58 protein-coding genes, 2 tRNA genes and 4 pseudogenes (1 of these 64 only partly in view) are annotated in these 57,168 nt (G+C 38.0%); 35 read left to right on the top strand and 29 right to left on the bottom strand.

From position 1 onward, the window contains the following. The 6 genes and pseudogenes from J576_RS14030 to benA form a co-directional block, all read right to left on the bottom strand. A partial coding sequence (locus J576_RS14030) for a transposase (RefSeq protein WP_033855643.1) occupies nt 1-207 on the bottom strand: 207 nt, incomplete at its 3' end. A gap of 569 nt (nt 208-776) precedes the next feature. Beyond that, nucleotides 777-1,970, bottom strand: a complete 1,194-nt coding sequence (gene benE, locus J576_RS14035; protein WP_002048748.1) for a benzoate/H(+) symporter BenE — start codon at nt 1,968-1,970, stop codon at nt 777-779. A 57-nt stretch (nt 1,971-2,027) separates the two neighbouring features. Further along, nucleotides 2,028-2,813 (bottom strand): 1,6-dihydroxycyclohexa-2,4-diene-1-carboxylate dehydrogenase, encoded by a 786-nt coding sequence (locus tag J576_RS14040; protein ID WP_002048749.1) that lies wholly within the window; start codon nt 2,811-2,813, stop codon nt 2,028-2,030. Between the two features lie 21 nt (nt 2,814-2,834). Beyond that, a complete protein-coding gene (gene benC, locus J576_RS14045; RefSeq protein ID WP_002048784.1) occupies nt 2,835-3,851 on the bottom strand; it encodes a benzoate 1,2-dioxygenase electron transfer component BenC in 1,017 nt (338 codons plus the stop codon). A 52-nt stretch (nt 3,852-3,903) separates the two neighbouring features. Continuing rightward, nucleotides 3,904-4,423 (bottom strand): annotated as a pseudogene (benB, locus tag J576_RS14050) (benzoate 1,2-dioxygenase small subunit). After that, on the bottom strand, nt 4,420-5,802 hold the full coding sequence (gene benA, locus J576_RS14055; protein ID WP_002048751.1) for a benzoate 1,2-dioxygenase large subunit: 1,383 nt from the start codon (nt 5,800-5,802) through the stop codon (nt 4,420-4,422). The pseudogene benB and the gene benA overlap by 4 nt, the downstream one beginning before the upstream one ends. Before the next feature lie 283 nt (nt 5,803-6,085). Here benA and J576_RS14060 point away from each other — a divergent pair, with 283 nt between their 5' ends. Next, complete coding sequence (locus J576_RS14060) at nt 6,086-7,045, top strand: LysR family transcriptional regulator (protein ID WP_000423280.1); 960 nt, start codon at nt 6,086-6,088, stop codon at nt 7,043-7,045. Nucleotides 7,046-7,094: 49 nt separating this feature from the next. On the opposite strand, the gene J576_RS14065 is transcribed toward J576_RS14060, so the two are convergent. The 7 genes from J576_RS14065 to J576_RS14095 form a co-directional block, all read right to left on the bottom strand. Next, the gene (locus J576_RS14065; RefSeq protein ID WP_002048774.1) at nt 7,095-7,976 is read right to left on the bottom strand and encodes a SphA family protein; all 882 of its coding nucleotides are present in this window, start codon (nt 7,974-7,976) and stop codon (nt 7,095-7,097) included. Between the two features lie 185 nt (nt 7,977-8,161). Further along, nucleotides 8,162-9,223: an NADH:ubiquinone reductase (Na(+)-transporting) subunit F gene (locus J576_RS14070; protein ID WP_002048750.1), complete on the bottom strand. Its 1,062-nt coding sequence runs from the start codon at nt 9,221-9,223 to the stop codon at nt 8,162-8,164. Nucleotides 9,224-9,237: 14 nt separating this feature from the next. Continuing rightward, entirely contained in the window at nt 9,238-9,600 is a 363-nt protein-coding gene (locus tag J576_RS14075) for a phenol hydroxylase subunit P4 (protein WP_002048754.1), read from the bottom strand. 59 nt (nt 9,601-9,659) lie between these two features. Next, the gene (locus tag J576_RS14080) at nt 9,660-11,186 is read right to left on the bottom strand and encodes an aromatic/alkene/methane monooxygenase hydroxylase/oxygenase subunit alpha (protein ID WP_002048770.1); all 1,527 of its coding nucleotides are present in this window, start codon (nt 11,184-11,186) and stop codon (nt 9,660-9,662) included. A gap of 45 nt (nt 11,187-11,231) precedes the next feature. Next, entirely contained in the window at nt 11,232-11,498 is a 267-nt protein-coding gene (locus J576_RS14085; RefSeq protein WP_000049450.1) for an MmoB/DmpM family protein, read from the bottom strand. Nucleotides 11,499-11,509: 11 nt separating this feature from the next. After that, nucleotides 11,510-12,508, bottom strand: coding sequence for an aromatic/alkene monooxygenase hydroxylase subunit beta (locus J576_RS14090; RefSeq protein WP_002048769.1), 999 nt, complete (start codon nt 12,506-12,508; stop codon nt 11,510-11,512). 21 nt (nt 12,509-12,529) lie between these two features. Beyond that, nucleotides 12,530-12,817 carry a phenol hydroxylase subunit gene (locus J576_RS14095; RefSeq protein ID WP_000193471.1) on the bottom strand — a complete coding sequence of 96 codons (288 nt, stop codon included), beginning with the start codon at nt 12,815-12,817 and terminating at the stop codon, nt 12,530-12,532. 368 nt (nt 12,818-13,185) lie between these two features. On the opposite strand from J576_RS14095, the gene mobR reads away from it, so the two are divergent. Further along, on the top strand, nt 13,186-14,856 hold the full coding sequence (gene mobR / locus J576_RS14100; protein ID WP_002048777.1) for a phenol degradation transcriptional regulator MobR: 1,671 nt from the start codon (nt 13,186-13,188) through the stop codon (nt 14,854-14,856). Between the two features lie 57 nt (nt 14,857-14,913). On the opposite strand, the gene J576_RS14105 is transcribed toward mobR, so the two are convergent. Beyond that, nucleotides 14,914-15,114: a heavy-metal-associated domain-containing protein gene (locus J576_RS14105; RefSeq protein WP_081400887.1), complete on the bottom strand. Its 201-nt coding sequence runs from the start codon at nt 15,112-15,114 to the stop codon at nt 14,914-14,916. Nucleotides 15,115-15,280: 166 nt separating this feature from the next. Here J576_RS14105 and J576_RS14110 point away from each other — a divergent pair, with 166 nt between their 5' ends. From J576_RS14110 to J576_RS14120, 3 genes are all read left to right on the top strand, one after another. Next, entirely contained in the window at nt 15,281-17,752 is a 2,472-nt protein-coding gene (locus J576_RS14110; protein ID WP_002048758.1) for a heavy metal translocating P-type ATPase, read from the top strand. A gap of 75 nt (nt 17,753-17,827) precedes the next feature. Continuing rightward, nucleotides 17,828-18,229, top strand: a complete 402-nt coding sequence (gene cueR, locus J576_RS14115; protein ID WP_001020650.1) for a Cu(I)-responsive transcriptional regulator — start codon at nt 17,828-17,830, stop codon at nt 18,227-18,229. A gap of 28 nt (nt 18,230-18,257) precedes the next feature. Continuing rightward, on the top strand, nt 18,258-18,665 hold the full coding sequence (locus J576_RS14120) for a GFA family protein (protein ID WP_002048789.1): 408 nt from the start codon (nt 18,258-18,260) through the stop codon (nt 18,663-18,665). A 605-nt stretch (nt 18,666-19,270) separates the two neighbouring features. Here the strand turns inward: J576_RS14120 and J576_RS14125 are convergent. Continuing rightward, complete coding sequence (locus tag J576_RS14125) at nt 19,271-19,627, bottom strand: four-helix bundle copper-binding protein (RefSeq protein ID WP_002048782.1); 357 nt, start codon at nt 19,625-19,627, stop codon at nt 19,271-19,273. Between the two features lie 471 nt (nt 19,628-20,098). After that, nucleotides 20,099-20,428 carry a hypothetical protein gene (locus J576_RS14130; RefSeq protein ID WP_031951064.1) on the bottom strand — a complete coding sequence of 110 codons (330 nt, stop codon included), beginning with the start codon at nt 20,426-20,428 and terminating at the stop codon, nt 20,099-20,101. A gap of 453 nt (nt 20,429-20,881) precedes the next feature. On the opposite strand from J576_RS14130, the gene J576_RS14135 reads away from it, so the two are divergent. Together J576_RS14135 and J576_RS14140 are read left to right on the top strand one after the other, a co-directional pair. After that, nucleotides 20,882-21,475, top strand: coding sequence for a LysE family translocator (locus tag J576_RS14135; protein WP_002048762.1), 594 nt, complete (start codon nt 20,882-20,884; stop codon nt 21,473-21,475). Nucleotides 21,476-21,522: 47 nt separating this feature from the next. Beyond that, a complete protein-coding gene (locus tag J576_RS14140) occupies nt 21,523-21,741 on the top strand; it encodes a hypothetical protein (protein ID WP_002048786.1) in 219 nt (72 codons plus the stop codon). Between the two features lie 243 nt (nt 21,742-21,984). Here J576_RS14140 and xseB read toward each other — a convergent pair whose 3' ends face one another. Continuing rightward, nucleotides 21,985-22,179: an exodeoxyribonuclease VII small subunit gene (gene xseB, locus J576_RS14145; RefSeq protein ID WP_002048745.1), complete on the bottom strand. Its 195-nt coding sequence runs from the start codon at nt 22,177-22,179 to the stop codon at nt 21,985-21,987. Beyond that, nucleotides 22,169-23,434 carry an exodeoxyribonuclease VII large subunit gene (gene xseA, locus J576_RS14150; protein WP_002048756.1) on the bottom strand — a complete coding sequence of 422 codons (1,266 nt, stop codon included), beginning with the start codon at nt 23,432-23,434 and terminating at the stop codon, nt 22,169-22,171. Before xseA ends, xseB begins: the two co-directional genes overlap by 11 nt. Before the next feature lie 256 nt (nt 23,435-23,690). On the opposite strand from xseA, the gene J576_RS14155 reads away from it, so the two are divergent. Continuing rightward, nucleotides 23,691-23,767 (top strand) — tRNA-Met (locus tag J576_RS14155). Between the two features lie 180 nt (nt 23,768-23,947). Beyond that, complete coding sequence (locus tag J576_RS14160; protein WP_025467704.1) at nt 23,948-24,178, top strand: hypothetical protein; 231 nt, start codon at nt 23,948-23,950, stop codon at nt 24,176-24,178. 151 nt (nt 24,179-24,329) lie between these two features. Here the strand turns inward: J576_RS14160 and J576_RS14165 are convergent, their stop codons facing one another. Beyond that, complete coding sequence (locus J576_RS14165) at nt 24,330-25,001, bottom strand: XRE family transcriptional regulator (protein WP_002048763.1); 672 nt, start codon at nt 24,999-25,001, stop codon at nt 24,330-24,332. Between the two features lie 627 nt (nt 25,002-25,628). On the opposite strand from J576_RS14165, the gene J576_RS14170 reads away from it, so the two are divergent. Both J576_RS14170 and J576_RS14175 read left to right on the top strand, forming a co-directional pair. Next, nucleotides 25,629-25,958: a hypothetical protein gene (locus tag J576_RS14170; RefSeq protein ID WP_272480772.1), complete on the top strand. Its 330-nt coding sequence runs from the start codon at nt 25,629-25,631 to the stop codon at nt 25,956-25,958. A gap of 36 nt (nt 25,959-25,994) precedes the next feature. Continuing rightward, complete coding sequence (locus J576_RS14175) at nt 25,995-26,540, top strand: glycoside hydrolase family 108 protein (RefSeq protein ID WP_002048767.1); 546 nt, start codon at nt 25,995-25,997, stop codon at nt 26,538-26,540. Nucleotides 26,541-26,610: 70 nt separating this feature from the next. On the opposite strand, the gene J576_RS14180 is transcribed toward J576_RS14175, so the two are convergent. Next, a complete protein-coding gene (locus J576_RS14180) occupies nt 26,611-27,207 on the bottom strand; it encodes a LysE family translocator (protein WP_031951067.1) in 597 nt (198 codons plus the stop codon). A gap of 535 nt (nt 27,208-27,742) precedes the next feature. Here J576_RS14180 and J576_RS14185 point away from each other — a divergent pair. The 3 genes from J576_RS14185 to J576_RS14195 all read left to right on the top strand — a co-directional run bounded on the left by J576_RS14185 (nt 27,743) and on the right by J576_RS14195 (nt 29,491). Next, the gene (locus tag J576_RS14185; protein ID WP_002048761.1) at nt 27,743-27,958 is read left to right on the top strand and encodes a cold-shock protein; all 216 of its coding nucleotides are present in this window, start codon (nt 27,743-27,745) and stop codon (nt 27,956-27,958) included. Between the two features lie 203 nt (nt 27,959-28,161). Beyond that, the gene (locus J576_RS14190) at nt 28,162-28,395 is read left to right on the top strand and encodes a hypothetical protein (protein ID WP_002048783.1); all 234 of its coding nucleotides are present in this window, start codon (nt 28,162-28,164) and stop codon (nt 28,393-28,395) included. Between the two features lie 271 nt (nt 28,396-28,666). Continuing rightward, on the top strand, nt 28,667-29,491 hold the full coding sequence (locus tag J576_RS14195; protein ID WP_002048776.1) for a pyrroline-5-carboxylate reductase family protein: 825 nt from the start codon (nt 28,667-28,669) through the stop codon (nt 29,489-29,491). Between the two features lie 65 nt (nt 29,492-29,556). Here the strand turns inward: J576_RS14195 and J576_RS19845 are convergent, their stop codons facing one another. Beyond that, nucleotides 29,557-29,676 carry a hypothetical protein gene (locus tag J576_RS19845; protein WP_002048755.1) on the bottom strand — a complete coding sequence of 40 codons (120 nt, stop codon included), beginning with the start codon at nt 29,674-29,676 and terminating at the stop codon, nt 29,557-29,559. A 487-nt stretch (nt 29,677-30,163) separates the two neighbouring features. Between J576_RS19845 and J576_RS14200 the strand changes: the two genes are divergently transcribed. From J576_RS14200 to J576_RS14230, 8 genes and pseudogenes are all read left to right on the top strand, one after another. Beyond that, nucleotides 30,164-30,622 (top strand): hypothetical protein, encoded by a 459-nt coding sequence (locus J576_RS14200; protein WP_002048744.1) that lies wholly within the window; start codon nt 30,164-30,166, stop codon nt 30,620-30,622. Between the two features lie 291 nt (nt 30,623-30,913). Then, nucleotides 30,914-31,258: a hypothetical protein gene (locus J576_RS14205; protein WP_002048765.1), complete on the top strand. Its 345-nt coding sequence runs from the start codon at nt 30,914-30,916 to the stop codon at nt 31,256-31,258. An 85-nt stretch (nt 31,259-31,343) separates the two neighbouring features. Further along, nucleotides 31,344-32,450, top strand: coding sequence for a minor capsid protein (locus J576_RS14210; RefSeq protein ID WP_002048747.1), 1,107 nt, complete (start codon nt 31,344-31,346; stop codon nt 32,448-32,450). 48 nt (nt 32,451-32,498) lie between these two features. Then, nucleotides 32,499-32,822: a hypothetical protein gene (locus tag J576_RS14215; protein ID WP_002048787.1), complete on the top strand. Its 324-nt coding sequence runs from the start codon at nt 32,499-32,501 to the stop codon at nt 32,820-32,822. A 347-nt stretch (nt 32,823-33,169) separates the two neighbouring features. Next, complete coding sequence (locus J576_RS14220) at nt 33,170-33,931, top strand: COG4705 family protein (protein WP_033846173.1); 762 nt, start codon at nt 33,170-33,172, stop codon at nt 33,929-33,931. A gap of 348 nt (nt 33,932-34,279) precedes the next feature. Beyond that, a pseudogene (locus J576_RS19850) lies at nt 34,280-34,429 on the top strand (putative peptidoglycan-binding domain-containing protein); the annotation flags it as partial. A 560-nt stretch (nt 34,430-34,989) separates the two neighbouring features. Further along, nucleotides 34,990-35,583 (top strand): DUF4142 domain-containing protein, encoded by a 594-nt coding sequence (locus tag J576_RS14225; RefSeq protein ID WP_002051046.1) that lies wholly within the window; start codon nt 34,990-34,992, stop codon nt 35,581-35,583. Nucleotides 35,584-35,966: 383 nt separating this feature from the next. Further along, the gene (locus tag J576_RS14230; protein ID WP_002051022.1) at nt 35,967-36,596 is read left to right on the top strand and encodes a hypothetical protein; all 630 of its coding nucleotides are present in this window, start codon (nt 35,967-35,969) and stop codon (nt 36,594-36,596) included. A gap of 141 nt (nt 36,597-36,737) precedes the next feature. Here the strand turns inward: J576_RS14230 and J576_RS19855 are convergent. From J576_RS19855 to cysS, 3 genes and pseudogenes are all read right to left on the bottom strand, one after another. Further along, nucleotides 36,738-37,003: pseudogene (locus J576_RS19855) on the bottom strand (tyrosine-type recombinase/integrase); the annotation flags it as partial. A 143-nt stretch (nt 37,004-37,146) separates the two neighbouring features. Continuing rightward, nucleotides 37,147-37,222, bottom strand: a tRNA-Gly gene (locus J576_RS14240). A 63-nt stretch (nt 37,223-37,285) separates the two neighbouring features. Continuing rightward, nucleotides 37,286-38,707, bottom strand: a complete 1,422-nt coding sequence (cysS, locus tag J576_RS14245; protein ID WP_002051061.1) for a cysteine--tRNA ligase — start codon at nt 38,705-38,707, stop codon at nt 37,286-37,288. 213 nt (nt 38,708-38,920) lie between these two features. Here cysS and J576_RS14250 point away from each other — a divergent pair, with 213 nt between their 5' ends. The 11 genes and pseudogenes from J576_RS14250 to J576_RS14300 all read left to right on the top strand — a co-directional run bounded on the left by J576_RS14250 (nt 38,921) and on the right by J576_RS14300 (nt 49,665). Continuing rightward, nucleotides 38,921-39,898: a KpsF/GutQ family sugar-phosphate isomerase gene (locus tag J576_RS14250; protein ID WP_002051059.1), complete on the top strand. Its 978-nt coding sequence runs from the start codon at nt 38,921-38,923 to the stop codon at nt 39,896-39,898. 3 nt (nt 39,899-39,901) lie between these two features. After that, the gene (locus J576_RS14255) at nt 39,902-40,441 is read left to right on the top strand and encodes a KdsC family phosphatase (RefSeq protein WP_002051072.1); all 540 of its coding nucleotides are present in this window, start codon (nt 39,902-39,904) and stop codon (nt 40,439-40,441) included. Nucleotides 40,442-40,478: 37 nt separating this feature from the next. Further along, nucleotides 40,479-41,027, top strand: a complete 549-nt coding sequence (gene lptC, locus J576_RS14260; protein ID WP_002051045.1) for an LPS export ABC transporter periplasmic protein LptC — start codon at nt 40,479-40,481, stop codon at nt 41,025-41,027. Then, nucleotides 41,011-41,559 (top strand): lipopolysaccharide transport periplasmic protein LptA, encoded by a 549-nt coding sequence (gene lptA / locus J576_RS14265; protein WP_002051027.1) that lies wholly within the window; start codon nt 41,011-41,013, stop codon nt 41,557-41,559. The genes lptC and lptA overlap by 17 nt, the downstream gene beginning before the upstream one ends. Next, nucleotides 41,559-42,305 (top strand): LPS export ABC transporter ATP-binding protein, encoded by a 747-nt coding sequence (gene lptB, locus J576_RS14270; protein ID WP_002051056.1) that lies wholly within the window; start codon nt 41,559-41,561, stop codon nt 42,303-42,305. Before lptA ends, lptB begins: the two co-directional genes overlap by 1 nt. Before the next feature lie 207 nt (nt 42,306-42,512). Further along, entirely contained in the window at nt 42,513-44,045 is a 1,533-nt protein-coding gene (locus J576_RS14275) for a TolC family protein (protein ID WP_002051065.1), read from the top strand. Then, a pseudogene (locus J576_RS14280) lies at nt 44,042-46,176 on the top strand (type I secretion system permease/ATPase). The gene J576_RS14275 and the pseudogene J576_RS14280 overlap by 4 nt, the downstream one beginning before the upstream one ends. A gap of 3 nt (nt 46,177-46,179) precedes the next feature. Next, nucleotides 46,180-47,370 carry an HlyD family type I secretion periplasmic adaptor subunit gene (locus J576_RS14285; protein WP_002051055.1) on the top strand — a complete coding sequence of 397 codons (1,191 nt, stop codon included), beginning with the start codon at nt 46,180-46,182 and terminating at the stop codon, nt 47,368-47,370. 93 nt (nt 47,371-47,463) lie between these two features. Beyond that, entirely contained in the window at nt 47,464-48,063 is a 600-nt protein-coding gene (locus J576_RS14290) for an IMPACT family protein (RefSeq protein ID WP_002051029.1), read from the top strand. Beyond that, entirely contained in the window at nt 48,056-48,667 is a 612-nt protein-coding gene (locus J576_RS14295) for a chloramphenicol acetyltransferase CAT (protein WP_002051025.1), read from the top strand. The genes J576_RS14290 and J576_RS14295 overlap by 8 nt, the downstream gene beginning before the upstream one ends. Nucleotides 48,668-48,822: 155 nt before the next feature. Next, the gene (locus J576_RS14300; protein WP_033855645.1) at nt 48,823-49,665 is read left to right on the top strand and encodes a universal stress protein; all 843 of its coding nucleotides are present in this window, start codon (nt 48,823-48,825) and stop codon (nt 49,663-49,665) included. Between the two features lie 116 nt (nt 49,666-49,781). Here the strand turns inward: J576_RS14300 and J576_RS14305 are convergent, their stop codons facing one another. From J576_RS14305 to mutS, 5 genes are all read right to left on the bottom strand, one after another. After that, nucleotides 49,782-50,450 (bottom strand): O-methyltransferase, encoded by a 669-nt coding sequence (locus J576_RS14305; RefSeq protein ID WP_002051063.1) that lies wholly within the window; start codon nt 50,448-50,450, stop codon nt 49,782-49,784. 198 nt (nt 50,451-50,648) lie between these two features. Beyond that, nucleotides 50,649-51,371, bottom strand: coding sequence for a D-Ala-D-Ala carboxypeptidase family metallohydrolase (locus tag J576_RS14310; RefSeq protein ID WP_174876286.1), 723 nt, complete (start codon nt 51,369-51,371; stop codon nt 50,649-50,651). Nucleotides 51,372-51,503: 132 nt separating this feature from the next. After that, a complete protein-coding gene (gene fdxA / locus J576_RS14315) occupies nt 51,504-51,827 on the bottom strand; it encodes a ferredoxin FdxA (protein ID WP_002051033.1) in 324 nt (107 codons plus the stop codon). Between the two features lie 345 nt (nt 51,828-52,172). Next, nucleotides 52,173-52,703: a GNAT family N-acetyltransferase gene (locus J576_RS14320; protein ID WP_080961412.1), complete on the bottom strand. Its 531-nt coding sequence runs from the start codon at nt 52,701-52,703 to the stop codon at nt 52,173-52,175. Nucleotides 52,704-52,767: 64 nt separating this feature from the next. After that, on the bottom strand, nt 52,768-55,413 hold the full coding sequence (mutS, locus tag J576_RS14325) for a DNA mismatch repair protein MutS (protein ID WP_002051043.1): 2,646 nt from the start codon (nt 55,411-55,413) through the stop codon (nt 52,768-52,770). Between the two features lie 502 nt (nt 55,414-55,915). Between mutS and J576_RS14330 the strand changes: the two genes are divergently transcribed. Together J576_RS14330 and J576_RS14335 are read left to right on the top strand one after the other, a co-directional pair. Then, the gene (locus J576_RS14330; RefSeq protein WP_002051051.1) at nt 55,916-56,680 is read left to right on the top strand and encodes an SDR family oxidoreductase; all 765 of its coding nucleotides are present in this window, start codon (nt 55,916-55,918) and stop codon (nt 56,678-56,680) included. A gap of 12 nt (nt 56,681-56,692) precedes the next feature. Next, nucleotides 56,693-57,168, top strand: the 5' portion of a protein-coding gene (locus J576_RS14335) for an SDR family NAD(P)-dependent oxidoreductase (protein ID WP_002051054.1). The gene runs 280 nt beyond the window's last position; the window shows 476 of its 756 coding nt (coding positions 1-476); the start codon lies at nt 56,693-56,695; its stop codon lies off the right edge, out of view.

The raw sequence follows: 57,168 nt of genomic DNA on the forward strand, positions 1-57,168 counted from the left end.
AGAGAGTCTGAATAAAGATTTGATCATTAAACAGCATTGAATAGCGGTGTCAGAGTAAGTTTGATTTCGACCATGCTTGCCTTGTGATTGTGCATACCACTGGGTCTTTGGATCGAACCAAATGGCAATATTCCCACGATTAATGAGAGCTCGGTTATATGCGGGCCAATTGGTTGTGCGGTAGATTTTTTGTGTAGGCTTCTTCATTTGAAAATTATATTGCTGAAGAAGCCCTTAAGAACAGCTTTGTGCAACAAAGCCCAATTAACTCATTAATATTAACCTTGCTCATATCCATTTTCTTCACCTCCAATTTGTGAAGCATCGCGTTATTTTTTAATAAACTATTTTGTTATTGGATTAGAGTCAAAAACCTAATTGATATATCTTTATGTCTTTAAGGTATTGTGCTTTTATTGGTTTAATTATTTGAAAAATATGTATTTATTTTTATTGTTTTAGCTGACTTTGTTGTGTCTTTAAAAGGGGGTTAAATATTGTATGATGAGAATTTTAAGGATTTTATAGATGTTTTTTTATAGATTTTATTGATGATAATCACTCTTAAAAATATCGTTAAATTTATATTATGAATTGAAGTGAAAATATAAAAACAAAATACTAAAGTCTATTATTTAATTATTTTAGAGATTCATCTTAAAAATGAAGTTTAATTTATATTTAATAAAAATCGCCAAATCAGAATTAGCAAATTATTTGCATCCTGATTTAGCGATTGAGGCTTTATTTTGGTGCTGGGCGTTTAGATAAAAAACTTAATTTGTGGTTGGCGTTGAGCGTGGTGTGAGAATGAAATGGGCGATTACACCAATACAAATACCCCAAAAGACTGAGCTTAATCCAAGGAAATGCATGCCTGATGCGGTAGCTAAAAAGGTAATAAGTGCAGCATCACGTTGATTGTCATTTTTCATGGCAACAGAAATATTGGTGGCAATTGCTCCAAGCAGGGCTAAACCTGCCAGTGCTGCCACAAGCTCTTTAGGAAGTAAGCTAAATAGCATGACAATACTGCCAGCAAATAAGCCTCCTAAAACATAAAAAATCCCATTGGCGATTCCTGCGATATAGCGTTTTTCTTTCAGTTCATGAGCATCTTTACCCATACATAAAGCAGCGGTAATTGAGGCAAGCACAATGGTAATACCACCGACACAGGCAACGGCTAACGAGGCAATACTGGTAGCTGTAATAATGGGTTTGGCTGGCGTGTCGTAACCGCTGAGTTTCATAATCGCCATACCCGGTAAAAATTGGCCGGTTAGGCTGACTAAAATGAGAGGAACAGCGAGGTTGAGTGTTGAATTCCACGTCCATTCTGGGCTAATCCACTGCGGAATAGCTAAACTAAAACTCACATCAACCGGATTCATTTTGCCTAAAGTGAGGCTTAATAAAACTCCGGCAGCTAACACCCAAATCATGGTGTAGCGCGGCATTAAACGTTTGGCAATTAAAAAGACAATGAGCATGCTAAATACAATAAAAGGCATGCTATCAGATGCAGTAAATAGACTAATACCAAATTGAAAAAGAATACCTGCCATCATGCCCGCAGCAACGTCTTGCGGAATCCACTTCAGTAATTTGTCGAAGTAACCTGTAATACCAATTAAAAAAATAACGATAGCGGAAGTAATATAGGCGGCTACTGCTTCATTCAAGGAGATATTGGGAAATAGGGTAACTAACAGGGCAGTGCCCGGTGCAGACCACGCGGTGATGACAGGAGTTTTATGCTTAATTGAAAGATAAATACCTGAAACGGCGGCACCAATTGAGATTCCCCAAATCCATGACACCATTATATCGGTGGACACATGGGCACGCTGAGCAGCTTGGAAAAAAATAATCAGTGGGCCTGAGTAAGAAATTAAAACTGCAAGAAAGCCAGCAACTGTTGCTGATATGGACCAGTCATTTTTTAATGTCTTGAACAGGGTTGCCATGTGAGATTGCCTCCATGCAAATCATATTATTTATCCAAACATATAAAAAGATCAGGGTTAACCCTGATCCCCACCTCCGACCGGAATGACCGATCCCGTCATATACGATGCGTCGTCTGATGCAAGAAATAAAATTGCATTGACTTGTTCTTGAATTGTGCCATACCGGCCCATAAATGTTCGATCTATTGTTTGATCAATCACTTGCTGCATCCAGTCTTTTTCATTTTGACTTAACGGGTTGACGTTACGTGGTACTTTGCGAGGCGGTGCTTCGGTTCCACCAGTCGCAACGGCATTGACTCGAATTCCGTCTTTGGCATGTTCAAAAGCCAGCGATGCGGTTAGCGCATTTACCCCGCCTTTAGATGCCGAGTAGGGAATACGGTTAATACCACGGGTTGCAATGGAAGATACATTTACAATAACACCCGATTGTTGCTTAATCATGGCCGGTAACACAGCGCGGCAGCACCATAAAGTTGGAAACAATGAGCGATTTACTTCCTTAATGATTTCTTCTTCGGAAAACTCTTCAAAAGGTTTCATCCAGATCGCGCCCCCTACATTATTGATCAAGACATCGACCCGACCATAATGCTCGATGGCTTTTGCAACAACCGCTTGTGCACCTGCATAGGTTTCAAGGTCAGCATTAATCGTGACAGCATCACCACCTGCACGCTGAATTTCTTTGAGAACGTCTTCAACATATTCAGAGCGGTCCGCCATGACGACTTGTCCGCCTTCAGCTGCAACTTGCAGTGCCACGCCACGACCAATTCCTTGGGCACTACCCGTAACAATCACGACTTTATCAGTAAATCTTTGACGGTTTGACATAGATAACTTCTCCACCTTGAATTAGTTTGCAGAGAATTTTTCAAACAAGAAATTAGTAGGTTTGATATTTTCAGTTTCTAACCAGCCACGTACCGCTTCTACCATTGGCACTGGGCCACATAGGTAAACATCGACGTCGCCACCGTTTAACCATTCACTTTCAATATGACCAGTCACATAGCCTTTGCGTTCATGGTTACTCTCAGGGCTTGCGACCACAGTTCGATATTCAAACCATGGGAATTTCGCCTGCAACTCGTTGAGCTTTTCTAAAGCAACCAAATCAAAGTCATTGGTGACACCAAAAACCAAGCGAACAGGTTGTTCTGAACCTTTCTCTTCGAGTACTTGTAGCATTGACATAAATGGGGCAATGCCAGTACCGCCTGCCAGCATAAGCACTGGACGCACTACATTACGCAAATAGAAGCTACCGAATGGTCCGGTAAAAGTCATTTTGTCGCCAGCTTTGGCATTCTTACTTAAGAATTCGCTCATTTTGCCATTCGGTACATTACGTACCACAAAGCCCGTTAAGCGATTGCCCGGTTTTGAGCTAAATGAATATGAACGGGTTTCGCCAGTTTCTGGAATGGCAACATTCACATACTGACCTGCAAGAAAATGAATATCCGGTTGGCCTTCATCAAGTTGAATATCAAAAGTGATGGTTGAGTCTGATAAATTTTCAACCCGGGCTAAGGTACCTTGAAAGCTATGAATTTCTGTTTTGCAGACATCTGATGAGGCTTGAATCTGAAATACGGCATCTGAAGTTGGGCGACATTGGCAAGCAAGAATATAGCCTTGTTCAGCTTCTTCCGGGGTTAATGCATCTTCAATATAGCTTTCTTCTGGCATGTCATAATTACCGGACTCGCAAAATGCGCGGCAAGTTCCACATGCACCATCACGGCAATCCAAAGGAATATTGATTTTTTGGCGATAAGCTGCGTCAGATAGGGTTTCGCCTTGAGCTACGTTAATAAAACGTGTAACACCATCTTCAAATTGAAGTGCAACATTGTGGTTTGACATGGCATGTATCCTACAAAATATTTGAAACTTTTACCCTCAGCCAACAGTCCGGTTAACTGAGGGGGTATGTCTTAAAGGTGGTAGATATCAATGACTTGATTGATGTAGTCATTTTTCAAAACGACATATTTGCTCAAGATTTTTGGTTGATCACCTGAAAAATCGATCACATAACGTGACATACCGAAATAGCTGTAATTTGTCTTGTAACGGAAACTCAAGGTATTCCAGTTAAAGCGAACAGTAACTTTATCTCCATCGCGATCGAGAACTTCAACGTTGGCAATATTGTGGCTTGTACGTGTGTCCGGCATGGTTGCAGATGAGCGCTCGGTTTTAATACGGAACACTCGATCTTCTAAACCTTGACGGTCTGGATAATAAATAAGTGAAATTTCAGATTGCGGATCTTCAGTTAATCTATCGTCGTCGTCCCAAGCTGGCATCCAGAAAGAAGCTTCCGGCGCATAGCATTCAAGCCAGTCATCCCATTGTTCATCATCTAAAAAGCGCGCTTCACGATAGAGAAACTGAGCAATATTTTCTAAAGTTGCTTTGTCTTGAGCACTCATGCTGTTTCTCCTTGATCAGCAATTTCTTTCTCTGATGCAATCGCATATTTCATGGTTTTTAACCAATATTGATGCTGGGCCAGATACAGGCCTTCATCTTCAGTTTTAATCCCACTTAACATGGGTTTTAAACCAATTTCATTTGCTGCATCGTCTGGTCCATAAATCCAGTGTTTTGAACCGCGGCACATGTCATTCCATTCAAGTGCAATACCGGCGTAGCCTGCCTGACAAGCACGGAACTCTTCTAAATCGTCTGGAGTTGCCATGCCTGAAGCATTAAAGAAATCTTCATACTGACGGATACGACGTGCGCGAGCTTCGGGTGCTTCACCTTTAGGTGCGATACAGTAAATAGTGACTTCAGTTCGATTAACCGAAAGTGGGCGAAGTACACGAATTTGCGAACCGAATTGATCCATCAAATAAACATTTGGATACAGACAAAGATTACGTGAACGCTCAATCATCCATTTCGACATCGCTTCACCGTATTTTTCGGTGTACTCGTCGGCTTTCGGGAAGTTAGGGCGGTCTTCTGGGTTTGCCCATTGTGTCCAAAGCAACATGTGGCCATTTTCAAAGCCATACGAGCCACCACCTTGTTTTCCCCAAGAACCCGCACTCATCGCACGGATGTTATCGGCAGCTTGAGTTTCTTTACGGTGTTGAGTCGTTGCTGCGTAGTTCCAGTGCACAGCAGAAACGTGGTAACCATCGGCACCATTTTCAGCAGTGAGTTTCCAGTTGCCTTCGTAGGTATAGGTAGATGAACCACGCAAAACTTCCAGACCATGTTCAGACTGATCAACAATCATGTCGATGATTTTGGTGGTTTCACCCAAGAATTCTTCAAGTGAAGGAACATCGGGATTTAAGCTACCAAATAAGAAACCTTTGTAGCTCTCAAAACGAGCTACTTTTTTAAGGTCGTGTGAGCCGTCTTGGTTAAAGCAGTCAGAATAGCCTGCTTCACTTGGATCTTTAACCTTAAGCAATTTACCTGAGTTATTAAAAGTCCAGCCGTGGAAAGGGCAAGTATACGTTGCTTTGTTACCACGCTTGTAACGGCAAAGTTGTGCTCCGCGGTGTGAACACGCATTGATCATGGCATTAAGTTCGCCGTTACGGTTACGGGCAATGATAATCGGCTGACGACCAATATAAGTAGTATAGTAGTCATTATTATTTGGAATTTGGCTCTCGTGTGCCAAGTAAACCCAGTTACCTTCGAAGATGTATTTCATTTCGAGGTCAAATAAGGCTTCATCAGTAAAAACTGAGCGGTGAAGTTTAAATTCACCTGTATCGATATTGTCTACAAGTAATTCATCAATACGGTCAAGATGGCTGGTATTGATTACAGGAATACGTGGCATGTCCGTTCTCCGACTTTCCAAAGGGTGGAAGTCATCAAGACCTTCGCTACGATTTAAAAGGTCTTGATATCCTAATATGTCAATGAAGCGTATAAACGCGTCGGGTGTTTAACCGCGAATGGATAAAGATAGATCGAATGTTGGCCAGTATCATTTCAATCGGTGCTATACAAGTGATCTATAACTTCATCGGGTTATTGCTTGTATATACCTTAAAAGAATGGTTAAACTGTGTCTAAGACTGAATTTGCATTTTAATATATCTTAAAGGTATGGAAACCTGATGGAACTAAGACATTTACGGTATTTTGTAGCTGTTGTAGAAGAACAGAGCTTCACCAAGGCAGCCGAAAAACTATTTATTGCTCAACCGCCTTTGAGTCGGCAAATCCAAAATTTAGAAAGTGAGCTTGGCATTCAACTGTTTGAACGAGGAAGCCGCCCTTTACAAACCACACCAGCAGGGCATTTCTTTTACCAGCATGCTGTTAAACTTTTGTCGAATGCTGAAGAAATAAAAAGTATGACCAAGCGTATTGGTCTCATCGAAAGAAGTATGACCATTGGTTTTGTCGGGTCTTTACTCTATGGTTTGCTGCCTCGAATCATTTATTTATTTCGTCAGCAGCAACCCCATCTGAATATTCAGCTCATGGAATTAAGTACAACCGAACAGTTACAGGCATTAAAAGAAGGTCGTATTGATGTCGGTTTTGGGCGTTTAAGAATTAGTGATCCCGCCGTGAGGCGAATTCTTTTACGTAAAGAGCGTTTGGTTGTTGCCGCGCATACCAGTCATCCAATTGCACAACGTACGGAAGGGGTATATCTAGCCGATTTGATTGATGAAAAGATGTTTATGTATCCCACCTCGCCGAAACCGAACTTCTCAACCCAGCTTTTGAATATTTTTGCCGAGCATAGTTTGGTTCCAAAAAATATGCATGAGATACGAGAAATTCAATTGGCTTTGGGCTTAGTCGCAGCGGGAGAAGGGATCTGTATTATTCCAGCAAGTGCCGATACCATTCGATTTCCACACTTAAACTATATTCCGATTTTAGATAACGGCGCGGTCAGTCCAATTTTTATTACTGCAAGGGCAATGGACCGAAGTGAAGATTTACAGTCATTGTTCGATTGTATTTATCAGGTTTATGACTTAGAAGGGATACCTTATCAACGGACTGTTTTTACACTCGATCAGAACCCGATAGATGATTCAAACGGTATCGATTTTTAAATAAAGAGAATGCATAGCTTCAAAGGTTGAAGCTATGCATTAAATGGTTCTAGAAAGCCCAAATCAGTTTTAGCCAGCTGGTATGGCCTTCGGGACGATATTCGACTTCGGTTTCTTTTAAAAATTTGGCTTCGATAGACCAGTTCTTATCGGCATATTGAATGCCTGGCCCAATTGCAAAAGCCTGTCCTTTAAACCCAATGTCACTTCCGTTTACTTTGTCATCTGTAGTTTGTTTAAAAGCATAGCCTTCAACTGCAACTTTGAGTTTGGCATTAATGCGGTAACCTAAGCTATAGTCACCCGCAATGTATTGGCCAGACTGGTAGTCGGTCGCGTCGTTACGTGTATTCCAGCTATAAGACAATTTAGTTGAAAGATCTAAACCTGCCGCGTTGGCATAACTATAGGCAAGTATAGGTCGAATGGTGTGATAGTTTTTCCCGAGATTGGCTTGAACTGGATGTGTCTCACTTGGAGTGTCATATTCACCTGTCCACAGTACGGTTTCTAAAGCTGCAATCCAGTGATGATTTCCTTGATGCCAGCCGAGCATACCACCCAAAATCAAGTCTCCGAGTCCTTGGTTTGAGTCAGCCATTCCATTTACTTTGAGTCTTAGATCCACCAATGGCTGGGCTGCATAAAACCCGAGTTGTCCATCCATAATTTTTTGATCGGTCATCCAGACCAACCGCGGAACCACGGCGTTGACATCAACATGGAACTGATCGGGACCATTTTGAAACTCTGATGCGTGGTAATTTTGATAATAACTGAGTAGATAGACCCCGGCAGGTGGTAGGGCACCGGCCATCATACCTTCGGCACCTAAAGCAAAAGAGTCTGAGCCATTTTCTATCGCAAATGCAGAAGGAAGGTAAAGGGTGCTGATAACACCACATATGATTGCAGCAATTTTGTTATTCATAGAATGTCCTATTCTGTGTTGTTTGGCTTGTCACTAAAAAAACGTTATTCCTTAACGGTCTTTAAAAATTTGAGTCTGTTTAAACTGTAAATTTTGAATGCAGAACTCTTGTGAGCTTTGTATTGGCTTTCTAAATTGCAAATACAAAGCTCATTTGAAAAAGTGGAGTGCTTAAAGGTTTATCTTTAAATATGTTTGAATAAAGCCGAACGTGACTGTCCAGCAGCACCATCGGCTGCACTTAAGAAACGTTCAGTGTGAATGTCCCGTTCGAATAAGCGACTTTGCATGAGTGTTGAAATTGCAGAGTCGATCATGATTGGTGGGCCACACAAATAGGCTTTGTGTCCACCACATCGATTTTCAAAGTAATCTGCAACAGCCTCGTGCACGAATCCGGTAAATCCAGTCCATTGGTCTTCTGCTTTTGGGGCATTAAGAGCAGGGATATAACGGAAGTTTGGATAGTCTTTCATGAGCTGTTCAAACAATTCTCGGTTGTATAACTCCGCCAAGTCTCGTGCGCCTTGGAAGAGGTAAATCGTGCGACTATCTCCAGACTCAAGTAAATCTAAAATCATCGATTGTGGACTTGAAAGACCTGAACCACCTGCAATGAAAATGGCATTTTGATCATCTGACTTGCGTACAAAAAATTGACCATAAGGACCTGAAATATCAAGTTGATCACCTGTAGCCAGTTGCTCATGTACATAAGTTGTCGCTGCACCGCCTTCGACTTTACGAATATGGAGCTCAACAATGCCCACTTCACTTGGCGCATTGGCAATTGAAAAAGCACGTGTTCCTTCAATGTTTGGAAATTGGACATTAATATATTGGCCAGCTTGGAACTCGATTGGGCGATCTAGTTGTAGTCGGATTCCTTTAATGGTTGGCGATAGGTCTTTTATATCAATGACGGTCGCTTGATAGTCTTGAACCAGATGGCCTAAGAAATCTGGGTCTTCATCAACATCGGCTTCAATGACCATATCGGATTGTGGTTTGCAGCAGCAGGCAAGCACCTTATTTTCATCACGTTCAATATCCATGAGTGCAAATGGAGAGGCTTCACCAACATCGTAAAAACCGTCGCTGACTTGAACCTTACATGTCCCGCAAGTGCCATGACCACAGGCAAAGGGTAACCAAACGCCATGACGTAAAGCGGCATCTAAAATGGTTTGGTCCTCTTCTACTTCAATCGTTGTTCCGATCGGCTCAATGGTGACTTGATAACTCATGACACACCTCCGAATTAAACGTAGCTGTCGTTATAGCCATTTAATTCTGGCGTAACGAAACGAAGTAATGACTTATGACCAAAACCAAGCTCTGCCAAGCTTCGCGTGCTCTCTGGATTGATTGTTTGACCATCTAAGGTGTATTGCACTTTTGACCAATCAATTTTGGCAAAATCTGGATGTTGGGCAAAACCACCTGTAATTTGTTGCTCAATCAACTGTTCAAAAGTTTGTTGAGGCGAGGCAAGCATGGCATGTGCCGAGCAAAAAAGGGTGTGATGATCCCAACCCACGTAAAGTAAGAATTGATCGCCATAATTTTTTTGCAGATCCAGTGGTTCAAATTGATAGTTGTTGTGTATCGCGCGAACAGTCATGTTCAATCTCCTTATTTCCGATCAGGCAGCTTGATGACTGCCTGAATAATTCCTTGTGCTTAAGCTGCGTTGCCTTTCCATTTTTTCCAGCGCTGTTGGTCTGGTGAACCTTCAATATCCAGATTGTCGGCACCGACATTCATGAGGTAATAATCGCGGAGCATGGTTTCGAGGTCACCGCCACCACAGTTACCTTGTAAAATTTGATTTACAGGTAGCCATGCTTGTATATATTTTTCAGGCTCGCGCTCGAAAATGTCATGACAGCCATCTGAACAGGTGTGGTAGCGTTCGCCTTGGTAGATGCTATGGCGATAACTAAACTGAGTCGGATCATCGCCCATTTCGGTAAAGGTCATTGGTATCTGACAAACCTGACAAAGCTGTGGTAAACCTGCGCTGTAGAAGCGTTTACCTTCAGCTTCCATTTTGCGAGCTAACTCCCATTTTGGACGGTAGTATTTATCGAAAGTGTCCGGATATTTAGCCGATAGCCAATCCATTTCTTCGTCGGTTGGAATCCATGTATGGAAACCAGCAGCATGACCAAAGTTATAGAAAATCCACCATGCCTGATGTGAGACATGCTCTTTTTCTTTCACAATGACATCGCTATATTTCGGCATGCGAATGCCATAACGGCTTAAATCTTTAAATAAGGCACCGCCTGCCTGTTCAAAATAAACTTCCCAAGCTTCTTTCCACGACATCACTTTGTTTGGCAGCATGTAATCCATCATCATGCCCACAATTGAAAGTAAACGCGTCCCACGCCAGAACCATTTATCAATCCATTCCTGCACAATTGGCACGTTGTCTTCATGCTGTTCGAGCAAGAATTTTACGATTTCAAGACCAAGCGTCATGTGACGCGCTTCATCAGACTGCGCACTAAAACCAAAGGTCACGGTTGCCATATCGCCGTTATAAGCTGCACCCGACATAAACGGAACAAACAGTAAGTTGGTAAGTACATATTCAAAAGCAAAACTAATCGCTAATAAAAACTCGAAAGGGCCAGCAGAACGGGCATCTTCGAAAAATGATTTAGGTACAGACAAATACCAAACGCGGTCATGCATGTGTGCCCAATCCTGAAAACCATCAAAGAACTTGTTGTAATGGCTCATGGCATGAATTTGAGTCTGTACATGACGCAGCTCATCAATCGACTGCATCTGAGAAGCAATACGTGCTCCAATTCCACTAAACTGGCGGCCTACATGGGCATAACCTTGATAAGCTTGATATTCAAGTGGAGTCACCGCCGTTAAAAAGAGTTTGATCGCATTTAAGTAGCGTTCATTACTGACATTCATCTGACCGTTGTTTTGAGCAAACGCATCAAAAATGGCATAAAGTTTTTTCTCTTTTTCTGCCTGATATTTCCAGTAAGCATCCATAGTTAAACGGAATGGATCTTCCCATTTAGACCAGTCCGTAATTTTGATGCCTTCAAACTCTTCATAAGGGAAGGCATCTTTACGGTCAGCATAGGAAAAGTCCCAGTCCAGATCACGGGTTAATGCACGGTAACGATCTTTCGCATTTAATTTTTTGCTGGTTTCTTTCGTTTGAGTTGTCATGATTGATCATCCTTAAATCTTTGTTAAACAACGTCTATGTTGTGATTAATTCCAATGAAGGCGGAAAGTATCGTCATCTTCTTCGACGTTGCCGCCCAGCGTAATCATGTTGAGTTGTAATGATTGGATGTCCCAATCTTGGCCTAGTTTTTCAGATACGGTTTCGGCTTTAATCACCAAATCAGTTTCACTTTCAATTCGGATCATGGCGGGTAAATACTGAATTGAAGCTTCAGGGTTATCTTCTTCAATCGCTTCGAGGATGTAGCGTGAAGTATCGTTGTCTTGTAACGCGAGATAGACTTTAGACATGTTGCTTCTCCTTAAGCATTTGTAAGTGGTTGTAGGCCGAGTTTTTTTGCACGTTCAATAACGGCTTGTTCTGCTTGATCAATTGCCTCTGCTGTTAAGGCTGCTGTTGCCCAAGGTGTAAAGGCTGCTTTCACTTGAGCTAGAGACTCAGTGAACCATTCATTTAATAGCTGTTTGTTATGATCGGATTCTGCTGCCGCAGTTTTAATGACGGTGTCTGACCACTTACGTAAATCACCTAAAGTGTCTTTCATAAATTCAGTCAGCATGGCTAAGTCGCGAGCATTTTGAGTGACTAACCACTGATCAAACTGTTGATAGACGAGCTCTGTCACAAAGCAGTCAATCACAAGATTTTGTAATAAGAAAAGTTTGAAGTAGTCTTGCTCGGTGAGGCTTTCTTCACACAGACGGCGTAAGCCTTGCCATGCAGGATGTTGCATCCAAGCCTGTTTTGCCTGCTGTAGTGAGTCGCCGCTGTTGCCATCTAAAGCTAAGCCAATACGCGAGATGTACTGCGCAATTCCTAAATGATCCATCGCGGCATAAATACAAGCTTGGGTAAGCACGGTGCCATAACCATAGGCACTGCCAGACATCATGTGTAAGTTTGCAGTTTGTTCAACGTGGCGAAATGGCAATAGGCACTCAATGACCTTAGCTTTGACTTCATCAGACAAATGTTCTGCAAGCTGACGTTTTTCGAAAAAAGCAAAATTACTTTCGGCAGTGTCTTGTAAACGCGCACGGTGCTGAACATAAGTTCCATAATAGAATTGACGTGGATCTTTGAATGCATACCAATCTTGCATTTGCAGGGTAGTATGGGTTTTGTCATTTAAAGTCTTTTCAGGTTTCCACAAAGGACGATAGTGAAAGTTAGTTTCTGCCTGTACATCGAAACTTACTTCTTGATATCGAGTAGCTGGCTTACTACCAAATCGTCTTTCGATATAGGCGTAGTTCTGGCGGATAGGTTCGACATTTGACGTTTTGATTTCTAAAGTCATGGCTTTATCTCCTTATATTTTTTACATTTGATCATCGTGATCGTTGCTATTACGTTGCGTGCCGACTAAGGTTGCTTCAGTGCCATAGCGCCATTTTTCTTCCTGAGCATCGTTAAAAGCTTGCTGCTCTTGGGTCATTTCAACCACTTGATTAGTCTTACAAAAATCATTAAATGCATGTTTAGGCAAAACCAGTTCCACAAATAGACTTGGATCGTGAATGGCAAAATCGAATTCGATAAACTCTGCGTTTAAGTCGCCAGTGACCCGAATATATTTGGTTAATGCTTCGACTTGAGGTTGCGTCATGCTGTACTCCATCAAGACATGGTCTTGAAATTGATGAATGCTCCTTGCTCTCGCTATAAGCTTTACAAAAGCTATGCCAACTTTATTTTTATTATTAAAAGCAATTAATTAAGATTTTTATGGAAAATGAGGAATTTTTTAAATTCACCATTTCATGAATTTTTTTGAATGGTGAAATAGAGATATTCATGATTTGATGAAGAGGGTCGTAGAAATTTTTTTTAGAATGTTTGAGGCTTTAAAAGGAGAGATTTAGAAATACTTTTTTAGTATGAAGTTATGTCTTTAAGGTACTAGGACATTTATCTGGTTCTTCGATAAGATGAGATAAAACCCAAATGTGTTTAATGGATTAAAACAGATCACTCATGGCTCGAGTAAAATACGATACAACGGGACGATACGCAGATCATCCGCAAGAAATTCACGATTTGCTGTCTAAACTGCACTTTGATACTGCCCACGGTCAAATCTGGTTTGATGAATATCGCATGCTGCTTTTACACACCAGCATTATGGGATATTTGCGTAAAGACTTAGCACACATGATAGGCCTTGAGCGGACTAAGCGTTTCTTTATTCGCTTAGGGTATCAAGCTGGGTTAAAAGATGCAGAAGTTACAACAAAAATGCGTCCCGATTTAAATGAACACGATGCTTTTATGGCAGGCCCACAAATGCACGCCATTCGTGGAATGGTGCAAGTACAGGCCAACCAGCTCAATTTAAGCCACGATAAAAAACAGTTTTATGCCGATTTAAATTGGCTTAACTCTTTTGAAGCTGATGTGCATTTAGAGCATTTTGGCCCAAGTGATGAACCTGCGTGCTGGATGCTTCTGGGTTATGCATGCGGCTACAGTAGTTTTGCGACGGGCATGACCATTATTTATCAAGAAATAGAGTGTAAAGCTTGCGGCGATGAGCATTGCCGTATTATCGGTAAGCCTTTAGAAGAGTGGGAAAATGCAGATGAGCTGATTCAATTCATGTCCCCCGAACCCATGGAAAAAGAACTGATTGCGTTGCAGGCTGAACTTTTTGAGCTTAAAAAATCAATTTATAGCGACAGTGAAGCCGATTACCAATTATTTAGTTCTGTGGGTAAGTCAGCATCTTATAAACAGGTCTGTGCATTGTTAACAAAGGCAGCAGGTTCTAAAGTTTCTATTTTGTTACAAGGCGAAACAGGGGTTGGTAAAGAAGCTTTTGCACGAGGAGTTCATGAAAATAGCCAAAGAAAAGACCAGCCTTTTATTGCGGTAAATTGTGCAGCGATTCCGCCAGAATTAATTGAGTCTGAGCTATTTGGTGTAGAAAAAGGTGCTTATACAGGAGCGCATCAATCTCGCTTGGGCAAGTTTGAACGAGCCAATGGTGGTACGATTTTTTTAGACGAAGTGATTGAGCTTTCACCTCGTGCACAAGCAGCACTATTACGCATTTTGCAAGAAGGTGAATTTGAGCGAGTAGGAGACTCACAAACTCGTATTTTAGATGTTCGTGTAATTACAGCAACCAATGAAGATCTTGAGCAGGCTGTGAAAACAGGGCGCTTTCGGGCAGATTTGTATTATCGCTTAAATATTTTTCCAGTTCAGATTCCGCCTTTGCGGGAGCGCCGTGAAGATATTCCTTTATTGGTTGAACACTTTCTTCATCGTTTTGAAAAAATGTACGGCAAAACTATTCAGGGCGTAAGTGAAAAGACCAAAGTTTTTATGCAGCAATATGAATGGCCGGGAAATATTCGTGAGTTGGAAAACTTATTAGAAAGGGCGGTTTTATTAACGGATGATCAGCAACTGATTAAGTTAAATGCCATTTTTCCACAGATCAAGCATGACCCAGAGCAGGCTGTAGCTGTTGAAACTGACTTTGAGCAATTATTAAAGGCAGAGTTTAATTTAGAAGAACACGAAAAGCAGTTAATTTTAACAGCTTTAAAAAAGGCAAATCATAATGTGTCAGAAGCGGCACGCTTATTGGGACTAACTCGGGCAGCACTGGATTATCGAATTAAAAAATTTCAGCTTTGAGTCAATATCAACAAGCTCAAAAATAAAGGCCTAACTTTAAACGTTAAGCCTTATTGATTATTGCACTTTCGCTGGGAAACCATCTTCTTCAAGTGCTTCAGTAATTTTATCGACGCTTTCACTGCTTTCAACAGTTACGATTTTGTTTGCTAAATCTACATCTACTTTTGCATTTGGATCGATATCTTGAATCGTCGCAGTCACGCCACGAGCGCAGCCACCACAAGTCATATTTTCAATAAGTAGTTTCATGTTCATACTCCATCAAGAATGAGATGTTTGTTTGGATAACACTGAGTCTAAACCTTGTCATGATTGTAAGGTCAAGACTAATTTTTTAAAAAAATATGCTTGACCTTCCCATGATGGGAATCTGTATGCTCAATACAGAATATTAAATTTTGCAGATTTGCAGAGGTGTTTGATGGACTCAAAAAACACAAAATTGCCAGCATATAGTGAAACACTTTCAATCGAAGGCATGACCTGTGCCTCGTGTGTAGGTCGTGTCGAAAAAGTACTTAAGAAAGTTGAAAATGTAGAGATTGCTAACGTTAATTTGGCAACAGAAAAAGCGGTTGTTTATTCAAATCAACCGATTCAGCGCGAAGCACTGGTTAAAGCAGTTGAACGAGCAGGTTATGATGTTCCAAAAGCCGCACCAGTGGAGTTGTCTATTGAGGGTATGACTTGTGCATCTTGTGTTGCACGTGTTGAAAAAGCCCTTAAAAAAGTAGACGGCGTTCAAGAAGCCACCGTCAACTTAGCAACAGAGCAAGCTTGGGTGCAGGCAGATAATTCAGTTAATGTCGAGGATTTAATTCGCGCTGTTAAAAAAGCAGGTTATGACGCGAAAGCATCTGAAAAAAATCAAGATGAGCAACTCGATAAAAAAGCGTCAGAGTTAGATCAGCTTAAAAAAGATTTGATCATTTCGATTGTGTTGGCTTTACCTGTGTTTATTTTAGAAATGGGTTCACATCTCATTCCAGCTTTTCACATGTGGGTCATGAACACGATTGGACAATACAATAGCTGGCTTTTACAGTTTGTTTTGACCACATTAGTTCTCATTTTTCCTGGTCGCCGTTTTTACCAAAAAGGGATTCCAGCTCTATGGCGTTTGGCGCCAGATATGAACTCGCTAGTGGCTGTTGGAACCTTGGCTGCCTACAGTTTCTCAGTCGTAGCAACCTTCATGCCGCAGGTTTTACCACAAGGCACGGTTAATGTTTACTTTGAAGCGGCTGCCGTTATTGTCAGTTTAATTTTACTCGGACGTTATTTTGAAGCCAAAGCTAAAGGACGTACTTCACAAGCTATTCAACATTTAGTGGGAATGCAGCCCAAAATGGCTCGTATCCAGCGTGATGGACAAGTAGTGGAGGTTGCAGTTGCCGACGTGGTCAGTGGAACTATTGTAGAAATTCGCCCAGGTGAACGTGTACCTGTCGATGGTGAAGTGGTTGAAGGACACAGCTACATTGATGAATCTATGATTACGGGGGAACCTGTCCCTGTTGAAAAAATAGTAGGGCAACAAGTAGTTGGGGGTACAGTCAATCAAAACGGGATTCTAAACATTCGGGCAACCGCCGTTGGTTCTTCGTCTGTACTTTCACAAATTATTCGCATGGTTGAGCAAGCCCAAGGTTCTAAACTTCCGATTCAGGGGGTGGTCGATAAAGTCACTATGTGGTTTGTACCGGTAGTGATGTTAATTGCTGCAATTACTTTCTTGGTTTGGTTTATTTGGGGGCCAGAGCCTGCGCTGACTTTTGGTTTAGTGAATGCTGTTGCGGTACTCATTATCGCGTGCCCTTGTGCGATGGGACTTGCAACACCAACCTCAATTATGGTCGGTACTGGACGTGGTGCTGAGTTAGGGGTTCTGTTCCGTAAAGGTGAAGCTTTGCAGCTTTTACAAGAAGCACAGGTTGTTGCAGTTGATAAAACGGGAACACTCACCGAAGGTAAACCGACACTCACTGACTTTAATGTGCAATCTGGCTTTGACCGTAAACAAGTGCTGACTTTAGTTGCCTCAGTCGAAGCCAAGTCTGAACATCCAATTGCTTTAGCTATTGTCCAAGCAGCAGAAAGTGAAGGCTTAAACTTATTACCAGTAACAGCATTTAACTCGATTACGGGTTCAGGTATTGAAGCAGAAGTTTCAGGTCAAAAAGTACAAATTGGTGCAGACCGTTATATGCACCAACTTGGTTTAAACACCAGCTCATTCCAAGCGATAGCTGCTCAGTTAGGTGAAGAAGGTAAAACACCGCTATATGTTGCTATCGAGCAGCAACTTGCAGCAATTATTGCTGTTGCAGACCCAATTAAAGAAACAACCTATGCTGCGATTGAAGCTTTACATCAATTAGGTCTTAAGGTTGCCATGATTACAGGAGACAATCGTCATACGGCGCAAGCGATTGCTAAAAAGCTGAACATTGATGAAGTTGTGGCAGAGGTTTTACCTGAAGGCAAAGTTGATACAGTTCGCCAACTACAAAAACAATATGGTCGTTTGGCTTTCGTAGGCGATGGCATTAACGATGCTCCAGCCTTGGCGCAAGCAGATGTTGGTTTAGCCATTGGTACAGGAACAGATGTTGCTATTGAAGCTGCCGATGTTGTGCTCATGTCAGGTAGTTTAAAAGGTGTACCGAATGCAATTGCATTAAGTAAAGCAACCATGCGAAACATACGTCAAAATCTGTTCTGGGCATTTGTATATAACGTTGCACTTATTCCAATTGCAGCAGGTGCGCTTTATCCAGCATTTGGTGTGTTACTTTCACCGATGTTTGCAGCAGGCGCGATGGCACTTTCTTCGGTTTTTGTTTTAGGCAATGCATTACGCTTAAAACGTTTTCATGCGCCAGTAGAGTAAGGGTGCTGAAAATCAACTTTTGGTTTAAGATCATGACAGCAGGTCTTAAACCAAATTTAATATTTGAGGTGTGAGATGAATATCGGTCAGGCATCCAAACATTCGGGCATTTCGGCGAAAATGATTCGCTACTATGAAGAAATCGGTTTACTTGAAGCAGCTCAGCGTTCTGCTTCTGGCTATCGCATTTATTCAGAAACAGACCTTAAAACTTTAAACTTTTTAAAGCATGCTCGAGAGTTAGGTTTTTCATCTGAACAGATGAAAGAGCTTATTTCACTTTGGAAAAATACTGATCGGCATAGTGCAGAGGTGAAAGCCTTAACAGTAAAACACATTGCTGAATTAAAGCAAAAAATTGCTCATTTACAAGAAATGGTTAATATTTTGCAGGCTTCTGCCGATGATTGCTGTGGTGACCAGCAGGCTTCGTGTGCGATTTTAGACCACATTGAAAAAGGTGTAGGTGTAAGTTAAACCTTATAAAAATAAAAAAGGAAAAATCATGGCTTATACAGCTTCTTGTCTTTGTAATGGCATTCAACTCCGTATTAATGCCGAATTAGAACCCATTATGGTTTGTCATTGTAAACAATGCCAAAAAGCCCAAGGCGCTGCTTTTGCGGCCATCACTCAAGTACAAAAAAGTGACTTAAATGTGGTACAGGGTGAAAACCTTTTACAGGCTTATTTTGCATCGCATAATAAAAAAAGAGTATTTTGTAAAACTTGTGGCTCACCTGTCTGGAGTGAACGTTTAGATAAACCAGAAGTGGTGCGTTTAAGAGTAGGGCTCATTAATGAAGATATATCGACGCGAGTTATCTCTCACGCTTTTGTTGCTTCAAAAGTGAAGTGGTATCCCATTTGCGATAATGCTCGCCAATACCCAAATGCGGTGCAAAACCCTTGAAATATGAAGGTTTGAAAGTATTTTGTTCATTTGTAAAAAAACGTGAACAAGACTAGTCATGAATAAATAATATGCTATAACTGTACCTAAGGTAATCGTAATATCTCCTCGATCCACAGGGAAACTTGGGACAGGGCAAAAGATACGATAAGACCTTACATATAGCTAGCAAAGAGCATGTAAGAGATGGATAGACACAAATCTTAGATTGCTCACCGTTGCAGAAAAGCCCGTGAAACGGGCTTTTTTAATGCTTGTAAAAACTATTTCTTATTTAGAAAGATTATAGTTTTTTAAACTATTTATGAAAAAGTAATGTAAAAATAATAAAATATTTTAGATATACAGACTATTCTGTATTGCAATTTGTTTTTATTAAGGGTACATTTAGTCAACGGTTTAAAGTTCAAGCTTAATAATGAACTCATGGTCGTTGTGGGAGATCTAAGAGCCTGCATTTTCCCCAAGATGCGGGTTTTTTTTATGCCTAAAGAAAAGTAGTTTTTCATCTCATCTAAAAATTTTAATTTTCTAATTGTTTGTTCTTTAAATATTTAAAACCCACGAGCCTAATAGGCCGTAGGTTTCTACAATAAAACTAGAAGTTAAGCACGATATGCCAGACAAGCTTTAGCACATGCTAAACAAGCTTTGGCACAAAGCTGGCAATGCTCATGTTCGTGTTTGCTACATTCAGCTGCACAAAGTTGGCACGCGCTGGCACATAATTGCATGGCTTGTTCAGCAAGCTCCGAATGTCTTAATTCTAAAGATGTGCAAAGCTGACAGGTTTCGACACAGGTTAAACAATGTTTAATACATTCACGCATCATATGCACATGTTCTTCTTGCAAACATGCTGAGGCACAATGTTTACAAGCAAACATGCATTCAATGCAGGCTTGAACTGAAGTAGATGCTTGATTAAACAGAGATTGATTTGGTTCTTGTGAGCTATTCATTTTAATATTCTCCTTTTGAAAGGCTATTATTAAAAAACCGAATATTGTTATCTTTTTTCATTTTATAAAATCATTTTTCCTATTGGGCACTTTGAAATGAAAGGTCTACAAATGCTCAATAAGGAATTAACCTCGTATAAGAATGTTACAAGTGCTTTTCTAATTAAATTTTTTAAAAGGTAAAAAATAGATTGCTCAAGACAAACTACAAAATTTATTTTCATATAATACTTTTGGCTAATTTTTTTATGGATGAAAATTAGGCAAATTATCAGTGTGAACTTTAAGGGCATACGTAATGGAAAACATTGAACAGTACGCTCACGGAGCTGAGCATGAAGTCCACGTACACTGCAAACGATCATTAAGTACATTAATACTGAGCCTGTTTGTATTAATTGCGACTGGTCGTTAAAAGAAAAAGCACCCAAGGGTGCTTTTTCTGTATCTACTGACTATTGATAGTCTTGTTTAAGAGCCTGTAAAGCCACGCCTTTTTTTATAGGCTTTACGATCATAAGAGGGAATATTGGACTTTTGAAGATCAATAGCCAGTTGTTTTTTGCGTTGAAATTGCACTTCACTTAAAAGTGCATCATAAATTTTGGGACGATCAGTTTTAAACTTTTCTACATCCAATGGAATTTTACTTTCCTCTTTAACAATATACAAAACAGAACCATTGGCATTAGTTTCATATATTGTCCAACCAACTCTTACCATGTAGAGGCTGGTTTTTGCATCCTTTCCTAAATAAGCTTTAAAACCATCGGGATGAGGGCGAACATAAGCATTCATCATGCATCCTCCATCAACTATTTAATTCGATGAAAGCGGCGATTAATGAATTGATGGGGAACGATACATCTATTCAGTAAAATCACGATTTTCATGTGTATATATATTGATCAATTTGGTAATTTCAAGGGGCGTGATATTTCTTTTTTTGCTATTTAAGAAGTGTGAAAAATAGCCTAAAAAATATATAAATAATCACTTATTTTTAAAAAATACATGATTTTGGAGTTTAATATCTTTTTAAGTTAATACAGTGTTTTTTTTATAAATGTGTGACGCATTTTGCAAATTTAAAATTGGAATAAGTTTTAATGAATATAAATTCACTTTTTATTAAGTTGTTAATTTTAAAAAATAAAAAGTATTTGTAATATTTCTTGTTACAACGATTTTGTCGACAATAGATGCTCATTTTTGACATATTTCGCCTAGCGTAATCAATCGAGTTTTTGGCCTATGGTGTCATTTTTATTTATTGGACTTGTGGTCACTATTTTGTTGACTCCAGGACCAACAAATACATTATTAGCCTCGGCTGGCTTGCAAGCAGGGCTAAAGCACTCTCTTAAATTAATTCCGGCAGAGGTAATAGGTTATCTGATCGCGATTACCTCATGGGGTGTTTTACTTGAGTCGGTATCTCATTTTATTCCATGGCTTCCTGCTATATTAAAATTGATGAGTGCGAGTTTCATTCTTTATCTCGCTTTTAAACTTTGGATCACTTCAACCGAAGATATTAAGTTAGATCGCCCACTGATTACGCCAAAAGCTTTATTTCTTGCAACACTTTTAAACCCGAAAGCTTTGCTCTTTGCTTCGGCGATTTTTCCACATGCAGCGTGGGAAGTTCCGCATTTGTATTTTATTCACATTGTTGTCTTTTTATCTTTAATTACCCCAATTGCTTTTTTATGGATTATGTTTGGAACTGTCCTCATTTCAAATAAAGTAACTTGGTTAAATCAACGCAATTTACAACGTACAGCTGCATTTATTTTAACTTTTTTTGCTATGCCAATCGGCTATTCTGCGATTAGCTCATTTTAAACTTAACCCATTATTTATATTAAAAATTTATTTTTCAGGAGATTTTTATGAAAAGATTAAAAGTAATTATCAAGGACCAGTTTGATAAAGAATCAATCGCTTTGGCAAAAGTTAGACCAATGAATGACCATGCACTTGAACTTCATAAAAGTGTTGAACATATTGAAATTAATGACGATATCATTTTACCAAACATGGATTTGTTATATGAAAATCCTAAAAACGGCAAAATTTATCAATTAATTGGTCCATTCAGTGAGGAATAACTCTTAAACTAAATTTAACAATAAGCATCAGCAGAGTTTGTGTTTTCGATGGTCTTAGATGGTGGAAATTAAGCCAAACTAACGTATAGACACAATTAAAATATTGAACATCGCAGGTCGTTATGGGACTATGTTTTTGCAAAAATGTGACCTAATCCTCATTTTTGCATTTCAGGACTAAGTGGTGTTCACTAAGCCCATTTCTTCAATGAGAAGTAGAAATGGGCTTTTTTTATGGAAATTTTATTCTTTAAAAGTCTCATCTAAAGCTTGTTGGACAGCTGCAATTCGAGATTTGCAAGCTTTATAAGCGCTAATAGACTCTTCAACAATTTTCATTAAATTATCTATATCAGGACTTTCCTGTGATTCTAACAATTCAGCATTTTTCTTCAAAATGTCATGGCCATCCTTAAAGGTTAACTCTTCATTCTTCATTTGGGATTACCTGTGTAATGTTGGCTTCAGCTACGCCATCTTGCATTTCAATGGCAATGGAGGGGCTTGAAATTTGGTGTATAGAGCGAATCGCTTTTCCTTCGGATCTGACAATTGCATAGCCTTTACCTTGAACCTGTTTAGGGTTTTGCAAAAGGATTTCTTTCATTAATGACTCGATTTGAGCTAAGGAAAATTTAACTTGTTGCTGTGAGCTGAACTGAATACGTTCTTTCATCTGGTCAAGTAGACGATGCGCCGAGTTAAGTTGATTTTGTGCAGAAGACTTAATGTGATGAAGCAATTGATCATTTTTGCTTTGATAAGTCGTGATTTGATGCTGAGAAAGCAGTTTAATCGTTTGTAGACTATCTACCGCTTCTTGTACACGTTCAACAATATGATTACGAATACCAGCAATCACTTTACTTGGAGTATCAAACGAACGATGTGCGATCTCATCAAGGATGGTACGGTCTTTTTCATGCCCGATACCGACCCAAATCGGAACGCTGCGTTTACAGAGAAGTGCGGCAAGCTCATAATCATTTAAGTAAGCTAAATCATTTACAGCACCACCACCACGAATAATTACAATCAGATCTGGTGGAAAGTTATAACGATTTGCCCATTGCTTTAAACCTGTTGCCAAGGATTCCATAAGGCTAACAGCAGCAGTATTCCCCTGAAAGGTCGCACTTTGATAAACAAAATGACAAACCTTATTTCTTTCTAAAGCATCTGCATCTTTTTTAAAGTCACCCAAACCTGCAGCATTTTGAGGAGCAATCACTAAAACATTTTCAATATCAAAAGGGGTAGGGAGAAGTTTATTTTTATGAATCAAACCTTCTTGGGTCAAACGCTCTACAATTTGTTGATAACGTTTTGCAATTTCCCCAAGTGTAAAACTTGAGTCAATTTCTTCGATATTGACTGAAAATCCATATTGCGGATCAAAACGTGCTCTAATTTTAATTAAAACGTTTAAATCACTTGCTAACTCAATTCCTGTTTCACGTTCAAACTTTAAAACAATTTTACTCGCTGAAAATTTCCAGATGGTTGCCTTACAACTGGCAATCACTTTATCGGTGTCAACATCTTTCTCTGCAAGTTCTAAATAGTAATGTCCACCTTTAATATTTAAATTCCGAATCTCTGCTCTAACCCATACCGGTTCGTCAAAGGTCAGGCGTATGACTTCCTGCACAGTGCCGAGATATTCGCTTAGAGAGAACTGAGGATCAGACATATAAACTATTAATAATGGGATGAAACTAGATAGTATAAAAGCTATCCAAGCAAGGCAATTGATGTCTATGAATATCGCGTTCTATTTAAAATAAATACAACAATTTAAAGAAATAAAAATTAGAAATTACGATGTCGATTTAGACTGAATGGTAAAAATAAAAAATTAATAAAAAGATAATTGTTAATAATTACAACCGATTAAAAAATATAGTTTGCTTTATAAAATATATAGGCGTATAAAACATACTTCAAATTGCGGGGTGGAGCAGTCTGGTAGCTCGTCGGGCTCATAACCCGAAGGTCGTTGGTTCAAATCCGACTCCCGCATCCAAAAAATATTATGCTCTGTGATGTACTACTTTTCATGATACGAACTCATGAAAAGCAATTAGCTTATAAATAACCCTATATCAAGCTAAATATTAAATTCTAGACGAACTGTCCATACCTTAAATCTAGCGTTCTAATTAAATACCGTTAAATCACATGAGCTCAGTAATGAGTGAATACGATTGTGAATATAGTAAATGAGTGGCACATTGCCACAGCCGTAAATGGCAATGAAATCAATGTGAGGATTATTCCTCATGTGCGTAAGCAAAATTCGCTTGATGGATATCGTTGGGTAGAAGTTGGAAAGAAAATTCAGCTTCAAACTGGTGAAGAAATTGAGCTAAACCAAGATGGAAAAAGCTTTTATACTGGTTTTAATCAACTTTATCGTTTAAATACATATTGTTGATAACATCATGGCACTAAAACAAGAAAACCTATCTCTTTTAAAGAAGATAGGTTTTTTTATGTCTCTAAGTTATATAAATAATTAAAATTATAAAAAAGTAAGAAATTTGAAAATGATAGAATTATTATTTTAGCTATATTTAATAACTCATTTAACCTGCTCGCCAGAACTGACGGCCCATTACTTTAAAGTTTTTCCCGTTCTCTTCAGTTACACGGCGGTCTCTAAATTTTTCATTTAAACTATGCAAAATTAAAGAGCCATCAGCTTCTTTAAAAATTTGTTTAATCATTCCCTCGCCAGCGAAATAAACAGCATAGATTTCTCCATCAATCACTTCTGTCTGAGAAATATCAATGCCGACTAAATCTCCATCTTTGATGTAATCAGTCATGCTATCGCCCTTAGCTTTAATAATGCGCATACATTCCTGAGGAACGCGCTTTTCTTTAAAGAAAGAAGCAGGGAAAGGAATTTTTCCATTAATTGCATCAAAATGAAATTCGATTGATTCACCTGTACCACAAGAAAAACTTGCTTCAACTACTTCAATCCAGACATATTGATCTACTACATCACTGCTGACAACGGTGGGACTAAATACATCACTTTCTCTAAAAGAGTCTTCTGTGTTACCAGTAGTAAGCCAATAAGCGTCTACACCTAAAAACTGTGCAATGAGAGGAAGAAAAGCAGATTTTAAATTCTTTCCTGATTCTAAAGCTTGATAGGCAGGCTGAGACATTTTTACTGCTTCAGCAACTTCTGCCTGAGTTTTCTTAGCTTTAATCCTTGAATCTTTTAAACGGTCTTTAAGAGCCATAATGATCGCACCAGCTAACTTATCACAAATATATAACTAAAGTTATATCTAGTAAAACAACTATAGTTATTGACTAATAATAACTATAGTTATAATATCAATTATAAGAGCTCATTGATAGAACTAATGCAATATTTTTATTAGAACATATTTTTATTTTGTATCAATGGCTTGGTAAGTAGTGATCAGTATTCTGCCTCAATGGACGACAGAATATAAAATGGCGATAGTAAATCAGTGGTAGAGATCGGCTATCAAAAAATAAAAAATGAATAAAAAAAGCCCGATTCCGTGGATCAGGCTTAATGTTCGTCGATAAAGGGTATCAAGAACATGAAGAATCTAACAAAGAATTTAATGGCTCACAAAAGTTTCCGATATACGGCAGCGTGTTATCTCAACTTTTTGGTCAAAAAAGATAAGTCATATATGTATGCCAGTTTTAAAAGAAAAAAGAACAGCTAGGCTAAGCATGGGTGTATAGCAATTTTTTATAAAAATATGAGAAATAACAATGTAGTAAGTACGATTATTTTTCAAATTTTAAGTATGAGACAGGATTGTATTATGGAAAATTTTTTAACATTAAATGGACTAGCTTCTATTTTTAAGCTGTATGGTACGGTCATGATGATCGCTTTAGCAGTAAGCTTAGTCGTAGCGGTGGTTTTAATCATGCGTTTCCCACGTTCGCCTCAAGAATGGGTAGTAGGTTTGATTTGTACTATTGTCTCAAGCTTGACTGGTGGTTCATTCATTATCATGAAATGGGACTTACATGAATGGGTGACTGATATATGGGGCATGATCACTTTAGGTGGATTCTTCTTTATTTGTGGCTTACCTGGTTGGGCAATTGTGAGGTGGATATTTAACTTCATTAATAAACAAGAAGGAAAAACTATTGTTGAAGTAATGAAAGACTTAAAAAAAGCAAAAGATGATATTCAAAGTTAATAGCTATCAGCGAGTTATATAAATGAGGACAGGCCCATGTATGTTGAACAATATCTAGATGCCCTTATAAAACGTGAAGGTGGTTATGTAAATGATACGCTTGACTCTGGACATGCCACCAATTTTGGAATTACTCAAACAGTTGCACGTAGCTATGGATATCAAGGTGAAATGGAGGATTTACCTTTAGAAACTGCAAGAGATATTTATAAAAAGCAATATTGGCTTGAGCCGCGATTTGATCAAATTAATTTGATTAGTCCGATCATCGCTGAAGAACTGCTCGATACAGGAGTAAATTGTGGTCTTGGTTTCACAAAACCACTTCTACAACGTGCTTTGAATTTGTTAAACAGACAAGGAAAAGAGGGATGGAGCGATCTTAAATTAGATGGTGAATATGGGCCTTCTACCTTACAGGCTTTATCACTCTATATTAAAAAGCGCGGTCAAGAAGGGGAAAGAGTGATGGTACGTCTTCTAAATATTATGCAAGGCCAACGCTATATTGAAATTACAGAGAAAAATCCAAAGTATGAACAATTCTTTTACGGATGGCTTGCTAACCGTGTGAGTTTTTAAAAAGACCAACTTGCTTGAGCTGAATACATATAGCAAGTTGGTCCATTCTTCTTTTTATAATACAAATTGTTTATTGAGTAATAAGTAAAATGGCGAGAAGAAAGAAAATACAACCACTCACTTTATTCAGTTTTGCAAAATTATTTCCGGCAAGCATTTTCTCTTTAAAAATTGAAGAAAAATTAGCATAAACTAAATGAATTAAAAATCCGATAAAGCAAAAGGTTAAAGATAAAATGAGAAATTGATTTAATATTTCTTTTTTAATATCAATAAACTGAGGAAAAAGTGCAATAAAAAAGACAATCGTTTTCGGATTAAGTAATGAAGCAAATAGCCCCTGATAAAAAAGTTTTGATTTCTTCACGATTTTATCGTTGTGTTCAGTTTCTAGTAAATCTTGAGTAGGAGATTTCTTTATAAAGTTTTTATAACCTAAATACATAAGATAAAAGGCCCCAATAAACTTTAAAACAGTAAAGATGGTGGGGTTACTGGTAATAATGAGACCAACACCACTTGCAGAAATCACAGCGATAATGAACATACCAATGATTAAACCGCTAATACCGAATAAAGCGGTACGAACACCGTAATTTATTGAATTTGTTACTGTAAATAAAACGCCTGGTCCAGGGCTAGATAAGGTAAGAAAAGCAATGGTTATAAAAACTAAGAGACCGTTCCCGTGGCTACTTCCTGTTTATCATCAATATGTTAAGCTGCACACGTACTTTAAATCAGAATACATAAAGTGTATATATATAGGTCTGTATATTTTATAAAAAAGTAAAATATTTTAGTAAGATATTAAAGTAGTTTTAGAGCGTAAAGAGAGGCTTAATAATTTTCAAAAGATAAAATTTTATAGTATAAAAATAAGATATATTTAATTAATATATTGAAGTTAAAACAATTAACTAAATTAAAAAATAGCATTTAAAATCAATAGATAAGTGATCGTTAGAGACGCACAAATTGTGTGGAAAATCATTTAATCAAGATAGAGATTGCAATTCATTAAGAAGCGTGTATAGTCGACATTAACTACAAAAATATTCATGTTACCCTAAATCTCTCTTTTCGCAGTTTTATTTATAATCCTCCGTATATTATTAGATATTTAAGTAGAGTGTATATTTTTTAGTTCAATTGGAATACCCAATAACAAATGATAATGTTTTTAAAATTAGGATTAATTTATGTCTAATGCTACTGGTACAGTAAAATGGTTTAATGAAACTAAAGGTTTTGGTTTTATTCAAACTGATGAAGGTAAAGATGTTTTTGCACATTTTTCTGAGATTCAAACACAAGGCTTTAAAGTTCTTCTAGAAGGCCAGCGTGTTCAGTTTACTGTGACACAGGGTAAAAAAGGCCCACAAGCTTCGAATATCACAATTGTGACGAATGCTTAAATAACATAATTTGATGATTTTATTTGATTTATTTTTTGGCCATTTGCTCAATTAAATAACATGAAATCATCTAAGTAGTTAAAAAACCCACTTCTTCCTTTGTGGGTTTTTTATATAAAATATTAAATAAGTTGATTATTTGTTTTATATAATATAAAAATTAAATTTGTGTTGTATAAGTTAACATTATAACTGGTATAAAAATGGATATTTGTATTGGCGGTATTTTAAACGGTAAAGTAAGAAAAATTAATGAAGATAGTTTCTGTGTTGGAAACCCTCATTCAGATGATATAAATGAGTACTATAAGCAATACTTTCATTTAGGTGGAAAGCTTTTGTCATTTTGGGTATATAGCGAAATAAATTATCAGGAAGCATCACGAATAGCGGAAAGTTTCTTAAAAAAAGAACAAAGATCTTTAAGTGGATGTTAAATAAAACCACTTTAAGTCTGGCAAGTATATTGCTTAAATCAGATAAGCTATAATTAATTTTTAATTACATATTTTTAACAATTTAGTTTAATTTGTTATTCATAACGTCATAAGTAATAGAGTAATCTTAGCTCAAAATAGAGTTTAGTTGTAAAATTAAACTTAACATTCATAAAAATTTATTAAATTTTTATTGTATTAACGGTCCATGACTTAAGTCATAAATAATATTTCTTTTTGTAGTATATCTAAAGGAAGGAAATAATTCTAAATGTTGAATATAGTACAACCAAATATTTGCTTCATCGGTAGTAGTAATTTGTCTTTAGCTTTAATTGGAGGTTTGGTTTTAAAAGGATTTCAAAAAGAAAAAATTAATCTTATAGAGGAAGGAAAGTTTGATAATGAAATCATTCTAAAGCAAAAGCAGCATGAGGTAAAAAAGGCTGATATCGTTGTTCTATTAGTAGACCCAAAAAATCTAAAAGTCATCTTAGCACCATTAAAAAAATGGTTAGCTGATAAAACTATTGTATCGATGATGGCTGGAATTAATATCAAACAACTCATGAATATTACGGGTTCAAAAAAGGTTATAAGAATCATATCTAACCCACCAGTATTAACTTATACAGGTACTCATGTGTTGATTGGTTCAGAATATCTAGAACCTTTAGATAAAGAGTTAGTTGAGACAATTTATTCAGCCACAGGGCAGACCTATTGGGCAAATTCAGAATCAGAAAGTGATGCCATTATCGCGTTATCGGGTTCAGGCCCAGCGTACTTCTTTTATATCCTCGACAGTATGGTAAAAACTGGTGTTTCTATGGGGCTAGATAAGCAGTTTGCTTTAGATCTGGCACTTCAAGCAGCGTCAGGTGCTGTAGACATGGTGCGTAAAAGTAATGTTCAGCCAAGTGAGTTATGTGGCAAGGTCACATTAGCTAATGGCATTACTGAATCTGCATTACGAATGTTTGAGCTAGGCAATCTTTCCGATGATATTCGACTGGCTTTAAAAGCAGCTTATCATCGCAGTAAAGAAATAAGTCTAGAGATTAATGCTGAAATTGCCAGACATAGCGTTAACTGATGGCTAAGTACCTTTCAATCTTGAGATAACTTAAATTTTGAAAGGTACTTTTCATGCTTAATAAATCATGGAATTTGTAGGAAATATTCCCAAATAACATAGCCTAAGCCAAACCCTAACATTGAATAGAGAGTGATAATAAATAATACAAAACTAGCTTTATTTTTCTTTCTTAAAAAATTCATGTTAGCTACCTCGTGTCTAGATAGTTACTATCATGAAGAAATACAATGTGTAATCATAGATACAGAATTTTTTCAAAAAAATATAACAGATAGATCAGTGTTATAAATTTATCTTTAATTAAGTTTTTTTAAATTATCAACTTAAAGAAAGACAATCTCGATATTGAGTTTTATCATAGAAAAAGCAATTTAAAAAATAAGTTTCTCATTGATTTATAAAACTATTATCTTAGAAGGGTGTGTCTAAAAAATAATCATTTACAATTGAAAGAAAACATTTCTAATTAGTTAAAATTATTAAATAAAATTGTGGACCAGTTAACGTAATATGAATTTTTTTGTGGTTCATTCTGGTGCAATTTTACATAATATTGGTAATTTTTACATTGAAAGCTAATTTGATTTCACTCAATTACAATTAATTCTTCATAATCAAAATATGAATTTTTTTATTTTCAATTATTTATAAAAAATTGAGGAGGAAGAAATGCCAAAGTATTTAGCTATAGCGGATAAAGTATATAAGGAAATTAAAAAAGACAATTTATTTACGGATGATATGATTCAAAATTTGAATTGTTTAATTAGCCTGATTCGTAAAGCAATTAAAGGTACTGAGTTCAAACTTAAGTATAATTTTATAAATTTTGAAGAATGCCTAAATCAATTTAATAAAGAAAAATCAGTCCATATAGATTTAAGTTTGATGCCTAAGTTTAAAAATGAAGGCGAGTTTATTTTATGGTTGGCTGGTTTTATTGAACGAATGACGGTAGGCGGAAAGGAAAAGCTGCCTCCAATTTCAAACTATATTCCGAAAGACTTTAAAATGGATAAGACCGAGATTCCAGCTGCTGCTGAGCCAAGTAGAGAAGAAAATGCAGAGATGATTATTAATTACTTTAAATCTGAGGACTATATTAAAAATAGTAAACTGTCTTCATAAAATATAGAAGTATTCATCCACCATACTTCTATATCTCGCTGATAGAATTCAGCTACCGCCTTCTGGGGCGGTTTTTTCTGTTAAAACCGTTAATGGTACATATTTATGCCAATTAAAAATGTCAGAAAATATGGAAATGTTTTATGAGAAAATATTAATGATATAAAAAATAGTAGGTTAAGCAATGAATTGTTATTTTTATTAAAATATTTTTCACATAAAAATACGCTTAAATTACGTATAGAAACATTTACTCGTACATAATTTCCAAAAAAATAGGAAGATAACGAGATGAATGAGAATGCTGAACTCATTAAATATTTAGATATTGCTGAAAATGTATACGCCAATATTTATGAAAAGTACCAGATTACTGATAATCCGGTGACTAATCTTAATAGAGTCATGGCTGAAATTAGAAAAGAAGCTGAGCAAATCAATTTAAAACTAAAATATAGCAAAATTGATTTTGAAGAATGTTTAAGTAAGCCTCTTTCTGAAAGAGAGATAAAAGTTGACTTGAGCTTACTTCCGCGCTTTGAGTATCGTGATGAATTTATTTTATGGTTGGCCAATTTTATTGGAAACATTAGCGTTCAGAAAAAATTTATAAAACAAAATTACCAGTTTAATTAGCTTTTCAAATTTTTAGTTCCTTAAAATTTCTACAGATCAGCGATATAAAAAAAATAATAAAGTGCGCTTTTTAGAGGTAACTTTCATGAAGAATATTACTGAAAAATCGCTTTTTGATGTCTTCACACAACATCAAGCCTATCTTTATCGAGCATCTTCAAGATCGGTAAATGAGCTTTTTAGATTTTTTAATACTGAAACAATAGCTATGCTTGATCGTTTGGAGCATTTAATAAAAGAGCTTAATGATACTGAAAGGGCTGCTTTAGCAGGTGGAGAATACACAACTCGTCACCTTAAAAATATTCAACTTGTGATTTCAGATTGGTTTAATTCAATTAACACTGTTTTGCCAGAAATCTTTACTCACTCGGCAATTGCTTTGGCTATATATGAGTCAAACTATATGGCCAAACTATTTGGTAAGGTTATTAAAGATTTAAAGGGAGAACAGCTTTATCAGTCAATAAAACGAGTGCCTTTAGCGGGTGGTGCCCTAGTTGATGAATCCTTAGCTCAAATTAGTGAGAATACCCTCCAGAGAATTGAATATGCCATTCGCGATGGAATGAATACAGGCATGACACCTCAGCAAATTATTAGGCGTATTATTGGTACGAAACGCCTTAAGTATGAAGATGGATTGCTCAACAGTACCAGAATTGATATTGAGCGTATTGTCAGAACCCTGCGGAGCCATATCTCAAATCAGGTCTATTTATATAACTTCAAAAAGTTTAATTTTGAATATGTCAGATTTGTGAGTGTACTTGATGGAAGGACTTCTAAAGTTTGTGCAGCCATTGACGGTTCAATTTGGAAATTGAATGATCCAGCGAAAAGGGTGCCACCTTTGCATCCCAATTGCCGGAGTATTCTGGTTCCTGTTAGTAAGGACGGAAGGCTTGTTGGTAATCGATCTTTTATTATGGATGAAAGAAGGATGCGAGACATTCCTAAAGATGAACGGGCTCAGTTAATGGGTCAAATAGATGCAGATATTTCCTTTAAAGAGTTTTTTAAACTGACCGATAATTTTTTCCAAAAAGAATGGTTAGGCCCTAAACGCTATAAATTATATAAAGAAGGGCAATTTGATTTTGACAAATTCTTTGATCCTAAAGGCCGACTATATACTTTGGATGAGCTAAGGGAACTCGATGAGCGAACCTTTAAAATACTTGGGCTGTAATTTTAAAGGATAACTTGTTACCCTTGTGCGTGAAATTAAGGTGAGATTATGAAATTTATATTCCTCTTTATGAGCGCGATCACTCTTCCATGCTATGCTGCATCTGAAACTATGGAAACGCATTATTGTTATCTTGTGAAAAATGCTGCAAAAGGGGTTATGGATGCGAGACAACATGATGTACCAGTGATTGAACTACAAGAGATTGCTAGTCATCTTGAAGAAGCAGAGGCAAAAGAGCTTTATCAACAAATTATAGATACAGCATATTCTTGTAAGTTATTTGAAGATCCTTTAACCAAGACAAAAGCTGTTGAAGACTTTCAAATGATATGGCATGAAAAATGTTTAGCGAAGAGTTCTATAAGCTGAGCTATATACATAATTAAGACCTGCTCATGGAGTAGGTTTTTTTATTTAATTCAAGCAAATAACAATAAAATTATTAGAAAATAAAAACTATAGATAAAGTGAAATGTTATAAAAATGACTACCAAACTTGAGAGTAATAAAGAACAACTTAATATTTATGACATTAAGATGAAAAAGTTTGTATAACAAAGTGTTTGCAACAAATTAAGAACTCATCCTTTCAATTAACAGATCAAAGTAGTCATTATTGGGGAACTTTGTAGTTTATTTTTACTCTTAATTTCAGCTTAAGGCTTGATCTTTTAGATATTGGCTAATCGGTGAGTATGTTTGGAGAACATGCAGTGATGAGTCATGAGAGTTTATCTAAAAGTTTAAGTAAAGTTCCAGAAGTTACGTTACTGTTCTGGATCATTAAAATTGCTGCTACCACTTTAGGTGAAACTGCTGGAGATGCGCTATCTATGTCCCTTAATTTGGGATATGTAATTAGTACAGTTATTTTCGCAGTGATATTTGCAGTTTTTGTTGGCTTGCAAATTAAAGCCAAAAAATACAATTCATTTTTTTATTGGGCGACCATTATTGCCACGACCACATTAGGAACAACAATTGCCGACTTTGTTGACCGAACTTTAGGTGTGGGTTATGCAGGTGGAAGTTTAATATTGCTTATTTTATTAGGTCTCTCTTTGTTTGTCTGGTATTTAAGCTGCGGCACAATTTCGGTAAAAAGTATTCAATCTGCTAAAAGTGAAGCCTTCTATTGGCTAACCATTATGTTCTCTCAAACATTGGGAACAGCATTAGGTGATTGGACTGCGGATACTCAAGGGTTAGGGTATACCAGCGCTGCTTTAATTTTTGGTACTTTATTACTGGTATTAGCGATCTGCTATTTCTATACCAAAATCTCAAGAACATTATTATTCTGGTTGGCCTTTGTTCTTACTCGACCACTCGGGGCAGTTTTAGGTGATTTCCTCGATAAACCTATCGCGCATGGTGGATTAGAGCTAAGCAGATTTAGCGCATCTTTTGTTTTGTTGGCTTTTATTGTGGTCTGTTTAATGGTCTTTAAACCTAAAGCAGCAGAGACATCACATTAACTTAACTATTAAAAGAGGCTGCATTATTCTGTTGGAGGATGTGGTCTTTTTTTATTTCAGTGCAAAAGGTTAAATGAAATCTTGTTAACATTTTATTTTGGATGTAAAAAAGCCCTTGCTCGAAAGCTAAGGGCTTAGTCATTCATTGATTTAGCAATGAACTATATAAGGCTCATCTCATACTGAGGCTAGTATATATGAAATTGAGTCAATAAAGAAGGTGATGTATAGCATCTTGAAGAGCAACCAAGCCAAACAACTTTATCAAGAGCTTATCAAACCTCATGTTCTTCAAAGCTATTCGAAGGCTCTCTCATTAAGTCCAACGCTATCGAAAATTTCCAAACCACAACACTGGCTAAGCGCGGTAAAGAAGTAGAGAAGGTATTAGTTCGGGTTCTTAATATCATGCAAGGCCAACGTTACATCAAAATTTGTGAGCGAAATCCCACGCAGGAACAATTCTTTTATGGCTGGATTACTAACCGGATCGGCTAACATGAAAGTCTTCAATTGCAAGCGAACTAGATTGGCTTCATTGATTACAGTTCTGTGTATCCTGTTTTCAGGTTGCACACTCATACGATATCTACAAAAGTGCATGTCATTGTTTGTGTGTAGTGTGTGAATTAAAGTCTTTAGGAAAACGCTTTTTTATAGATGGGCGAATAAGTTAAATTGGTTTAAATTTTCTTTAAATATATTTAATTTTAGCTTTAGTATCTATAGGTTAATATAAAGAGCTTTATTGTTATTTTCGTAAAAATAAAAATTAAAAATTGTTTTTAAGCTAATGTTTTTTAAAATTATATATATTTTATATTTACATTAATAAGATTGGATACAGAGGCATGATTTATTATTAAATTTATATCATCTACTTTAAATAAGCTATTTACCCTTTGCGAAGAATATTCAATGAGCGGTATAAATATGGTTGAGTGAAATAATGAATAAATAACCCCAATCTTGAATTTACAAGTAGGGATATAGATTGGAAATGTGAAAAAGCTACCCATAGGTAGAAATACTCATGAATTAAGTTAAAGGATATTGGTATGAAAGCTATTTTAACGAAGAAAATTATTAGCTGTATCGCAATTAGTGGTGTTTTAAGCTTTAGTGCATTTGAGATTATGGCAGCGAATCAACAAACTATAAATGATGGGAAGAATCACTCTAAAATATTAAATGAAAACCATGAAAATTTGACTGATAGTCAAATTTTCAAGATATTAAGTACAGCTAATAATGGTGAAATTAAGCAGGCAAAAACTGCATTGCCAAAACTAAAAATGGATGAAGCTAAGAAATATGCTGAAATGATGATTAAAGAACATTCAGCCAATGAAAAAAATGCACAAGCCTTGGCAAGTCGATTACAGTTGATTTCACAAACCAGTAATCTTAGTGAATCATTGCAAAATGATAGTGATAAAATTGTTAGTAAGCTTAATCAAGTAACATCAGATACTGATAAAAATTACATGATGAGTCAAGTTAAAGTTCACCGTAAAGTTTTGACGATAATTGATAAGCAGTTAATACCAAACACGAAAAATTCTGAATTAAAAAATATGCTCGTACAAACACGTGATGCTGTTGCGAAACACCTAAAAGCAGCTGAAGATATATTTAAAAAGATAAAATAATATACAATTATTATCTTTAAAAAATACATTTAAAAAAGCCTAGTATTAATTAACTAGGCTTTTTTAAATTGCATATACATAAAATCATAATTTCCTTCAGAGCAGTGTAAAACTAGAATGTTATGGGTAATGTTTAATCTAGCGAAATATAATGATTATGGGATAAAGAATGATATAATTGTGAAGACTATTTGAATAAGAATTTTTATTGATGAGAAATACTTTTTATTAATTAATAACATCTCCTTACTTAATAGGGGTATTTGTGAAACATAGCTAAACTAAAGGTGAATTATAATAATTGTCAAGCATATTTCAAAAGTTCTTTTAATATTCTAGCTCTTTTGAAAGATACTAGATTTTAAAATATAGGGAGTAAGAAAATGGTAAATACAAAACAATCAAATTCAATTGGTAATCATACGACTCAAAAAGAGCCATCTTCTAATAGTAATGTATCAAATAGCAAACCATTACAAGACATTTCATCCACAATTGATAATGCTCGTCCAGATTTAAACTCTCCACCGACTAATAACAATCATGTACCCGATATGAATGAAGGTGGAGAGAATTTTGTTGCTACAGGTGCAGGAACCTTGGGAGGAGCGGCGGTAGGTGCTGCATTTGGTGTTGTTGGGGGCCCTCCAGGTGCTGTTGTTGGGGGGATTATTGGTGGTGTGGTGGGAGCAATAGCAGGTAATGATATAGCTCAAACAAATAATCAAAAAGATGATAGTAATGACTGGCAAGAAGAAGATAATTATTGGCGAGAAAACTATAAAAAAATGCCATATTATACTGAAGACAAGAATCTAGAATATGATCGTGATTATCGAGCGGCTTATCGTTTAGGTTATGAAAATCGTGTAGATAATAATGCAGAAATTAATTTTTCCGAGGTTGAATCTAAATTGAAAACTAAATGGGAACAAGTTAAAGGCAGTTCACGTTTACAGTGGGAGGAAGCTAAATTTGCTGTAGAAGATGGATTGAAAAAAATTCATCCTTAAGTCATTTAATACTTAGAAAGTCTCCTCAATGGGGGAGACTTTGCGATAATATACTTTTAAGCTAATTTTTAATTTCAATATCAATAAAAACTTAATGATGGGTTTAATCATAAAATATTAATTATATTTTCATTATTCTTTTTTCTTTAGACATTTAAGCATTTGAACAATTAAGCGGGCGCTCTTCATTTTTCTGCCTTCTTCTTGATAGTACTGTTCAAAAAGGGCATAAAAGGAGATATGGATTTTTCAGACTCAGGATTAGCCTGTTCAGATTGTAATTCTAATAATTTTTTAGTGGCCCATTGTTCACACTCACTCGCAGTATCTCGAGTAGTTGTATAACGTTTGCCTAAATAACGGACAGTGATACGCCACGTGTCTCCGCGCTTAACTGGCTTTTGCATAATAACACTCCAAATTTCGTGGTGTTGCAACGGAAATATAAAGCGTTTTTTAATGCGAATTTTGACTATTTTGAGTAGTCAAAGCTAACCAATAGACAATAAAAAACCACATAATTCTTTCGAATTAAGTGGTTTTTGAATTTTGGAGCGGGAAACGAGACTCGAACTCGCGACCCCAACCTTGGCAAGGTTATGCTCTACCAACTGAGCTATTCCCGCAATGTGAGCACATTATAGAGTGTTTCATTAAACTGTCAACACTCTTGTGATCTAATTGAACGTTTAATCAGCACGGCGCCAAACTGTACCTTGACGGGTGTCTTCGAGAACTACACCTTGCTCAAGTAAAGACTGACGAATAGCATCTGCCTTCGCAAAGTCTTTAGCTTTTTTAGCATCAACACGTTGTTGAATGAAATCTTCAATTTCAGCATCAGACAAAGCAAGCGCTTCTTGTCCAATATCTGATTTTAAGAAATCATCTACATTGTGTTGTACCAAACCTAAAATGTTGGTGAGGTGACGTAATGTCGAATAAAGCACAGCCGCTTGGTCAGCTTGTTCTTCTTTTACAGCACGGTTTAACTCTTTGTTGAGTTCAAACAATACAGCCATTGCTTCAGCCGTATTGAAATCATCACACATTGCATTGTTAAAACGTTCAATAAAGCTGTGATCAAGCGTTTCAGTTGTCGTTTGACCATATACTTGTTGATAAGCTTTAAATGAATGATAGAAGCGAGTTAAAGAAGTTTTTGCTTCTTTAAGCGCTACATCAGAGAAGTTCACAGGGCTACGGTAGTGTGAAGACACAATAAAATAGCGGATCACTTCAGGGTGGAACTTCTCCATCACGTCACGAATCGTAAAGAAGTTGCCTAAAGACTTAGACATCTTTTCACCATCAACGTTAATAAAGCCAACATGCATCCAGTAATTCACATACTGCTCACCAGTTGAGGCTTCACTTTGTGCAATTTCATTTTCATGGTGTGGGAACATTAAATCTGAACCACCACCATGAATGTCAAAGTGGTTACCTAGGCAGCAAGTTGACATTGCAGAACATTCGATGTGCCAACCCGGACGGCCATTACCCCAAGGGGATGCCCAAGACGGTTCATTTTCTTTGGCATGTTTCCAAAGCACAAAGTCAAAAGGATGTTTCTTTTCAACTTCTACATCGACACGCTCACTCGCGCCAGCTTGCATGTCATCAAGCTTACGACCAGAGAGGCGACCATACTTTTCAAATTTGGTGACTTCAAAATAAACATCGCCGTTTGAAGCAGGGTAAGCAGCGCCTTTATTGACCAGATTGCCAATCATGTTTTGCATCTGGTCAATATATTCAGTCGCTTTAGGTGCTTCATCTGGTGCCAAACAGCCTAAGTTCGCTGCATCTTCATTCATAGCATCGATGAAACGAGTGGTGAGCTGTTGAATCGTTTCACCATTTTCATTCGCACGTTTGATGATTTTGTCGTCAATGTCGGTAATGTTGCGAATGTAGCGAACTTTCCAGCCTTGACTGCGCAAGAATCGGATAATGTAGTCAAATGCAACCATAACTCGAGCATGCCCGATATGACAGTAGTCGTAAACGGTCATACCGCAGACGTACATATCGATGTGACCTTCTTTGCGAGGTACAAATTCAACTTTTTTTCGTTGCTCAGAGTTATATAAAACAAACGGTTGCATAAGGGTTTTCAAACACTCAACAAAAATAGTGTTACATCATAACTGATGCATCATTTTTAACAAAGTTTTATGCATGAATTTTATAAGCTTGTGAAATCTTATAAATTTAAAAACGTGTAACTGATTGAGTTATGCTAGAATGCCCCCAAATCTTTTGATTAAAATCACCGATCTCAACCAGAGATCAGATCAATTATTTTGAGTCAAACTCGTATGCCTAATCCTACAGATTTCCAAAGCAGTGCATTAGCTACATTGCGTATTGAGCAACAAGCCATAGATGTATTAGCAACACAAATTGATGACCGTTTTAACCGTGCTTGCGAAGTACTGTTGCAGTGTAAAGGTCGTGTTGTGATTACAGGTATGGGTAAATCTGGGCATATTGGTCGAAAAATGGCGGCAACATTTGCCTCTACAGGTACGCCGTCTTTCTTTATGCATCCTGGTGAAGCGGGCCATGGCGATTTAGGTATGCTGGTTCGCGGTGATGTACTTATTGCAATTTCCAACTCAGGAAAAAGCGATGAAATCATGATGCTTATGCCGCTTATTAAACATCTCGGCGTACCGATGATTACGATTAGTCGTGATGATAAAGGCCCAATGCCGCAAAATGCTGATATCGCTTTAACTCTAGGTGAGTCGGATGAAGCTTGCCCTTTAGGCTTGGCTCCTACTTCAAGTACGACAGCGACTTTGGTTTTAGGCGACGCTTTAGCGGTTGCTTTGCTTGAAGCACGCGGTTTTACTGCTGATGATTTTGCACGTTCGCATCCAGCAGGGGCATTAGGTAAGCGTTTACTTTTACATGTAAAACATTTAATGCATACAGGTGACGAGTTACCAAAAGTTTCACCTGAGACTCCAATGAATCAAGTGCTTTACGAGATTTCAAATAAGCGTTTAGGTTTAACGACAATTGTTGATGAACAAGACCACTTGCTTGGTATTTTTACAGATGGAGACTTACGTCGTCTCATCGATAAACAGCAAGGGTTTGATGTGAATTTACCTGTGTCTGAGGTCATGACCAAAAAACCGTCAACTATTTCTCAAGAAGCACGTGCTGTAGAAGCGTTACAACAACTTAACCAGAAAAAAATCAGTCAGTTTGTGGTGGTCGACGACCAAAATAAAGTGATTGGGGTAATTAGTATGCATGATCTTATTCAGGCAGGGGTGAATTAATCCATGGCATCGTATGCATTGTTAGAACAAGCACGTCATTTGCAGGCATTGGTTCTGGATGTTGATGGTATTTTAAGTGATGGCTTTGTGACGTTAACCAACACGGGTGATGAAATTAAATCATTCGATATTCGTGATGGTTTGGGTATGAAACTTGCGCAACAAGCGGGTATGAAAGTCATCATTATTACTGGCCGAAAAAGTAATATCGTCGGTAAACGCATGTCTGATTTAGGTGTTGATTTAGTTTTTCAAGGCCGTGAAGACAAAGGCTCAGCACTTCGTGAAGCATGTGCACAGTTTAATATTTTGCCTTCAGATTGCTTATATATGGGCGATGATTGGCCAGATCTTTCAGCATTTGCGATTGCAGGAATGAGTGTTACCGTTCCAAACGGACATGAAGAAGTACGCCGCCGTGCGCACTTAGTGACCCAAGCAATGGGTGGTCGTGGAGCTGTTCGTGAAGTCTGTGATATGTTGCTGATCGCAAAAGGCATTTACCAAGAACTTCTTGAAAAATATCTTGCAGTACCGCATTAATAACAAGATTACTTAAAAAGGTAGGCTATTCCTGCTCATGGATACCAGAGTTTTATATATTGTTGCTGTAGTAGTTGCTGCTGTGAGTGGTGGTTATTACTACTATAGTGGCAAGGCAAAAAAACTGGACATTGGTTCGGCGAAGAATATGACGTATTCGGCGCAGGGCGTCCATTTGACTCAAACTGATGACAAAGGCAATTTGTATATTCGTGCTGAAGTTCGTCAGCTTGAGCAGGATATGCAACAAAAAACTTCAAAGTTGGATCAACTTAACGCCTCTATGTATAAATTAGGTAAAGTTGATGCAACATTCTTTGCTAAACAAGCTTATGGATATGATGATAATCAAAAGGTTGTGTTATCGGGCGATGTGGTCGCAACCAAGATTGCACCTCAAGGAACCATTGAGTTCCAAACCGATGAACTAACAGGTTATCCAAAAACCAGAGACATTGAAACAAACCATCAAGTGGTTGTTCAGTCTCCACAAGGCGAGTTTGTGAGTAAAGGATTAAAAGGCAATTTGAATAACGGTCAGTACGAATTTTTTAATATTCGAGGAAAGTATGCACCAAAGTCTTAATTTAAAACGTTCTTCAGCTTTCCTAAAACAAGCTGCGGTAATTACATTCGTTGCTTTATCATCTGCTTCGACTTTTGCTTTGCCGTCTGACCGTAATCAACAAATTTCATTGGTCGCAGACCGTGCAACTTATAATGACAAAACTGGTTTGACCACTTACACGGGTAATGTTGTGATTGAGCAAGGTACGATGAAGCTTCAAGCTGACTCAATTGTTGCCAATCTAAACTCGAAACGTGAAATTCAAGTGATTACTGCCAAAGGCCGACCAGCTAAGTTCCAACAGCAAATCAATGCCAATAAAGGTGTTGCACGTGGTGAAGGGCAAACGATTGTCTATAATGCAGATACAGGCATTATTACTCTGTCTGGCGGCGCATACTTATACCAAGATGGTTCAAGTATTCGTGGTAATTCTCTGAAATATAGTATGAACAAAGGTGATGTTGAAGCTCAAGGTTCTTCTTCAAACCGTGTACAAATTATTATTCCACCTTCAAGTTCTAAAAGTTTCCCAGGAGCGCGTGACTAATGCAGCAAGCTCTTCAACAACCGCAAACTTTGTGTATTAAGCACTTAGCCAAAAACTATAGTAAGCGTTGGGTTGTCAAAGACGTCTCTTTTAGTATGCAAAGTGGACAGATTGTTGGTTTGCTTGGTCCTAACGGTGCCGGAAAAACGACCAGTTTCTATATGGTCGTTGGACTTGTGCGTATGGATAAGGGCGAGATTCATCTTGATGACCTGGATATGTCAGACTTAGCGATGCATGAGCGTGCGCGTAAAGGTATTGGTTATTTGCCTCAAGAAGCTTCTATCTTTAGAAAGTTGACGATTGCTGAAAATATTATGTCGATCTTAGAGACGCGTAAAGATTTGAATAAGCAACAACGTCAACAACGTCTTCATGAGTTGTTAAACGACTTTAAAATTAGTCATATCAAAGATTCATTAGGAATGAGTGTATCGGGTGGTGAACGCCGCCGTGCGGAAATTGCGCGTGCTTTGGCAGCAGACCCTAAATTTATGCTATTGGATGAGCCATTTGCGGGTGTCGATCCAATTTCAGTGGGCGATATTAAAGATATTATCCAAACATTAAAAGATCGTGGTATTGGTGTACTCATTACCGATCACAACGTTCGTGAAACTTTGGCAATCTGTGAACGTGCTTATATCGTAAGTGAAGGCTCGGTAATTGCTGAAGGCACACCACAAGAAATTTTAGACAATGAACAGGTACGTAAAGTCTATTTGGGTGATGATTTTACAGTTTAATTAAAGTCATTAATCTAATTGGTTAAAAAGAGGTCAAGGCCTCTTTTTTGTTTTTTGAAGTTTTATGAATAAAAACAAATATATATACCTCTCATTTAATAAAAAAATAATGTGTGATTTATTCGACCAATTATGCTGTTTTCATTGAAAAACTATGTAGAATGGAGATGCTTTTAAACGATAACAAACAAGATCAACAAGATAAGCATGATTGGACATAACCAGAAAAGAGTGAAAGGGAAATGTAGAAAGCAGGCTTTCCTGAAAGGGCTGATGCTTTTAAGTACACTACATGTTCCTGTTGTGATATACGCTGCTAAACCAAGTGAGCAATACCACACCCTGAAAGAAAACTTGTCACAACTTTTTGTCCCTAAAAGTAGTGATGATTTTAAAGTTGCCAAGATGCACGAGCTTAGTAATTTCAAGCTAGATCGTTCTATTGTGCAGGAATTTCCAACTGTTCAACTTAATGATAAGTCGGCTTCATCTTTTTCCAACTTGCCATCTCGAACGATGACATTGCAAGATGCGGTAAAAATTGCCATTCAGCGTAGTCCAGATATTTCACAATCTATTGCAACTTTAGCAGGTCAAAATTCAGGAGTTGACGTTGCTAAAGCCGGTTACTATCCCCAGCTGGCTGGAGGAATTTCAACTGGTGATTTAAGCACTGGCGAGCGTGGTAGGCAGCTACTCACTTTAAGTGCTACTCAAATGCTCTATGACTTTGGTAAGGTCAAATCAGGTGTGAATGTTGAACAGGCTAAAGTTCAGGTTGAACAAGCGAATGTTTTAGTCAGTGTTGATACTCTAGCATTGGATGTTGCACAAACTATTGTGAATATTCAGCGTTATCTTCAACTTAATAAAATTGCTGAGCAGCAAATTGCCGGTATTCAACGCATTCAAGACATTGCTAATCTACGAGCAAACGCCGGTGTCGCGAGTCAGGCAGATCCAATTCAGGCGCAATCATACTTACAAGCAGCGCAGTCGACCTTAATTGCGCAGCAATCATTGTTACGTCAATATCAACAGCATTTAAGAACGTTACTCGGTGCAGATGTTACTCGCACTGGTTGGATTATTTCCGAAGATCTCGTGAAGCAATCTGATCTTTATGGTGAGCCTGAGTTTAATACTATTCCTAAAATGATTGCCGCACAGGCAAGTGTAGAGGTTGCTAAAGCACAAAAAGAACAAACCCGTTTAACACGTTATCCGACCTTAGCTGTTAAAGGCTCGGTCAGTCAGGCGATTAATGGTAAAAATCCAAATAATGATAAGGATGATGGCTTATATAGTTCAGTCATGTTGGAAGCAACAAGTCAGTTTTATCAAGGTGGTGCAACCGCTTCACAAGTAAAAATGGCAAGTTATGCTGAAGAAGCGGCTAAATCTAAAGTCAATTCCGTTTATCTGGATGTGCTGGATCAAATTAGAACAAGTCGTGAACAAATTGAAAATAAACAACGTCAAATGCAGGTTTTGGCAAGTCGCCAAGCAACGACGGTTCGTACACGTGAACTCTACCAAGAGCAATATAAGCTCGGTACCCGTTCACTGGTCGATTTATTAAATGCTGAACAAGCCATTCATAGTGCCAACTCAGAACTCGAATCAGCACGTTATGACATTTATAACAGCATTGTTCAATACATTGCAGCAACAGGACGTTCCCGCCAAGCCTATGGCTTAAATAATATTTCAATTCAGGGGTTCGAAGTACAACCATGATGACAAAAATAAATTACCAGCCTTGGTTACAGGCGGTCTTAACTATTGCCAAACACTACCGAATCGAACCGTCAGAAGAAAGAATTCGTTTACAACTCGACTGGAACCAAAACCAGAATCTAGATGATGTCTTGCAATTAATGACGCGTCAGGTCGGTCTTAATCTTCGTAAAGCACCATTTTCTTTAGACTTATTAAACCATGGCGTTTACCGGTTATGGTGGAGTTTAATGATGGACAAGTCGGTGTAATCGATAAAGCAGATACGCAAGGTAATGTGAGCATTCAGTTTAGTGGAGATCAAGGTCTTTCACAAAACTTATCTTTAGACGTACTAAAAACGACACTTAAAAATGTCTATATTTTACGCCCTGAAACGTCTATTCCAGACGCCCGTATTGATGAATATATCAAGCCATACGAAGCCAACTGGTTCTGGTCGATTGTTTTAAGAGACTGGAAACGTTATATCGATATTATGTTTGCCTCTTTAATTGCCAATATTTTGGCATTGGCAACCATTATTTTCTCAATGCAAGTCTATGACCGTGTTGTGCCATCTCAGTCAATCCCAACCTTATGGGTGCTGGCAGGTGGTGTACTCATTGCGGCTCTTTTCGAGTTTACCTTACGCGTTTCGAGAGTGTATTTATCCGATATTATTGGTAAGCGTGCCGACTTGCGTGTCTCAGACCGTGTATTTGGCCATGCTTTACGTATCAAAAATAAAGACCGCTCTAAATCTACCGGTAGTTTTATTTCCCAGATTCGTGAACTCGAAGGTGTTCGTGAGTTGGTAACCTCAACTACTATTAGTGCAATTGCCGATTTCCCATTCTTTTTCTTGTTCCTGATTATCTTTGCGATTATTGGAGGAAAATTATTCTGGGTTATGTTGCTTGTTGTGCCGCTTATGATTTTGCCGGGTGTTCTGGTACAAAAGAAATTGGCTCAACTTGCACAAGAAGGTATGAGAGAGTCTTCAATTCGTAACGCAATACTTGTAGAAGCAGTACAGGGTATTGAAGACATCAAGTTATTACGTGCTGAATCACGTTTCCAAAACCAATGGAACCACATGAATGAAGTTTCAGCCGACATTGGTATGAGACAGCGTAAAATTGTTGGTACTTTAATGGCTTGGACCCAAATGGTTCAGGGTTTAACTTACGCTATTGTGGTGTTAGTGGGCTGTTTTGCGGTAATGGATGGGGAAATGACCACGGGTGCGCTCGTTGCGTGTTCAATTCTTTCTTCACGTATGTTGGCACCGATTGCACAAATTACAGGGGTATTAGGTCGTTTACAGCAAGCAAAAGTTGCTAAACAAAGTCTTGATGAACTCATGCAGCGCCCAATTGATCAGGCTGATCGTGCACATTTGGTTCATAAAGCTGTTTTAAACGGTAATTACGAATTAAAAAATGTCATGTTCCAATACGGGGATGATGACCCAAAACCAAGTCTGGCAATTCGCCATTTGCAAATTCGTGCGGGTGAAAAGATTGCAATTTTAGGTCGTAATGGAGCTGGTAAATCGACATTACTTCAACTCTTATCTGGCATGCAATCTCCGACTCAAGGTGCTGTGCATCTGGACGGTTTAGATCTGTCTTTAATTGACCCATCCGACGTACGTCGTGATATGGGATTACTCAACCAGAATGCTCATTTATTTTACGGAACAATCCGTGAAAACCTGACCTTAGGTGCACCACTTGCAACCGATGAGGATATTCTTCGTGCTTTGGTCGTGACAGGTGCATTACCTTTCATTCAAGAGAAAAAAGAAGGGCTGGATCACCTCATTTTAGAAGGTGGTGTCGGTTTCTCTGGTGGTCAAAAACAAGCTTTATTACTTGCACGTTTATTAATACGTCAACCGAATATTCTATTACTCGATGAACCAACAGCAGCCATTGATGATGTTGCCGAGAAGCAACTCATTGATCACCTTAAAGGATGGTTGGCGCATCGTACATTGATTGTGGCAACACACCGCCGCGCTGTTTTAGAACTGGTCGATCGTATTATTGTCGTGAATGAGGGCAAGATCGTGATGGATGGACCAAGAGATCAAGTACTTAATCAATCAACAGCCCAACAAAAACAAGTAAGCCAAGGGGGATAATTCATGAGCGAACAACAACAAGAACTCACCCGTTCAATGAATGTATCTTATAGTGAACCACCATTACCACGTGCCAGTTTGGTCATTTGGATTGTGGGGATTGGACTCGTTATTTTCTTTATTTGGGCATGGTTTTTCCAATTAGAAGAAGTGTCTACAGGTACAGGTAAAGTCATTCCATCATCTAAAGAACAGGTTATTCAGTCTTTAGAAGGCGGTATTTTAACTAAATTAAATGTACAAGAAGGTGACATTGTTCAAAAAGGTCAAATCCTTGCTCAATTGGACCCCACTCGTTTTGCTTCGAATGTAGGTGAATCAAGATCTTTATTAATTGCAGCTCAGGCAACAGCGGCACGTTTACGTGCAGAAGTGAATGGTACACCGTTAGTTTTTCCTGAAATTGTAGCGAAAGATCCGAAGCTTGTACGCGAAGAGACTGCTTTATATGAGTCTCGCAGGGCTGATTTACAGCAAACGCTTTCTGGCTTGAAGCAAGCATTACAGTTGGTTCAACAAGAATTAGCGATGACTGAACCTTTAGTTGCCAAAGGCGCTGCCAGTGAGGTTGAGGTTTTACGTTTACGCCGTGAAGCAAATGATTTGCAAAATAAAATGAACGATGCACGTAACCAATATTACGTTAAAGCACGTGAAGAGTTATCTAAAGCAAATACTGACACTCAAACTCAACAACAGGTCGTGATGGGCCGTAATGACAGTTTAGAGCGTGCCGTATTTAGAGCACCTGTACGCGGCGTTGTAAAAGAAATTACAGTAACAACTCATGGTGGTGTCGTTCCGCAAAATGGTAAGTTAATGACGATTGTTCCAATTGATGAACAGTTACTGATTGAAGCTCGCATTTTGCCACGTGACATTGCATTCATTCGCCCTGGTCAGGAAGCTTTAGTAAAGATTACAGCTTATGATTATTCAATTTATGGTGGTTTAAAAGGTAAAGTTACCGTTATTTCTCCGGACACGATTCGTGATGAAGTTAAACAGGATCAATTCTACTATCGCGTTTATATCCGAACTGATACAGACAAGCTCTACAATAAACAAGGTAAGGCTTTTGGTATTACACCGGGTATGGTGGCAACGGTAGATATTCGTACTGGTGAGAAAACTGTACTCGATTACTTGCTTAAACCGTTTAATAAAGCGAAAGAAGCATTACGAGAAAGATAACAGAAGAAGCCCCGAAATTCGGGGCTTTTTTTATAGGTTCGCTTCTATTAAATTCACGTTATAATTTGATTTTTATTATGCTTTATTTAATTTATGGCTTTTACGATTGCAGCACCGGTTACATTTGAAGAAGAAATTAAAAAAAGTAGATTTCAGGCAATTGCTGCGCCAGTAGAAAATGAACAGCAAGTGAAAGAATTTTTAGAATTAAATAAAGATATATCGACCACACATCAATGTTGGGCTTGGAAAATTGGGCATAATGTTCGCTTTAATGATGATGGTGAGCCATCAGGTACAGCAGGGCGTCCAATCCTGGCAACTATTGAAGGCAACGACTTAACTAATATTATCGTCATGGTGAACCGCTGGTATGGTGGTATAAAACTGGGAACTGGTGGTTTAGTAAGGGCCTATAGCGGTTGTGCTGGGCAATCCTTATTGTTAGCTGAGCGAATTGAACTTATTGAAAAGAAGACCATTCACTTTTCTTGTCATTTTAATGAATGGGCTATTTTTCAATATGAGCTTACGCAGCAGCAAATTGATTTTCAGGAAACCTATACTGCAACAGGGGTAGATATTGAAGCTAGATTACAAATTCACCAGATTGAGCCACTTGCCTTAAAGCTCCGTGATGTCACTCGTGGCCGAGAAGAATTAAAAGTTGAGGAGGAATTAACTGATGACTGATTCCTTACTTAAATACCGTGAGCAACATAAGCATCGTTTAAATTATATGCCATGGCTATATTGGACTTTAAAGCCCAAACACCGTGTCTGGGCAGAAGAATGGCAAAAAGAATATCAGGCTTATTTAATGGATATGGAAACAGTCGAGATCGGGGAGAACTGTTTTATTTCACCGTTAGCCCATATTTTTGCCGAGCCGGGTCGGAAAATTAAAATTGGTGACAATTGTTTTATTGCGGCAGATTGTAGTTTGCATGGTCCGCTTGAGATTGGTAACGAAGTTGCTATTAACCACCACTGTATTTTAGATGGTGGTCGAGCTGGTATAAAACTGCACGATCAAGTTCGTATTGCTGCTTATTGTCATCTATATGCCTTTGACCATGGTATGCAACTAGACCGTCCGCTATATCAACAGCCTGTTCGTTCACAGGGAATCGAAATTGAAAAAGATGTTTGGTTAGGCGCGCATGTGGGAGTTAAAGACGGAATTAAAATTGGTAAACACGCTGTAGTTGGTATGAATAGTATGGTGACAAAAGATGTGGAGCCGTACCATATAGTGGGTGGAAACCCAGCAAAATTTATCCGTTTAAGAGAATAATACAGTCTTAAGAATGTAATAAAATGTTTGATCTTTAAACAAAAAAGTGGATTTTAATACATAAACCTTAACATACGGATTTTTATCTATGTTAAGTTAAAGCTAAGTTATAGAAAAATCTCCAAGGCAAATAGACCTGAAGAAGAGAGGCAAAAATGAACCGTGTTATTGCGTGTATTGACTCATCACCTTGTATTAATGCTATTGCAGATGCAGCGGCTTGGGTTGCGAAAGCAACTGGACGAGAGCTTGTGTTATTACAAATTCTAGATTACTACCCAGCAAGTTATCACTTAGGTGAAATAAGTGGTGTAATCGGCTTTGAAAGCAATGCAATGTTGCTTAAAGAGTTGGCTGAATTAGAGCAAAAACAAAGTGAACTCGCTTTGGATTACAGCAATAACTTACTCAGACATATCTCTGATCTAATTAAAGAAAAACACGGAATTACATGCTCCAAAATTAAGGAAAAAGGGGATTTTCTAGAGCAAAGTTTCAATCTCTTGCATGAAAACGATATTGTTATTTTAGGGCGGGTGGGTGAAAGAGCTGCCGAAAAGCATAAACCAATTGGTAGCAATGTCGAAAACTTCATTCGAGGCGCAAATTGCACGGTTCTGACTATTGGTGAAAACTTCAAAGTACCGACACGTTTTATATTTGCTTATGAATATTCTCCTACCTGTCAAAAAATGATGCGCCGTATTGCACAAAGTGATTTATTACGGACTTTACAGTGCCATTTAGTGTATGTGGGCGATCATCCTGAAATATTGAATGAACCAGAACATTTCCTTAAAGAAGCTGGCCTAGATGTAGTCACCGTTTACCGATATGGTGACGTTGCCCAGAATATTCTTGAGTACCAACAAGAACACGGTATTCAGATTATTGTGCTCGGTGCATTTAGCCATAGCAAAATTCATCAGTTCTTCTTGGGAAGTATTGCAACGACCATATTCCGAAACGCGACTGTGCCATTACTTGTGGCTAAATGATGAGATCAGCATATAGTTATCCGCAAATCTTGTGGATAACTATATGGAAAAGCAAGGGTAATAAAAGTAATTATTTGATTATAAATAATAAAATAGAAAAGATGATTTTTTGATCACTATTTGACAATTGCAATCGCGAAGCCGTCATGACCTTTTGAGCCAACCGTTTGTAAAGCTGTACAAGACAGAATTTGCGGATGGTTTTCTAAAGCTTTAAATGTTTCACGAATACCTTCAATACTCGGTTTTTTGTTTTCAGGATTCAAAATATCGCCCGCACGGATGACGTTGTCTAGCACGATAATCGTGCCTGATTTTGAAAACTTAAGGCTGAGTTCTAAATATTCCGGATAACCCTGTTTATCTGCATCAATGAAAATAAAATCGAAAGGCTCAATCGACTGTGGATCTATCGCTGAAAGTATATCGGCAGCACGGCCAGCTTTTAGTTCAACTTTTACAGGAAGATTCGCATGGTCGATATTTTTTTGAGCCATTTCTGCATGTGTATCGCGACCTTCAATGGTAAGCAAATAGCCATCTTCAGGCAGGGCACGTCCTAGCCAAATCGTACTGTAGGCAGCAAAAGTTCCAATTTCTAAAACTCGCTTACACTTATTCATCTGAATAAGCATTTGTAAAAACATGCCTTGGTTTGGAGCAACTGCAAGATGATTTGAAAAGCCGTGTTCGTCGGTATTTTTTAATGCAAAGTCGAGTCGAGGATCTTCGGGAATTAAATGTGAGTCGATATATTCGTCAATGTCTGTCCACAACTGCTGCATAGTCAAATTTACCTGTATATTGATAGGCGTATTTTAAACGTTTATGACTAGAGTGCAAAAATCTTCGGATTAAGAAATTTTGGTTGATTATAGAATGAGCAAATTGACAGTTAATTTAAGACGATTTCTTTATAAGGATAGTTAAAAAATTAAGAATAAAAATCCTCTTATACTTGAGTGTATAAGAGGATTTTTATATTAGAAATTACACATAGAAGTATTACGGGTTAGGTCAGGTCCCCAAGTACGATAGCCTTGAGTATCAATATGGATTTGTCCTGAACTATATAAACCAATACCTAAGTTTAAACTTTGGCCATGTTGGGCCCAGAACTGACATAATTTAAACTTGGTATTTTCAATAAACGCATAGTCTTGCGGTTGTGGAACTTCTGGTCCAATACGGAAATCGATGGCAGAGTTAAACAAATGTTTAGAAGAACTTGCACCACCAGCACATTGGTTTAAAGGTAAGTCACGATAAACCGAAGTCACTTCAAAGTCGGTTAAAACTTTTGCAGCAATTAAATATTTAAAGACGCGTAAGGTCGATAAAGAGTTGTTCCAAAGTTCACGGTTTGGAACAGCATATTCTGAACTGCCACATTTTTGCCAATCGCGAGCTGATCTTAATAATTCAAAACTTGGTACGATGCCAGCAACATCATGACGCGCTAGAAATTTTTCGTATTCGCGTACACGTTCATAATGATCGCCAGTATTTAACCAAGCACGATAAGAAGCAGGCTCAACTTTAGGTGGAATTGGACGTTCGATAATAACGCGTTCTTGAGGAATAAAGATGCGTTTACCACTTGGAGAGGTTTTGCCTGTTGTTGTGTGTTGGGGAGAGCTGGCGCAACCTACCATAACCGCAGGGATTATGCATAGGGGCAGCAGACTCTGCAAAAACTTCCGCATAAGAAAAATCAAAAGCTTAATAAATATTGCGCCTATTTTAATGCAAAACAGTGCACAAATTACGAGGAATTTGCAATGAAATGTTTGAATAGGGTATAAAAAAGATCAGCGGTTGCTGATCTTTTTTTGAAATTATTTTTCTAGATACTGTAACTTATCTGGTTTGCCGTTCCATTCTTCACGGTCAGCAGGTTGATCGCCAATTTGAGTAATGTTAGGCCATTTTTGAGAAAGTTCAGCATTTAACTCAATAAATACTTCCTGACCTTCTGGTAACTCATCTTCAGAGAAAATTGCATTTGCAGGGCATTCTGGTTCACATAATGCGCAGTCAATACATTCATCCGGATTAATCACTAGGAAATTCGGACCTTCGTAAAAACAGTCTACAGGACAAACTTCTACGCAATCTTGGTATTTACATTTAATACAATTTTCAGTGACAACAAAGGTCATGGCGACAGCTACCTAAAAAATATGGTTTCATTTCGAATAGCTTATTTTAGGCAAAAAAGGGGTAAACAAACAATTGCTTTTATTGATATTGTTTATTTATACATATGAAGATAAGTTAAAACTTTGATATTCAAAGGAATGTTCTGGTCTTAAGATTGGTCAGATTGTAAAATTGAGATAAAAATATATTTTTAAAAACAAAAGGTTAAATAAATCTTTTCTGATGGGTTTAAATGTCATTTAGGTCAAGGTATCTATTTGATTAGATACCTTAAATACGGCTCTTGCATTTAAATTCCGCTTTTATGCTGCATTTATAGTTAAAAAATCCTTAAATTATCGGTCTTAAAGCATACAAAGCAAATGAATGTCTTCGGGTTCTAGCTCCCATAATTCCCGATCTGGATGTTTTAATACTGTCGCACCATGTTTTATATAAAAGTCGACTGTACGTTTACTTGGAGTGGCTGAAATATAAAGTTGATGAGCGCCTAATTGCTTGGTCGACTCTTTGGCTGCTTGCATCAGCTTTGCGCCAATACCTTGGCCTTGTTGATCGGCATCGACATAAAAATATTGCAGTAATTTTGCATTGGGATAATCAGCAATGTGTTGATTAGATACGACGCTAATGCCCACTAGCTGTTCAGCCGTATTAAAAGCCCCTACAAATGAAGCACCTTGTTGATAGAGTTCTTTTAATTTTGATGGGTCATTTTCTAAATGATAGGCATCCCAATTTTCAACATCATAAAAACAATCTGTTAATTCGAGTTGATCTTGTTTTTGTATGTAGAGTTGGGTAATCAGTTCACGTCGACTAATTTGTTGCCAAATTAAATCGATCTCTTTGTATTGTAGTGGCCTTAAGAAAATAGAAATTTTATTCTCCTCAAAGTAAGAGCAAACATGCCCATAGACATGTTTGCTCAATCAATAATTATGATTTAAGCGCAGCTTTTAGCTCGTAAAGTTGTTCAAGTGCTTGGCGAGGTGTCAAGTTGTCGACTTCAATTTGCTTAAGTAAGTCTAGGGCAGGTGAAGGCACTTCGATTTCAATCACTTTCTCTATGACTTGAGTATTGGTTTTAGCTTCCGAATCTAAAGTTGCAAACAAATCATCTTGTACACTGGTTTGTAAGTGTTGCTGTTGTTGCTTCTCTAAAATACGTAAACGCTTTTGAGCTTCTTTAATGACATTAGCAGGAATACCCGCTAATTTCGCAACTTGTAAACCATGACTTTGGCTTGCAGGTCCTTGTTGAACTTTATGCAATAAAATCAGGTTGCCATTTAACTCTTGGGCAGTAACGTGGTAGTTATCAATACCTGCTTCACTCCCTAACTCTGTCAATTCGAAATAGTGAGTTGCAAATAAGCACAGACATTTAACACGCTTCGTTAAGTCAACCACGCAAGCCCAAGCTAAAGAAAGACCATCGTAGGTACTCGTTCCGCGGCCAACTTCATCCATTAACACCAAAGACTGATTCGTTGCATGGTGCAAGATTTGTGAAGTTTCAGTCATCTCAACCATAAAGGTCGATTTGCCTGCCGATAAGTCATCGGCTGAACCGATACGGGTAAAAATACGGTCGATTGGGCCAAGTTTGGCAGCTCGTGCCGGAACGTAACTACCGCAGTAAGCAAGCAAACTGATTAATGCGGTTTGACGCATAAAGGTAGACTTACCGCCCATGTTTGGACCGGTAATAATTGCCATACGGTGCTGGGCATCAAGGAACGTATCATTTGGTGTAAAGGGCGCTTTACTTAATGCTTCAACCACAGGGTGACGGCCACCTTGAATTTTGATACCCGTTTCTGGTGTAAATTCAGGGCGTGCCCAGTTGTTTAAACGCGCTTGATGAGCAAAGTTTGCAATTACATCAATTTGTGCGATTGCTGAACTCATCATTTGTAGGTGAGCAATATTTTCACGAAGGTTTTCAAGTAAAGCTTCAAATAACGCTTTTTCACGTGCTAATGCACGAGACTCACTTGATAAAACTTTATCTTCAAAGCTTTTTAGTTCAGGCGTAATGTAACGCTCGGCATTTTTTAATGTTTGACGGCGAATATAATCGGCAGGGGCTTGTTCAGCTTGAGCGCGAGTGAGTTCAATGTAGTAACCACTCACACGGTTATAACCGATTTTTAAGGTATTGATGCCGGTACGTTCACGTTCTTTTATTTCTAAATCAATAAGGAATTGGCCTGCATGATCACGAATTTGGCGTAATTCATCGAGTTCGGCATCGTAACCTTCTGCAATTACATTGCCATCACGAAGTAATACCGGTGGGTTTTCAACAATGGCTGCCATTAAATGCTGGTGTAACGATTTAAAATCACCTAGTTCTTGATCAAGCTGTCCCAATAACTTGGATTTCTTCGCTTGTACAACAGGTGCTAAAGCATTTCTTAAAAATGGAATTTGTGCACAAGCGTGACGAAGCTGAACTAAGTCACGTGGTCGCGCGCTACCAAGCGCAACACGGCTAAGAACACGTTCGATATCACCAATTTCTTTAAGCACTAAACGAACCGGACTTTCATGGTAGCCCTGAATTAACTGTTCAATTGCATCTAAACGGGCATCAAGCAACGCGGTATCACGGACAGGTTGCATGAGTGTACGGCTGAGTAAACGGCCACCCATTGCCGTTTGGCAATCGTTCACCAGTTGGAATAATGATGTGCCGTGTTCAAACAAAGGTTCAATAATTTCTAAATTACGGCGCGTGATTGGGTCGAGCGCAATAAAGTCAGTGCTTTGTTCTAAAAGAATTGAACGAATATGTGGTAACGCCGTTTTTTGGGTTTCTTTGGCATAGTGAATTAAAGCCGCAGCAGCAGCTTTAGCCAAAGGTAACGGGTCTAAACCAAAACCAGAAAGCGTCGATACAGAGAACTGGTCACATAAGGTTTTTTGTGCATTGTTTAAATTAAAATCGACATTTGGGCGCTTGGTTACTGGGCAATCTAAATGCTTTTTAATTTGTTCGATAATATTTGGGTCAACCAGATCTTCATCAATTAAAATTTCACTTGGCATGAGGCGTGCCAGTTCAATTGGAAGTTGTTCCGGTTTGTAGTCTTGTTGTTGAACTTTAAAAATACCCGCACTTAAGTCGAGTAAAGCAAAACCGATCTGGTTTTGATGGATGCATAGCGCCACAAGGTTAGAAGACTGATAACTTGTGAGTAGGGCATCGTCAGTTAATGTACCAGGGGTAAGAATACGAACAACTTTACGCTCAACAGGACCTTTGCCTGTGACTTCACCCACTTGTTCACAAATGGCTACAGTGCGACCTGCTTTTACCAAACGTGCCAGATAACCTTCGGCTGAATGGTAGGGAACGCCCGCCATTGGAATTGGGTTGCCATTTGCTTTACCACGATGGGTTAGGGTAATTCCTAAAAGTTTGGCTGCTAAATGAGCGTCTTCAAAGAACAGTTCGTAAAAGTCGCCCATACGATAAAACAGCAACGCATGTTGATAGTCTTTTTTGACTTTGAGATATTGCTGCATCATTGGAGTGTGGTTAGAGAGATCAGCCATGATTTCAGCGCTATTCATGCGTAAAAAACCCTTAAAAAAACGAAAAATTTACTTTTGGCTAATGAGCCAATTTCAAGTTTTTAAAAAATGAATGTAATTCAAGAAAAGTACAATAACTGGATGAACTTTAGAACCAGCATCCCTAGTATAAAGTGTTTTCAGACCATTCCAGCGGTGCAATGGTAACAAATTTGAGTTATTGAAAAAAAGAGTAGTGAACTATTGAAATAATTGAACATTGTAAAGATGTGTTGAAAACAAAACTTAAGCTTAAAAGACAATTTTCTTGAATATAACTTTAACCTTATAAGAGAGAAGAAACATACATATTAATTTTATGCATAGTTGAATATTCAAATAATTCATTTTATTCATTGTTATAGGTTGGGTATGTTTATAAACGTCGTACCAGCAATCTTATATGTTCGATAGCAAATAAAAACTCGTTTCCAAAACTGATAGGCAAACACAAGAATTTAAAAGCCCAACAGTAAAATAGACCAAGCTCAGGAGTAAAAATATGCCAACCAATTTATTTGATTTAACAGGAAAAATCGCATTAATAACTGGTGCAAGTCGTGGGATTGGTGAAGAAATTGCAAAACTTTTAGCTGAGTATGGCGCACATGTCATTGTCTCGAGTAGAAAAATTGATGATTGCCAAGCGGTTGCCGATCAAATTATTCAGGCAGGTGGCAAGGCAGAAGCGTTTGCATGTCATGTGGGTTCAATGGAGGATATTACGGCTATTTTTGATCATATCCGTTCTAAGCATGGGCGTTTGGATATTCTAGTCAATAATGCTGCAGCAAACCCTTACTATGGCCACATCCTTGATACAGACCTTGCGGCATATAACAAAACGGTTGAGGTCAATATTCGTGGTTATTTCTTTATGTCGATTGAAGCTGGAAAGCTGATGCGAGCTCAAGGCAGCGGTGCGATTGTGAACACCGCTTCTGTGAATGCATTACAACCAGGCGATCGCCAAGCTATTTATTCAATTACCAAAGCAGCCGTGGTGAATATGACGAAAGCGTTTGCCAAAGAATGCGGTCCTTTAGGGATTCGTGTTAATGCCATACTCCCAGGTCTAACAAAAACCAAATTTGCTGGCGCCCTATTTAGCAATGAAGAGGTATATAACCGTTGGTTGCAAGAAATCCCATTACGCCGTCATGCGGAGCCACGTGAAATGGCTGGAACGGTTTTATATCTTGTCTCTGATGCAGCAAGTTATACCAATGGTGAATGTATTGTGGTTGATGGTGGTTTAACCATTTAAGGGCGGGTAGCAATGTACGATCAGTATTCAGATCAAGTGGTCTTAATCACAGGCGCGGCGAGTGGATTTGGTGCACTACTGGCCCAGCAACTGGCAGAACACGGAGCAAAATTAGTCTTGGGAGATCGCAATATCGCAGGGCTGAATGCAGTGGTTGAACCGTTACAACAAGCGGGTATACAAGTAATTTCGCAGGCTTGTGATGTTAGTCTTGAAGCAGAAGTACAGGCATTGGTACAAAGTGCGGTGGATCATTTCGGTAGAATTGATGTCAGTATAAATAATGCGGGTATGAGTCCGCCAATGAAAAGCTTTATTGATACCAATGAGGCAGATCTGGACTTGAGTTTTGCTGTAAATGCCAAAGGCGTATTTTTTGGAATGAAGCATCAAATTCGGCAAATGCTACAACAAGGTGGTGGCGTTATTCTAAATGTTGCTTCTATTGCAGGTTTAGGTGCAGCTCCAAAACTGGCAGCTTATTCGGC

The sequence above is a fragment of the Acinetobacter sp. 766875 genome, from assembly GCF_000582055.1.
In the GTDB taxonomy this organism is placed as follows: Bacteria; Pseudomonadota; Gammaproteobacteria; order Pseudomonadales; family Moraxellaceae; genus Acinetobacter; species Acinetobacter nosocomialis.

Excerpts from the sequence above, each read along its gene's own strand:
- benE (WP_002048748.1), bottom strand. The coding sequence starts at position 1,970 with ATGGCAACCCTGTTCAAGACATTAAAAAATGACTGGTCCATATCAGCA.
- J576_RS14040 (WP_002048749.1), bottom strand. The coding sequence starts at position 2,813 with ATGTCAAACCGTCAAAGATTTACTGATAAAGTCGTGATTGTTACGGGT.
- benC (WP_002048784.1), bottom strand. The coding sequence starts at position 3,851 with ATGTCAAACCACAATGTTGCACTTCAATTTGAAGATGGTGTTACACGT.
- benA (WP_002048751.1), bottom strand. The coding sequence starts at position 5,802 with ATGCCACGTATTCCTGTAATCAATACCAGCCATCTTGACCGTATTGAT.
- J576_RS14060 (WP_000423280.1), top strand. The coding sequence starts at position 6,086 with ATGGAACTAAGACATTTACGGTATTTTGTAGCTGTTGTAGAAGAACAG.
- J576_RS14065 (WP_002048774.1), bottom strand. The coding sequence starts at position 7,976 with ATGAATAACAAAATTGCTGCAATCATATGTGGTGTTATCAGCACCCTT.
- J576_RS14070 (WP_002048750.1), bottom strand. The coding sequence starts at position 9,223 with ATGAGTTATCAAGTCACCATTGAGCCGATCGGAACAACGATTGAAGTA.
- J576_RS14075 (WP_002048754.1), bottom strand. The coding sequence starts at position 9,600 with ATGACTGTTCGCGCGATACACAACAACTATCAATTTGAACCACTGGAT.
- J576_RS14080 (WP_002048770.1), bottom strand. The coding sequence starts at position 11,186 with ATGACAACTCAAACGAAAGAAACCAGCAAAAAATTAAATGCGAAAGAT.
- J576_RS14085 (WP_000049450.1), bottom strand. The coding sequence starts at position 11,498 with ATGTCTAAAGTCTATCTCGCGTTACAAGACAACGATACTTCACGCTAC.
- J576_RS14090 (WP_002048769.1), bottom strand. The coding sequence starts at position 12,508 with ATGACTTTAGAAATCAAAACGTCAAATGTCGAACCTATCCGCCAGAAC.
- J576_RS14095 (WP_000193471.1), bottom strand. The coding sequence starts at position 12,817 with ATGACGCAACCTCAAGTCGAAGCATTAACCAAATATATTCGGGTCACT.
- mobR (WP_002048777.1), top strand. The coding sequence starts at position 13,186 with ATGGCTCGAGTAAAATACGATACAACGGGACGATACGCAGATCATCCG.
- J576_RS14105 (WP_081400887.1), bottom strand. The coding sequence starts at position 15,114 with ATGAACATGAAACTACTTATTGAAAATATGACTTGTGGTGGCTGCGCT.
- J576_RS14110 (WP_002048758.1), top strand. The coding sequence starts at position 15,281 with ATGGACTCAAAAAACACAAAATTGCCAGCATATAGTGAAACACTTTCA.
- cueR (WP_001020650.1), top strand. The coding sequence starts at position 17,828 with ATGAATATCGGTCAGGCATCCAAACATTCGGGCATTTCGGCGAAAATG.
- J576_RS14120 (WP_002048789.1), top strand. The coding sequence starts at position 18,258 with ATGGCTTATACAGCTTCTTGTCTTTGTAATGGCATTCAACTCCGTATT.
- J576_RS14125 (WP_002048782.1), bottom strand. The coding sequence starts at position 19,627 with ATGAATAGCTCACAAGAACCAAATCAATCTCTGTTTAATCAAGCATCT.
- J576_RS14130 (WP_031951064.1), bottom strand. The coding sequence starts at position 20,428 with ATGATGAATGCTTATGTTCGCCCTCATCCCGATGGTTTTAAAGCTTAT.
- J576_RS14135 (WP_002048762.1), top strand. The coding sequence starts at position 20,882 with ATGGTGTCATTTTTATTTATTGGACTTGTGGTCACTATTTTGTTGACT.
- J576_RS14140 (WP_002048786.1), top strand. The coding sequence starts at position 21,523 with ATGAAAAGATTAAAAGTAATTATCAAGGACCAGTTTGATAAAGAATCA.
- xseB (WP_002048745.1), bottom strand. The coding sequence starts at position 22,179 with ATGAAGAATGAAGAGTTAACCTTTAAGGATGGCCATGACATTTTGAAG.
- xseA (WP_002048756.1), bottom strand. The coding sequence starts at position 23,434 with ATGTCTGATCCTCAGTTCTCTCTAAGCGAATATCTCGGCACTGTGCAG.
- J576_RS14165 (WP_002048763.1), bottom strand. The coding sequence starts at position 25,001 with ATGGCTCTTAAAGACCGTTTAAAAGATTCAAGGATTAAAGCTAAGAAA.
- J576_RS14170 (WP_272480772.1), top strand. The coding sequence starts at position 25,629 with ATGATGATCGCTTTAGCAGTAAGCTTAGTCGTAGCGGTGGTTTTAATC.
- J576_RS14175 (WP_002048767.1), top strand. The coding sequence starts at position 25,995 with ATGTATGTTGAACAATATCTAGATGCCCTTATAAAACGTGAAGGTGGT.
- J576_RS14185 (WP_002048761.1), top strand. The coding sequence starts at position 27,743 with ATGTCTAATGCTACTGGTACAGTAAAATGGTTTAATGAAACTAAAGGT.
- J576_RS14190 (WP_002048783.1), top strand. The coding sequence starts at position 28,162 with ATGGATATTTGTATTGGCGGTATTTTAAACGGTAAAGTAAGAAAAATT.
- J576_RS14195 (WP_002048776.1), top strand. The coding sequence starts at position 28,667 with ATGTTGAATATAGTACAACCAAATATTTGCTTCATCGGTAGTAGTAAT.
- J576_RS19845 (WP_002048755.1), bottom strand. The coding sequence starts at position 29,676 with ATGAATTTTTTAAGAAAGAAAAATAAAGCTAGTTTTGTATTATTTATT.
- J576_RS14200 (WP_002048744.1), top strand. The coding sequence starts at position 30,164 with ATGCCAAAGTATTTAGCTATAGCGGATAAAGTATATAAGGAAATTAAA.
- J576_RS14205 (WP_002048765.1), top strand. The coding sequence starts at position 30,914 with ATGAATGAGAATGCTGAACTCATTAAATATTTAGATATTGCTGAAAAT.
- J576_RS14210 (WP_002048747.1), top strand. The coding sequence starts at position 31,344 with ATGAAGAATATTACTGAAAAATCGCTTTTTGATGTCTTCACACAACAT.
- J576_RS14215 (WP_002048787.1), top strand. The coding sequence starts at position 32,499 with ATGAAATTTATATTCCTCTTTATGAGCGCGATCACTCTTCCATGCTAT.
- J576_RS14220 (WP_033846173.1), top strand. The coding sequence starts at position 33,170 with ATGAGTCATGAGAGTTTATCTAAAAGTTTAAGTAAAGTTCCAGAAGTT.
- J576_RS14225 (WP_002051046.1), top strand. The coding sequence starts at position 34,990 with ATGAAAGCTATTTTAACGAAGAAAATTATTAGCTGTATCGCAATTAGT.
- J576_RS14230 (WP_002051022.1), top strand. The coding sequence starts at position 35,967 with ATGGTAAATACAAAACAATCAAATTCAATTGGTAATCATACGACTCAA.
- cysS (WP_002051061.1), bottom strand. The coding sequence starts at position 38,707 with ATGCAACCGTTTGTTTTATATAACTCTGAGCAACGAAAAAAAGTTGAA.
- J576_RS14250 (WP_002051059.1), top strand. The coding sequence starts at position 38,921 with ATGCCTAATCCTACAGATTTCCAAAGCAGTGCATTAGCTACATTGCGT.
- J576_RS14255 (WP_002051072.1), top strand. The coding sequence starts at position 39,902 with ATGGCATCGTATGCATTGTTAGAACAAGCACGTCATTTGCAGGCATTG.
- lptC (WP_002051045.1), top strand. The coding sequence starts at position 40,479 with ATGGATACCAGAGTTTTATATATTGTTGCTGTAGTAGTTGCTGCTGTG.
- lptA (WP_002051027.1), top strand. The coding sequence starts at position 41,011 with ATGCACCAAAGTCTTAATTTAAAACGTTCTTCAGCTTTCCTAAAACAA.
- lptB (WP_002051056.1), top strand. The coding sequence starts at position 41,559 with ATGCAGCAAGCTCTTCAACAACCGCAAACTTTGTGTATTAAGCACTTA.
- J576_RS14275 (WP_002051065.1), top strand. The coding sequence starts at position 42,513 with ATGATTGGACATAACCAGAAAAGAGTGAAAGGGAAATGTAGAAAGCAG.
- J576_RS14285 (WP_002051055.1), top strand. The coding sequence starts at position 46,180 with ATGAGCGAACAACAACAAGAACTCACCCGTTCAATGAATGTATCTTAT.
- J576_RS14290 (WP_002051029.1), top strand. The coding sequence starts at position 47,464 with ATGGCTTTTACGATTGCAGCACCGGTTACATTTGAAGAAGAAATTAAA.
- J576_RS14295 (WP_002051025.1), top strand. The coding sequence starts at position 48,056 with ATGACTGATTCCTTACTTAAATACCGTGAGCAACATAAGCATCGTTTA.
- J576_RS14300 (WP_033855645.1), top strand. The coding sequence starts at position 48,823 with ATGAACCGTGTTATTGCGTGTATTGACTCATCACCTTGTATTAATGCT.
- J576_RS14305 (WP_002051063.1), bottom strand. The coding sequence starts at position 50,450 with ATGCAGCAGTTGTGGACAGACATTGACGAATATATCGACTCACATTTA.
- J576_RS14310 (WP_174876286.1), bottom strand. The coding sequence starts at position 51,371 with ATGCGGAAGTTTTTGCAGAGTCTGCTGCCCCTATGCATAATCCCTGCG.
- fdxA (WP_002051033.1), bottom strand. The coding sequence starts at position 51,827 with ATGACCTTTGTTGTCACTGAAAATTGTATTAAATGTAAATACCAAGAT.
- mutS (WP_002051043.1), bottom strand. The coding sequence starts at position 55,413 with ATGAATAGCGCTGAAATCATGGCTGATCTCTCTAACCACACTCCAATG.
- J576_RS14330 (WP_002051051.1), top strand. The coding sequence starts at position 55,916 with ATGCCAACCAATTTATTTGATTTAACAGGAAAAATCGCATTAATAACT.